A 56,721-nucleotide genomic window follows, 5' to 3' on the forward strand; every position below is an offset into this window, starting at 1 on the left:
GGACTCTACGGTTAACATAAGCAGTTTTTCTAGGAAGCTTCCATAACAAATAAATAGTATTAAGCAGTTTAAAGTATCATCAGAGGCCTTTTGGGCATCGGCCTCGAATTTAGTGATTTCTTGAAAAAAACTGTGAGTCTAATTTCTCTCCAACTGCAGCCCCTGACTGCTAAACATATCCCCCAAGTGCTGGCCCTAGACCAGCTCTGTTTTGGTGGTCTCTGGTCAAAAGATGGCTACCTGCGGGAAATGGAAAGCCCCAATAGTACCCTGCTGATTTTGCCAGCCCCCCATGATCAAAATAAGCTCATTGGCTTGGGTTGCCTATGGTCCATCGTGGAGGAAGCTCACATCACAATTATGGCCGTCCATCCAGATCTACAGCGGCGGGGTTTGGGACAATTGATTCTTTTGGGGTTATTACGGGATGCTTGGCGGCGGGGCCTGGAGCGTGCCACGTTGGAGGTTCGCGCTTCTAACCATGGGGCGATCGCCCTCTACGAAAAGTTCGGCTTCCAGGTGGCGGGCCGCCGTAAGGGTTACTACCAAGCGACGGGAGAAGATGCCTTGATTATGTGGCGTAAGGGATTGGATCACCCAGAATTTGCGTCCCAGTTACAAACTTGGGAAACGGCGGTGGGCGATCGCCTCCAGTCCCATTTCCTCAGATAGCCTTGGGCCAAATCTCCCCAGGTCTAAGCACAATATTTTGAAGAGGAGAGCGGCGTAATTGGCTGAGCCCCTCGATTTAGGAATGTAGAAATTTGTTCGGCTACAGCTTGGGGATAGAAGTAATGGAAAAAATATCGCCCCTGGGGACATTGCCACAGAAGATCGCCTGTTTTTAACCAAGGCTGCCAGTCTGCTTGTAATTTGCGGTCTATCACCACATCATCGTCACTGCCGCAAACCAGGAGGGGCACTGAAACAGAGCGGGGGGATACCGACAAATTTTGGCAAATTGTATGGATGGGCAAGGCCGTTTTGAGGTCTGCTTCGAGGCGATCGCGCAGCTCGTAGATTGCCGCGGGGGACTGAATGCCAAAGAGATTGTAGACCGTCTGTTTTAGCAAAATTGACCGTGGACAGGGTAATAGGCGCAACTGGGCATAGTAATGGGCCTGCCAATCCACTGCTGGATAGGCCCCCACAGACAGCAAGGTGAGAGATTTGACCCGTTCTGGGTAATTGTAGGCATAGAGTAAAGCGACCAGTCCCCCCGTACCGTGGCCCAGCAAATGTACCGGGCGATCGCCCTGCTTTAGATAATCATGGAGCAATACCAAAACATCTTCAAGGGACTGGGCTTCATCCGTAGACTGGGAATATTCCCAACAGTTGACAGTGAATGTTTTTGAAAGTTGCTTTAAGAGTGGAACATCAAAAATCTTTAAAGCTGGATTGACATTAATCCACAGCAAATTATTTTCTTGATTTTTCATTTTATATGCAAATTAGAAATATTAAAGAATCTGACTTTTAAGCAATTTAATGATAAAAAAACAGAAGCCAATGAGAAAAAAGATATTCTCTCCTCACTGGCTCTGGATTAATTTATAGACCAAAGGCCACCTTGAGCTGGGCAACCCATTCTTGAATCCGTGTTTCAGTTAGTTCCGGTTGATTATCTTCATCAATGGCTAAACCCACAAACTGACCATCTCGCTCCGCCTTGGATTCGCTGTGCTCGTAACCAGTGGTAGGCCACTGCCCGACCGTTTTACCACCGAGGCTAGAAATTTTTGCTTCTAAAATGCCCATGGCATCCTGAAAATTATCTGCATAGCCTACTTGATCGCCGGCGCCAAAATAAGCAACTGTTTTACCCGAAAAATCTACTTGATCAAGGTCATCATAAAGCGCTTCCCAGTCTGACTGCATTTCGCCTACATTCCAAGTGGGACAGCCAATGATCAACTGATCAAAATCTTTTAACGCCTCTGTATCAACTTCAGCAACATCAAAAAGTGTAACGATATCTGAGCCGCCAAATTCTGCTTGGATCGCCTCGGCAATAGCTTCTGTATTGCCTGTTTGAGTTCCAAAAAACAAACCAATTTTAGCCATGATTCAAGTCCAACAAAACAAAGGTTATGTAGAGAAAAAATGATTCAATAAATGACCTAAAGAAGAAAAAAGGTCCCAAAATCACTAAATGGAACCCGATTGTCGATGAGAGGAAAATCTGTGTTGACAAAGCTGTCGTTAGTTGGCCCTGAGCGCCTTAGAGATCTGCGGGGTTAAGGGCTTTTTCAAGCCGGCGGAAATCAAATCCCATGGCTCTAAGGGCGTGCCAGAGATGGCCCTGCAAGAAAAAGAAGGCGAAGAAGAAGTGGGCATTTGCTAACCAAGCGCGAGAGGTGTGCTGGTTGAAAGGTAACTCGATGGTGTCTGCAAAGTAAGGCACAATGCTGAGTTTGACATCGAGCCCAGGTCCATAAAATTCCACAGGGTAAGCAGTGGTATTGACAGCGCAGAAGTAGGCCGCCACAAATCCAGCTAGGGCGATTCCCCCAAGGGAATAGGACAAAATTGCTTCTCCAGAGAACAAAAGGACTTTTTTCGTCCACTGGAGCGGCGGCACAAGAATATGCCAGATCCCACCAGCTACCAGTAATACACCGACATAGATATGACCACCGACAATATCTTCGAGATTGTCAACGCTGGCGAAATGGGTTTGATAGCCATAAATGACGCTCGGATCCAATGTGGGAGCTGTCACTAAACGGACAGTTTGGGTCGCTGTATCGTACAAACCACCGAAGTACATGGCCTTAGCGACCAGGAGAAATGCCCCCAGGCCAAGTAGTAGTAGGTGATGACCTAAAATGAGGCCCAATTGTTTGGGATCTTCCCAGTCGAAATGGAAGCGACGGGCCCGACCCGTGGTGGCTTTCAGATCCTGGGGACCACGCAAGACATGGAATAACCCCCCAGCAGCCAGAACCGCCGAGGAAATTAGATGGATCGCCCCAATCACAAAATAGGGCTCTGTGTTGATAGTGCCGTTGCCTGTGATTCCAAGACCAAGGGTTGCGAGGTGGGGCAAGAGGATGAGATTTTGCTCTCCCATCGGTACGCTTGGATCAAAGTAAGAAATTTCAAACAGGGTAAAGGCTCCTGCCCAAAAAACGATCAGTGCGGCATGGGCCACATGGGCGCCGATGAACTGCCCGGAAAGGTCGGCAAAACGGGCATTACCCGCCCACCATTCGTATCTAACGTCTGGATTATCGTAGGTTTGCATCGTGATTTTTAAAGAGTGTTCGTTCTAATCAAGCCAATCCTTTATTGCTTATTTATCTCAATAAAAGACTGATTTTATATTAGAATTATTTTCAACAAAGTCAAGTTAACTTTTGTAAAATACCACATCCTTATCCTGGGCGAACTTTCAAGAAATCCCTTGTGGTAAGTCTTTTACGCCTGAGGTAAGGTTTACGGGGCGGTGATTGGGGAATTCCTTTTGCAAACTTATAGCGATATCAAAAGATTTCTATGTTTTGCCTGAAACATTTACTGAAAAAGATTACTATGTGTAGTCTATGGTTAAGGGAATAGTGACGGTCAAAGGTCGGGCGATCGCCCTGGCTGGATTAGCATCTTCCATGGCAAACTGCGGTAAATTAGCTAAGTCCAATTTTCGAAGCCCATGCAAATTGCCACCTGGAACGTTAATTCGGTGCGTTCTCGCCAAACCCACATCAGTCAATGGCTAGAAACCACAGGGGTCGATCTTCTCTGCCTCCAGGAAACGAAGGTGGTGGATGAAGACTTTCCCCGGGAACCCTTTGAGGACCTGGGTTACCATGTCTACATTTCTGGGCAAAAATCCTATAACGGGATGGCACTCCTCAGTCGCGAACCGCTACAGGATGTTGTGACTGGTTTTGCGCCCATCGTCGGTGAGGCGATCGCCCAGGATTTCGACGACCAGAAGCGGGTAATTTCTGGGATGCTCAGGGATGTGCGGGTGGTGAATCTCTATGTGCCCAATGGTTCTGCCGTCGGTAGCGAAAAATATAAATACAAACTGGGCTGGTTTGGGGTACTCAAGCCTTATTTAGAAAAACTCGTGGCCGAAGGCCAAGGTATTTTAATGTGTGGCGACTTTAATATTGCCCTGGAAGACCGCGATATTTATATGCCAAAGAAAGCAGACCACATCATGGCATCCCCAGTGGAACGGGAAACCTTGACGGAAATTTTAGACCTCGGCTTTCAGGATGTCTTCCGCAAATTTAATCAAGATGCAGACCAATTTAGCTGGTGGGACTATCGCACAAAGGGATTTAGTCGCAATCGCGGTTGGCGCATTGATCACATTTATCTCACAGAAAAACTCTACGGCCAGGCGAAACGCTGTTGGATCGACCGGGAGCCGCGCGGTTGGGAAAAACCCAGTGACCATACCCCCGTGATTGTGGAGCTGTAGAGCCATGGAACTCCTGACCCTCCGGAATCAAACCTTCACCTGGGGCGATCGCACCTATGTGATGGGCATCCTCAATGTTACCCCCGACAGTTTTAGCGATGGGGGCCAGTTTAATTCTGTCGCCTCAGCCCTGGCCCAGGCGGAAAAAATGGTCGCCGCCGGCATCGATATCCTTGACATTGGCGGCCAGTCTACTCGCCCTGGATCGGCGCAAATTTCCCTAGAGGAAGAGCTAGAGCGTACCATTCCTGTGATTCAGGCGATCCGCGGACGGTTTCAAACGGTCATTTCCATCGACACTACCCGGGCCGCCGTGGCACAACAGGCGATCGCCGCCGGCGCAGACATAATTAACGATATTTCCGGGGCGACCTTTGACGACCAGATGTTAACAGTGGTCAAAGAGTTGGCCGTGCCGATTATTTTGATGCACATCCGGGGTACACCCGAAACCATGCAGAGCCTCACCGACTATCAAGATCTAATGGCCGATCTGAAAACTTTTTTCCAAGCACGCATCGATGCAGCCTTGGTCTTAGGAATCCCCCCAAAGCACCTGATTCTCGATCCAGGCATCGGTTTTGCTAAAACAGCCCTGCAAAATTATGACCTCATCCGCCATCTCCAAGATTTTCGTGACTTAGGTTATCCTCTCTTGGTGGGGCCGTCCCGTAAAAGCTTTATTGGCCATATCCTCAACGAAAGCGATCCCACAAAACGGGTCTGGGGGACAGCGGCGGCCTGTGCGGGGGCGATCGCCTTTGGAGCAGATATTCTCCGGGTCCATGACGGCCCAGAGATGATCGATGTGGCAAAAATTGCCGATGCTATCTGGCGACCTAAATGGAGCGGAGAAAGCTAAAAAACTTCGTCAAAAAGTTCTGGAGTTTCACATTGTCTGTGTATTTTTTCTTCGCTAACAACAGGGCTGTTTTACTGTTAATTTCGCTCAGGGTGGGATAAATATGAATCCCCGTCAAAGCCGATACGGGTAAGCGATAGCTCATCGCCAGCACAATCTCATGGATCAGCTCTCCGGCCTGTGAGCCAACTAAGTGGGCCCCAAGAATTTCACCATTTTTACGGGTGATCAGTTTACTGAGGCCCACGGTCTTATTTTCTGCTTGGGCCCGATCTACCGCCGCAAAGGGCAATTGAAAAACGAGCACATCGCCGTGGCGTTGGCGGGCTTGCGCCTCGGTGAACCCCACCCGAGCCACTTCCGGATCGGTGAAGGTTGCCCAGGGAATGACGCGGTAGTTGGTACTTTTAAGGAACAATTTCAGGGGACTAAGGGCATTTTGTAAGACGACCACTGCTTCATAGGCCGCCACATGGGTAAATTGGTAGCCACCAATCACATCGCCACAGGCAAAAATCCGACCATTGGTTGTTTGTAGTTTTTCATTGACGCAGATCCCTTGGTCGTTGTACTCCACCCCTGCTGCTTCTAGGTTGAGAGATTGGACGTTGGGCGATCGCCCAGTGGCCAAGAGAATTTCATCGGCGATCGTCGCCACCTGGGAATCATCTTCGGTGTAGAGGTGTTTTTTCCCCTTGACCACTTCCACTCGTTTCAAGCGGGCATTTTTGAGGATTTTGATCCCCTCCTGGATAAATTGCTGCTCCAGAACGGCGGCCACCTCCGGCTCTTCTTTTGGCAACAGGCGATCGCCCCCTGTAATCAATGTCACCTCAGTGCCCAAACGGTGAAACCCTTGGCCCAACTCGCAACCCATCGGCCCTGCCCCAATCACCGCCAGAGATTTTGGCTGTTCCGCAAGGGAAAATACCTGTTCATTGGTGATAAAGTCGACGGCTTCGAGTCCTTCTATGGCTGGGATGGTCGCTCGAGAGCCAGTGGCCACCACAAAAGCCCGGGCCGTCAGTTTGCGGCCATTGACCAGGAAAGTTGTTTCATTGAGAAATCGTCCTTCACCGAAAATGACCTCCACCCCTAATTCCCGAAAGCGCTCTGGGGAGTCGTGGGGTTCGATGGTGGCGATCGCCTTCTGCACATGGCCGATCACCTCTGGGAAGTTAATCTCCGGTGCCTCGGCACAAATTCCGACCTGCCTTGCCTGTCGTACCTGATGGGCGACCTTCGCCGCATGGAGAAAAGATTTACTGGGTACACAGCCAGACCAGAGACAATCTCCTCCCAGGCGGTTTTTTTCGACGAGGGCAACTTTGGCGTTCAACTGCGCCGCTGCACTCGCCACCACTAAGCCCCCAGACCCCCCGCCGATAACAACGATATCGAAATCCACAGCCACAGTTTTCGTTCTCCTTCAGCAAGGTTAATTGCTTTTATTTTGCGGTATTTTGCAGAAAATTTAACGGCATGTGTCACTGGAGCTAAAATTCGCCAGAAAAAGCGCAATTTTCGTGAAGCCATTGGGCTTATCTAGGTGCTTCTGCCCTTTTCATTATTTAAGGACAAAGGAGTCTCAGACTGCCTGGGGGCGAAGTGCGATGGCAACGGTAGCTCTCAAAGGTATAAATTTGCGAGTTGGCGGGCTCATAAAACACCCCATGAACAAGCTGTTGCACACTGTCATCGGCAACCCGTTCTAACCAGATGCCCTGATAGCCACCGCCATTGCCCGGATAGTTATCAATAAAAACTTCCACCCAGGGTCTTGCCTCGGAAGTGCCTTCGGGAACTTCCGTCGGTGGCAACCAACCTAAGCTTGGGTCATACCAACCTGCCTGTTGCGCCAGGGCCCGCACTAAAACATAAATTGCTTGGGAGTCACTTTCCCAGGGGGCTTGTTCTGGGGAGAGGGTCGTTGCTTCCCGCCATTCACTGCCGTCAAAATTTAAAAAACTCAAATCAGTGCAGTTGCCAACAAAATCACAGGATTCATTTATTTTGCTCTCGAAGGGAAAGGTTTGACCCTCGGTATATTCTGGCAGCAATTCAGCGGTCCTCCCCATAATGGGCATAAAGGTAAAAGACCAAGCCCGATGGGGCGATCGATTATTGAGGCTTGGGTCGGCATTTGCCGCGCCATAGTTGTCCACTAAATCCTGATAGAGCGTTGGTGAAAGATTATAGTGATCGACAGTCACCGTATTTAGCTGCTCTCGGCCATCGTCAATGAGAGTCGGTGGTGATAGGCGAAGTCTGACCCGCCAGGCTGGTAGATCAGGGACACCACTCAGACGAGCTGCATACTCGAGGGGGCCCATGTTCTGGAAGTAGCGTAATCCCTCTGGCGAAAGACTATCTGGTGTCGGCACCTGGGCAATCAGGGTTGGTGACGCCGGGGCCGGTGGCTCTGCTGTCTGACTCCTCGATTGAGAAAGGGCTCCCCCAGTATTTTGTGTTTCTGCTGTTGCGGGTACTTCTGGGTTCACCTTGGCAGAATCAACAGACTGGCTGCAGGCTGTGATGAAGGCGATCGCTGCCCCGATTGATAACCAAACTAAATTTTTAATGGACATGGGTTTAACCTCGATAAACATGATTGAGTTGTGAGCTTTGACTTAAGGAAGATTGCCAACGCTCGATCTACTGTCTCGTGCCCGTCCAATCACCACCATCACTGACCGGATCATCGCAATAACTCCAACTGCCCTCGAAGCGACTGCCACCATCTACTAGCCGAAAACTGAGACCTCCCCAATAGGAAGAGCCATTTTTTTGGGTGTCACAAGACCTCGCCGCCGCAGTTTCAACCCAATAGCCCGTGAAAGTATCACCAGTGACGATGCCAGAAATCGTGGACTCTCCATTGCCATAGGAGCCTGCCGTCGTATTACCTTGAGTGCTTAATGTCATCTGACCCCAAGTAGTGTCCCAGGTTCCATCAAAGTTACTTCCTGTCATCTCCCCAGACGGAGTATTTCTCGGGACGATGGCACCCTGCAGCGGTTCACTGAAACGGAAGTCGTCAACATTGATATGGCCCCAGGCCTCAGAAGATTGGTCAACAATGCGAAGCACGCCTATTCTGCCCTGGAATGGTGTTAAGTCCCAAATTTCCTGGGTCATTGTTTCCGTATCTTGCCCAAAAGCTTGCAAGACGGGTTGACCATTGACCAAAAGTTCAACACGAGTATCTGGACCGCTGCCCCCTCCGACTAAAAAAGAAAGTGTGCCTCCAGGAATGGTAAATTCCGGGGAAGTCAATGTACCTTGGGGAGCATCATCTTGGATTTCCCCTGGGGTTTGACCGGCCTGTCCTTGATATTTTTCATAGGTGCCGATCCAGTAGCGCCCTTGATGCTGAGCAGGCATACCGCGATCGCGCGCCGTAGGATTATCGTCTAGGGTCGGCTGAAATTGAAAGGCATCTCCTGTCTGGGTCCAACCATGTAAATCTCCTGTTTCAAAATCAAGGGTAAAAGATTGTTCTCCCTGGTCTGTGATGGGTGCTATGGGCTCAGATGGTGTTTCTTCGGGGTTTGAGGCTGTCGCTACTGGGCTTTCTTCTGGGGATGTCTGGTCTAGAAAAGGGGTAATACTTTGGAGATCACATCCCCCAAGGGTAATTGAGAACAAGAGCAATAGGGGCGAAATTTGATTAGATAAAGCGCTTTTCATATGAGAGCCCGTAAGCGGCAGAATTTTTTCGTGTGGATGTTTATTACTGGGGGACTAGTGGCGAGGGACTAAAACTTATGCAGACTTAGACAGCGATCGGACTAACAGCATTTTCTCGGGTCGCTACAATGTGATGGCTGGATCAGCTGGCGATCGCCATAACTGATCGTGAACTGGCCCGATATTAGTGATTGTATAAATGCTGAGGAGAGACCCTTAAAGATGTTACGAAAAATCTTTTTATTGGCTGGGCTTGTGGGCTTAATGGGCATCCAAAAACCCGTCCAAGCGGATGTGGTAGCTTACCCTTTAACCTACAACATTGGCAGCCAAGAATTTGAAGGATATGTCGCTCGCAATGAAGGCTTTGGGGACAATCAACCCATTGTGCTCTTGGTCCATGATTGGGATGGTCTCAATCGTTATGAACAAATGCGTGCGAATATGCTCTCCACCCAGGGCTATACGGTATTCGCCGTGGATCTCTATGGCCAAGGAGTCCGTCCGCAAAATGTGGCGGAGTCCCAGGCAGAAAGCGGTAAGCTCTATGGCGATCGCCAATTAATGCGCGATCGCCTCATGGCGGCCCTCTCCGTTGCCCAAAGACTTGAGGGAGTTGATCCTAGTAGAGTGGCAGTTATTGGCTACTGCTTCGGTGGTGCTGCGGTCCTAGAAATGGCCCGAGCCGGGGCCGACTTAGATGGCTTTGTTTCGTTCCACGGCGGTCTAACCCTACCCGAAGGACAAGACTACAGCCAAACCCAAGGGCCCATGCTGGTGCTCCATGGCTCTGCTGATCCCGTGGCGCCCATGGCAGAAGTAGCTGCATTAGCGACGGATCTCAATGAAGCTGGGGTGACCTATGATATGCAAATTTATGGAGGAGCGCTCCACTCTTTCACCAAGTGGGATTCGAGCGACTACGACCCCCAGGCTGATTTGAAATCGTGGAATGGCATGCTGGATTTTTTGAAAACAATATTCTAGGGTGATTGTCTCGAGTCAACCCCAAATATTGGCGTATTAGAAAAGCATAAAAGCTTGGCAAGATTCCCACTTATTTGGGTAGAAGCCAAGCTTTTTATTTTTGACTTAAATGTCAAAAATTACCGGACAGCCAGGGTGAAACAAGATCTGCAAAGAGAGCGCTGTGCGCCCAAGCTCAAGGCAGTTATATTTCTTTTTTTCACCAAGCCCTCGAAGAATAGAGCTTGTTTTACAGATATGGCTTGATTTATGACCCTAAAAACCATAATCGGAACTAACTTCTACGGCACAACCAGCAGTGTGCGCGCAATCGTACATTTTGACGCGGACGCTAAAGTTGCCTTCATAGGGCGCTTGGACGATGGGAAAGGAATCATCTAGGGTGTCTGAGTCCACAATCCGGCCAGCGGAGTCATAGAGGAATAGATCTAAGTCATAGCAATCTTCATCGCAACTGGCATAGATATCTTCCCCTGCATAAAAGTAACCGGAGACTGTTTCTTCTTCACCGTCATAGAGCCATAATGCGCGGTCCTGGGCAACTGTTGGTTTTGGGAAAAGAGCACCGTAGCACAGGGCTAAGCCAAAAGCAGCCGACAAGAATAGGCGTGACATGATTGTAAACCTCACCAATGGGAAGGGGAATCGCAATTATGGTTGAATTGCTATTTTGAAGCGAGAATAAAGCTAGGATTTTGCACTAACTTTTCCTATTCCAATTCTACTGGAGAAATCCGTTGGGGATTGGCTTGAGTAATATCTTTTCAAGCATTTTTAGCTGGATTCTTTGGGTCTATAAAAAAGACCAAGACTCTGGAGATAAATAGTCCCTACGGAGGTTAAAAAGAGGACATAGGCGATCGCCTGGGCAAGATAAATTTTTTGGCGATAACCCAGAAGAGATTTTAAGAGGATCCCTGGAAATTGCTTATCTGGTAAAGTTTCCGACCAATCCCATAGCTGCACACCGAGGACGCAAGCAGGGCCGGGGGAAATGCAGAGGGCTTGATATTGGGGCTGTACCTGCACAAAAAGGGCGATCGCCTGGTCAATATGCTTGAGAACACCGACCACCAAGCCGGCAATAATCAACAGCAAGAAAATCCCCATCACCTGGAAAAAGAGCTTGACATTGATCCGCGCCCCCAAGGCAAATAGAAAAATCCCTAATATGGTCGCAACCAACAGCCCGGCGATCGCCCCGGCCCCTGGTAATACCCAGCCCGACTGAAACTGGGCCACCATAAAGATCACCGTTTCAAATCCTTCCCGCAGAACCGCGATAAAAATCAGAGAAAATACTGCCCATTCAACCCCTTCGGTCTTCTGCAATGCCCCCTGTAAAGCACCTTCGATCTCGGCTTTGAGTGATTTGGCTTGGCGTGTCATCCAGATCAGCATCCAACTCAACATGGCGATCGCCACTACCCCAAAACTCCCTTCCAGAACTTGTTTCACGATGGGCGTATAGATTCCATCTCCTGTGGTGAGCCCCAGGAGCAAGCCCCAGATCCCCCAACCCACCAAAACACTCGCCCCCAAGCCCGCAACAATTCCCCCATAGACCCATTTCTGCAGAGACATTTGCTCTGTTTTGGCGAGGCAAGCCAGAACAATGCCCACCACAAGAGCCGCCTCAAAACCTTCCCGTAACGTGATGACAAAGGCTGGTAACGCCGCGCTGATGTCCATGAATTCCCCAATTATTTACTTAAATGTGTTGAGTGGCCGGAATAGACTCTCTGTTTTTTTGTTGATGGTAAAGGATTTTTTGCCGCTGGGGGCGATCGCCAAAATTTTGGCCGACCCGACTGGGATCACTGCAAAAATGATCGCCATTTCTGCCATAAATTACCGACGGACTTGAATTAACGTCTTTTTGCTTGACTGTTTGGTCAAAAATATTTTGTTACTTATGCCAAAAATACATTGTTTAGAGAGTCTTTTGGATTTTTAGGCTGTGATAAAAGTCACATTGTTCATAAATTCATATTATTCACAACTTTCTAGTGATCGCACCAGGAAAGAAAGGAATACAGATAAACTGTTGGGTAGTCGCCTTAGTGTGTGGCAGAGCATTGTCTTTTTCCCGGGTCTTTTCTACCGATCGCACAGTACCATATGACTAACCTCACACTCCTAAAGCTCTCCATTTGGCTGAGTTACAAGCATGGAACTCCCCTGGATGGACTGCGCCAAGAGCTGCTGTTGCGAGCGTTAGAAGGGCATAAGCTCAAAGATATTCAAGTAGATGGTTATTCCCCCAGTTACATCAAACGGGTTATCGCCCCAGATCTTTGGAAGCGCATCGGGCGCTACTGCAATCAACGGGTGGGCATTCGTTCCCTATCCCTGGCCTTAACCACGAAGTATGAGCAGCTCTCAGAAGCAGAAAAAGCAGCAGTAGAAAAGATTTTGCCCAACGGCATGGTAGCAGCAGATAAGTGTCAAGCCCTTACCCCAGGTGCATTGCGTTACCGAGGTATCCCCAAAAATAAGCATGCTTTTTATAATCAAGAATCTTTAGCCTTGACCTTGACCCAGTGGTTGCAGCAGGGGGAGAAGTCCTTAATTTTTGTTTTGGGTGGTGGCGGGATCGGGAAAACAACCCTCGTGAGTGAGGTCCTGCGAAGTCACCCGATTCTTTCCCCCAAGACCCTCTGGTGTAACATCAGTGAGCGATTGACCTTCGCAGATAATTTCGCCTTGATCCAACAGCAATGGCAATTGGGTGATGGTAATGCCGGGGCGATCGCCCAACTTCAGACCTATCTAAAGAAACAATCACAGATCTTAGTTTTTGATCATTGGGAATTGTTGTTTGCCAGGGCTTGTTTGTCGGGCAACTACCAGCCACAACATGAAATTTATTTAGAATTTCTTGAGGCGATCGCCAAAGAACCCATGGCCGGTACGGTGGTCGTTATTTCTCGAGAACATTCCCCTTCCCTAGAGGCGCTCGCAGCAGAAAACCCCAGGGTCGCATCCCTAATTGTGAGCGGCCTAAGCAACCTTTTCGCCCAACAAATTCTCCAGGAATATCAACTGCAAGATGCAGAGCTTTGGGCTGATTTTGTTGAAACTTACCGGGGCAATCCCCTCAAGTTACGCCTCATCGCGTCCGGTATTCAGGAGTGGTATGGCGGCTCCATCGCGCAATTCCAAAATCAAGAGACAGTGATCGGTGGTAATACCCTCCGGGATATTCTCTACAATTTGACTTGCCATATCTCGAACTCAGAACAGGAAGTGTTGTATTGGCTGATGCTTTGGGGCAAATCGATCACCCTTGAGCAGCTCCAGTCGAATTATCATCTAGAAATGCCCTTCGCCAGTGAAGTGTGGGATGCGGTGCGTTCCCTTGATCGACGCTTTCTCCTCGAAAAAAAAGACAATCAACGCCCTCACTTTGGCCTCCAACCTTCGATCCAGCGTTTCCTTGTTCAGGAATTCACCCGGGAATGTTGCCGGGAAATTACCCAGGCGATCGCCAATTTTCCCACCCTTAAATTTGAATATCTCAAACATTATCCCCTCATTCCCCAAGGAGCAGACCCGAATATTATTACCTCCCCTGTGATTTGCCCAATCCTCAAAGGAATCGAGACCTATTACCGCGATCCCAATCAAGTTGAAGCCCATCTCAAGCACCTTGCCCAAGCCGTCGTCCCTACGATATCGCTGCGCCATGACTACAGCCAAAGTAACCTAACGCTGCTCTACGATACCTTTGTGACTTATTTTCTTTAGGGGTTTGGGGACTAGGTTGTGGGGGAAAAACTTTTCGAGGAATCCTCTGAGGCGATCGCCTTTCTCTGATAGACTTTGGGGTGTTTACATAAAAAACTTAATGACTGAATTTAGATAACCAGTCATCGTCTGGAGGATAACAAGCGTGGAAAGTACCCTCGGTTTAGAAATCATTGAAGTCGTCGAACAAGCGGCGATCGCCTCCGCTAAGTGGATGGGGATGGGCGAAAAAGACACCGCTGACCAAGTGGCCGTCGAAGCAATGCGCGAACGCATGAACCAAATCCATATGCGCGGTCGCATTGTCATTGGTGAAGGGGAACGGGATGATGCCCCCATGCTCTACATCGGTGAAGAAGTGGGGATCTGTACCCGCGAAGATGCAAAAACCTACTGTAACCCCGATGAATTAATCGAAATCGACATCGCCGTTGACCCCTGTGAAGGCACAAACCTCGTAGCAAATGGTCAACCCGGCTCCATGGCAGTGCTGGCAATCTCCGAAAAAGGCGGTCTCTTCCATGCCCCCGACTACTACATGAAGAAGCTTGCTGCCCCCCCAGCCGCCAAAGGAAAAGTAGATATTCGTAAATCTGCCACCGAAAACATCAAAATTCTCTCTGAATGCCTCAGTCGCGATCCTGAAGAACTCGTGATCGTCGTGATGGATCGTCCCCGTCACAAAGATTTGATCAAAGAAATCCGGGCCACTGGTGCACGGGTACGTCTAATCAGCGACGGTGACGTTTCTGCGGCAATTTGCGCCGCGTTTGCAGGGACAAACATCCATGCCCTTATGGGGATCGGTGCTGCACCTGAAGGGGTAATTAGTGCTGCGGCAATGCGTTGTCTTGGTGGTCACTTCCAGGGTCAATTGATCTATGATCCTGCGGATGTAAACACCCCCGAAAGCGCTGGCTGGAGCCGTGAAGACAACATCGAACGCCTCAAGTCTATGGGCGTTACGGATCCTGACAAGGTCTACGAAGCGGAAGAATTGGCTTCTGGTGAGACTGTCCTCTTTGCGGCCTGTGGGATTACCCCAGGCACTCTGATGGAAGGTGTGCGCCTCTTCCATGGTGGCGCTCGCACCCAGTCTTTGGTTATTTCCAGCCAATCCATGACGGCTCGTTTTGTCGACACGATTCACATGTGGGACAACCCCCAAACAATCCAACTCTAGGGTTAGTTTGATTTAAGCAAAAAAGGGCGATCGCCGCAGGGAGATCGCCCTTTTTGCTGCCATGGGGCCAGGGGCGTTACGTTAAGTAAAAATAAACTTTCTTTACAAAACCTTTTGTCCCGAAATGTTCGGAGACTACATTGCATAGGAAGTTAAAAAACACCTTTAATAGAACTCTGCGCTTCCCTTGGATGTTGAAGCCCTAGAGAGCAAAACCTTTAGAGAAAACCCATGAACATCGTTGTTGTTGGCCTGAGTCACAAGACAGCCCCCGTCGAAATCCGTGAAAAACTCAGTATTCAAGAAGCGAAAATGGATGAGGCGATCGCCCACCTCAAATCCTATCCCCACGTGGAAGAGGTGACTGTAATTAGTACCTGTAATCGCCTCGAAATCTATGCCGTCGTTCAGGAAACCGAACAGGGCGTGCGGGAAATTTGCCAATTCCTCGCCGAAACCGGACAACTCCAACTCCACCGCCTCCGCCGTTACCTCTTTACCCTGCTTCACCAAGATGCCATCCGCCACTTATTGCGGGTTGCCGCGGGCCTAGAAAGTCTTGTTCTCGGAGAAGGCCAAATCCTCGCCCAGGTGAAGACCGCTCACAAACTCGGCCAACAGCACAAAGGGCTTGGACGCTTACTTGATCGCATGTTTAAACAGGCGATCACCGCTGGCAAACGGGTGCGCAGCGAAACCAATATTGGCACAGGGGCCGTATCGATCAGTTCTGCCGCCGTCGAATTGGCCCAGATGAAAGTTCAAGATCTATCCGATCAAAAAATTGCGATCATCGGCGCCGGAAAAATGTCCCGCCTCTTAGTGCAGCATCTTATTTCCAAGGGAGCCGAAGACATTACCATCGTCAACCGCTCCGAAAAAAGTGCCCAGGAGCTCGCGGCCAAGTTTCCCGAAATCGATCTGCAACTGACCCTCTCACCGAACATGTTTAAGGTGATTGAGAAGTCTGACATTGTCTTTACCAGTACCTCCGCCACAGAGCCGATTATTCGTAAAGCCGACCTAGAAAACTTAGATTTTCGGCGGGTGATGTTGATCGATATCTCCGTACCCCTCAACATTGCCGCCGACGTGGAAGATCTTGGCGGCGTAAAACTCTATAACGTCGATGCCCTCAAGGAAGTGGTGGCCCAGAACCAAGCCTCCCGTCGTAAAATGGCCGAGGAAGCCGAAGCTCTCTTAGAAGAAGAAGTAGACAATTTCATTCAGTGGTGGCAATCCTTGGAAACAGTGCCGACGATTAGTTCTCTGCGTAGCAAGATCGAAAGCATCCGTGAGCAGGAATTGGAAAAAGCCCTATCGCGCTTGGGGGCGGAGTTTGAAGAAAAGCACCAGGAAGTGATTGAAACCTTGACCCGGGGGATCGTCAATAAAATTCTCCATGATCCGATGGTGCAACTACGGGCTCAACAGGATATTGAGGCGCGGCGGGTGTGCCTGCAATCCTTGCAAATGCTCTTTAATCTTGAAACGGAAGAAGCTGTTTAGGGCTTATTTCCGTTGCATTAATTTTTATGGGAGCCAGGGTTTTCGCTAGGATATTCTCGCGGAAGCTCTGGTTTTTTCGCGTTATTTTTGCAGTTCCTGAGGTGAACAATGGTACATAGACAATGGAAAAAGGCGATCGCCTCGGCGTTGATCGTCATTATCTGTTTATTCACAACCGCCTGTGGTGGCATCGGCAGCCTCCAAGGCTATAACAACGGCACCTATGGCTACCAATTTCTCTATCCCAACGGTTGGATTCCCGTCAATGTCGGGAATAGTGACAGTGGGGTCGATGTGGTTTTTCGGGATTTGGTGGAATATTCAGAAAATCTGAGCGTGATCATTAGTGATGTGCCCGCCGACAAAAAGCTGGCAGATCTCGGCACGCCCACCGATGTCGGCTATCGATTTATGCAAGAAGCAAGCCAAAATAGCGATCGCCAACCGGAATTGATTCGAGCCGAAAGCCGTACCGAGCTCGACCAAACCTATTACACCCTGGAATACCGGGTGGCTCTTCCCGACGGGCAAATGCGCCATGACCTGGCCACCGTCGCTGTCAAACTCGGTAAACTCTATACCTTCAATCTATCTACCCGGGAAAACCGTTGGCCCCAAGTGGAAAAACTCTTTAATGGCATGGCCAAGTCTTTCAAAGTTTAGGGCAATGGCAAATTTTGTCAAAACCTTGATCCCCCGCCCGATTCCCTTGGGTACGCTGTAAAAGCAACCTTATTTTGCTCCTTCTCTCCCTTAGGTTTCTATGGAATTTGTCCTTGCCTCCGCTTCCCCGGCCCGCCGCCGCCTCCTCCAAAGCATTGGCATCAACCCTATTGTGCATGTCAGTAATTTTGATGAGTCACAAATTGACCATGCAGATCCGGCCCACTTGGTAGAAGCCCTAGCTGAGGCCAAAGCACAAACCGTGGCAAAGCATCGGCGTGATGCGGTGATTTTGGGTTGTGACTCAGTGCTCCATGTCCAGGGAGAAATCCTTGGTAAGCCTGATTCCCCGGCAGAGGCGATCGCCCGGTGGCAGGCCATGCGAGGTCATTATGGCCTGCTCTATACTGGCCATGCCCTGGTAGACCAAACCCAAGGCCAGAGCATTATCCGCCATGGGGTAACGAAGGTTCACTTTGCGGCGATCGACGATGCCACGATCACAGCCTACGTTAACAGCGGTGAACCCCTCCAATGTGCAGGTTGTTTTGCCCTCGAAGGGAAAGGAGGTTTGTTCATCGAAAAAATCGAAGGCTGCCACAGTAATGTGATCGGTTTAAGCTTGCCCCTCCTGCGGCAAATGCTGGCCCATCTCGGCTATGGTGTGGCGCAACTCTGGCCCTAAAAAGCGGCAAACATTAGCCCCATGTTACATTTGCTGGCAAATGATCAGCGCGATTCAACCGATGGGATATTCTGAGAAGAAACAAGGCGAGATACCAGATTCTTTCTGCTGGCGATCGCCCGTTGATGGGTTTGTACTGGGATCCCCAATTCAGCTGTAGATAAGCGACTAAGGAGCACTTCCACCATGTCTTTAAGTGATGAATTCAAGCAAGCCCTCCGCAGTGGCGATCTCTCCAAAGCTTTTACGATGGTGGCGAGTAAGGCAACGGTTCTCAAAATCACCACGCGGGTTGTCCGTCACTTAGACCAGGGTGACACTGATGACCCCAGTAAGAGCCTCCATACCGAGCTTGATTTGATCAACGGCACCGTCGAGAACGAAATCGGTGCAGACCTTTTAGGGACGGAACAATACCAACATCTCCAGCACTTTCACCAGCAACAGGTGAGCCAGGGCAATCGCAAAATCCAAGAAAATGTCCAAGGGCTACAGCAGCTTTTTCAGCTCTTGGTCACCCTCCAGCAATACGACCGTCTCACGAATGCAGAGGCACCTTTAGATCTCAAATTTTTAGAAATCCCGAATCAGACCCTCGCCACCCAAACGGTCAAGGTGATTGAGCCCTTCCCTGAACCTCCTCAGACACCCCAAGGGGCAACGGAGCGATTGTCCCAAGCACCCTTACCGGCCGTTGCCCCCCCTGCTAATGGGCTGGAGTTGGAAGCTTGGGCACAGTCAGGTGATCGGCGAGAAACAGCAGATGCTGTGGTGGATGACCAAAATGTCTATGTGCCGACTTTGGCAGATTTTGAACCGGATCCCTTTGCCGATGATGTGACAGAAACGAGTGGGGCGATCGCCAATTTAAATGAATTGTTAGAGACGCCAGATCCTGAGGTCACGCCTGGGGCCACAGACCTAGATGCCGTTGATGATGACGCTTTATTTAAGCTACTCAAGCAAGACTGGCAGAATAATCCCGCTGTTACAAAGGTCACCTCCCTTGATGAGCCGGAGTCTGAGGCGAACTTATTGCCCTTGCCACCACTCCCAGAAGATTGGCTTGATCAAGATGATCAAGAGCTTGCCACAGAAGCAGATTCAGGGGCCGATGTCGCTCTCGGGCTCGATGATGCCCTTGGCACTGACGCTGAGGCAGTGGCTGCTGCTTTAGAAGATCTAGCCTTAGGCGATGGGGACGTAGGTGAAACGGACGATCGCCAAGGAGAATTTTTTGCTGATGATGGGGCAGTTGAGGATACTGAGTTTGCTTGGCAAGAAGCTCCAGGGGATACCTTCGGTGCACTCTCTGACGATGAATTGCTCAATCTCAGTGCAGAAGATTTCGATGACTTTCTGGATGAAGATGTGGCCAATGGGACTGGGGTGATCGCCCCAGATCATGAGGCTGAATCTGACAACAAATTTTCCGGAACGCTAGACGATGATTTCACCGATTCAGACCTAGCTGATCTTTCCGATGAGCTCGAAGCTGGTTCCTTGGGCATGCTAAATACCGCTGCCGATGAAGATACGGATCTAGATCTAGACCTCAGTCTTGACGAAGAATTAACCCTGGGTGCCGAAGCGACAGATCCCTTGGGGGACGAAGCAGAAGATTTTTCCTTAGGCTTCACCGGAGATGATGCCGTTGCAGAACTAGATGAAGCGGTCGGACTGGATTTTGAGGACAACGATGCCCTAAGTGATTTTGATATCGATCTTCTCAGTGCGATTGATGAAGACCCAGAACTCGCTTTTGACACAAGTGATGCCATGGGTGATCTGGAGGCTAATTTTCCAGAGGCAGATCTCCTCGGTGACCTTGGGGAAGATGAAGAGTTTACCCTAGGGGGCTTGGCCGAAGAGGATGATGAATCCCTGATGCCCTTAGCTACAGGTCTCGATGACGATAATGCAGTAGCCGATGTGTTTGATTTTGACCTTGATGCCATTGATCTAACCCCAGAACCCGATGGGGCGATCGCCGAAGCTGATTTTGTAGATTTGGGAGGTTTTTCGCTGGAGGCCCTGAATGGAGCAGAAGAAGACTTTACCGGATCCTTAGGGAATTTTGCGGAACTCGGTGATCCTGAAACATCGTTAGAGTTTGATACAGGGGAATTCAATGATTTCGGCCAAGAGATGGTGACCCCCCTAACCGAAACTGGCGATCGCTTTAACTTAGAAGATTTAGATGAGATTGCCCTTTCAGACCTCAACGCCCTGCCCGATGATCTCGCCTTTAATTTAGACCCTGACCCGGAAACCGTCATCCAAAGTGATATGGATTTATTTCCCCCAGGGACTGGGGCTGAAGCTGACCTTGACTTGAAGATTGCTGACCTTGAGCTAAACCTCGATCCCAGCGTCCTGCCACCAGAAACCATTGATCTTTGGTCAGAGGACAATGATTCTATGGAAGACTTGCCCGCCCTTGATCATGTCTCTGGGCATCTCAATGGCAGCGGGGCGATCGCCGACCTCAGTGGTCTCGAAGACGACAGTTGGCTAGATAGCCTCGATCTGTCCGGGGAACTCGATGAAAACTCCGGTTCAATCCCGGGGGCAGATGACCAAGAAGGTTGGGCGGCCCTGGGGGAAGCTGGAACTAACGCTGATCGCGAAGGCTGGGATGAATTAACCCCAGATTTGTCGGTTTCTGAAGGCGAAATGCCCATTCCCCTTGATGATTTCGACTTAGATGACTTAACTGCCCTCGATAGTGCTGACTTAGATGACTTAGATTTTGGAGATGATTCACTGTTGCTGTTAGAAGATGAGCCCTAACGTTTAGCTGTGTTTTCCTGAAGATTTCATTTCATTTGGTCTGCTATGACTCCCCCTGCTCCGCCCCCCCATACCAAAATGACAATCCGCCAACCTAAACCGGCGGAGACCATGCACCAGTTTATCCAGTCCCTTAATCAAATTTTTTGGGATGCAACGACCCTAGAAGTGAACACGATGGTGGTCGAGACCATCGATGGCCAGCGCTTTATCCCGAGGATGGTATATCAAGAGCTCTATCGCCTCAACCGCGTTGATTTAACGCAACAGCATTGCCCCCTAGAACTACAGGCTGTTTATCTAAATTTGCGATCGCAACTAGAGCGCCAGTACCAAGCACTCCTCCGGGAACCCAGCAGTCTGCTTTATGACCAAAGCTTAATAGAGCCAGAAACACTGTCTCCAGAGATATCTCCTCTTCCCAATCCCTTGGGGAATGCCGAGGAAATAGAGCAACTGCAAAAATTGTTGGGCGATCGCCAGTTTTTGTGCTGCCTCCGGAAGGTGGGCGAACTCAAAACAGCCCTAGATCAGCAGTGGCGCAAACAGCAACAGCAAGGCGGAACCCCTGCCACAACGACGAGCTCGCCGGAGTTGATCCAAGCCAAAACAGTCCTCCAACTCGATGGCACGATCAACAATACCTACGCGGCAGCCCTCCTGACCCATCCCCACAGCACTATGATTCTTCAGATACACCAACAGAATATTCAGACCAGTACCCAGCAATGGCAAGGTTTACTCAGTTTTCTGATGGGCCTCGTCCAGGGTAGTTTCCAGGGGCGATCGCCCCAACGACGCCCGAGGACCAAACGAATTTTTACACGTTCCGCCCCAACTCATCTGCCCTAACTTTTTTCTCTGTGACCATTCCTGCTGATTCTTACGTCCGCCTTGATCTCGAACCCCTCACCCCCCAATTGACCCTATGCCATGGGGTGATTTTTTCGTTGGACCACGGGGGATTGCTCACTTTACTACAGGCGAAATCTCAAGGACAAAACCTCAGTTTTACCGATACTTTTTGCCAGACTTGGCGGGCGCATGTGTTACTACGAGAACATAACTTGCCGCAGTGTTCCCTTTCTTTTGTCCTGCGCTATGAAGGCGTTGATGTTACAAAAATTCTTTTGGGCCTTGATGGTGATATCTTGCACCAGGTCGCCCAGGATCTTTTACTTTCTCCTTCTCTCTATTACCAACTTGCAGAGGTACAGGCATGGCTGATGGCTCAGCTATGGGCTCAGTTGCCTTGGCAGGGTCAAGGACGGTGGCTCGGGAAACTGGCATGGCTGCTGGCGATCGCCCTTGTGTTGATCAGTGTAGCGATCAGTTGGGCTACAATCTCGGCCCAACCGTTATTGATTTTGCCGATCCTCGTGGTGTTCGGGCTACTTGGCTGGGGGTTACAACGGCTCTTGCTAAAACAGTTACGTCTTCCCCTCCGACGCTGGCTCCTGACCCAGGTGCTTTGGGGTCACCTCGCCCGGAGCGATCGCCTCAGGCATTGGGGACTCCACTTACTCCACTACCTGTAAGCGATGGGTTCGTGGGACAAATCAGGAGATCAAGAACGCAAATTCAGAGAATGGTCTTGGCTTACCCGGGAAGGAAGTTCAAGGCAGTAACCCGCCCCATAGACTGTTTTAATGTACTGGGGACGACGGGGTTCTGGTTCTAGTTTTGTGCGGAGATGACGGATATGAACGCGGATCGTTTCGATATCATCGGAGGGATCATAGCCCCAAACTTCCTTGAGAATTTCACTGGGGGAAATAGTCTGACCATGGCGCTGGAGTAGGCAATGCAGAAGCTCAAATTCTAGATGGGTCAGTTTGATGCTGTTATCAAACCAAATTGCCTCAAATCGCTCTGGAATGAGGGTTAAGGGGCCATAGTTCAAAATTTCTGTGTGCTTTGCTGCTTGGGGAATGCGATCGCTCCGTCGTAGCAAAGCCCTTACCCGCACCAACATTTCTTCCACCTCAAAGGGCTTGGTGAGATAGTCATCAGCCCCAGCATTGAAGCCGTCTACTTTATCTTGGGTCTGACCGAGGGCCGTCAGCATTAAAATCGGCACATCTGCAATGCGTGCTTCCCGGCGAATTCGCTGGCAGACCGTAAATCCGTCTACTTTTGGCAACATTAAGTCGAGCATGACCAAGTCGGGTTGCAGTTGCACCGCTAAGGCTTGCCCCTTAATGCCATCTTCGGCGCGGGTAACATCATATCCTGCCATTTCGAGGTTGATCGCTACTAATTCAGCGATCGCCGGATCATCATCAATAACTAAAATTCGAGGCATCACAACCAAGCTAAGGTGACTCTTCTCTATCTTAAAAGGAAAATCCAAAGAGATTACGGATTTTTCACAAAATTCTTTGACTTTCTTCAGCGAAATTACTGAATAATTTGCTTAATTTCTTGGTTTTGAGAGATGATCAGCGCTTTTTCTCTTGTTTTCGAAACATTACAAATTACCAAGCAATGTTAATTGTTATGTAAATTCATCTGGCGATCACCAGACGAATCTAAAGGAAATCTTAAGGAGACAAGCGGGCTTTTTGGGCACGATTTTTTGCATACCAAGCGGCAATTTCTGGACACCAAGATTCAAAGTGAACAAATAACAACTCACAAAGTTGTTGGGCCTCCAGTTGCGCATCTTTTTTCCAACGCAGATCCAACAGGTGCATCAGTGATCGCACATTGCAGCTCATCACGAAATGTTGCCGTGCATCAAAGGGAATCAGGCTACGGGCATGTTCCTCCGCGAGCCCCTCGTTAATCCGTTGCCGATAGCGATCGCAGGCTGCCAGGCACCATTCTTTATCTGCCTGACGCTGTTCCTCAGAGTAGAAATACTTTTTCCCTTGGCGGTTGTCATATTTCCCCACGGGGCGCAGATAGAATACCTCTTCCACATCTCGCTTCCCTTCTGCCACATCGATAATCCGTTGCCCTGTGTACCGGAAAGAGTTGTGCACCACAACGCCATTGGCCACGAAATTATGCCAAGGTCCTTGTACTTCCAGGTCATAGGTGGGCTGAATGCCAAGATACTCCACAGCAACAATCTTCACAGGATGAGCCTTTAAACGACGCCCACTAGCTGTGGGTTTAGGGGCCCAAGCTTCAGATGGTCGAATTGGTTGAAATTGCTGTGCAAACTCTGCTTCCAAATGATTTTGGTGGAGATGTTGATGGCACTCCTGACATAGGGGAACCAAATTTTCAAACTCATAGGCGAGGGATGGATCCGCAAAGACGGGCACAAGGTGATGGGCTTGTAATTGACCCCCTCGTTGGCCACAAGACTGGCAAGTATAGTCAAATTTTTCATGGACCTTAGGCGCTATTTGGCGCGTCCAGGTACCAATGTATTGTCGCTCTGTGGCAGTGCCTCCTCGCCAAAAATGAGAATCTGCACCACGTTTGACAGAATGTCGCGCATTTTGGCGCCGCTTTTCCATCGCCGTTTCAGACAAGGCTAGACGATAGCCAGTTAAACCCTTATTCCAAGGTTGCTTTGTCCCAGATGGCCGTTTATTTAATGGCAAGCCATGGTGATAACTCCATTTCTTCACCGCCTCAATTGAACAATTGGCCAAAGCAGCAATTTCATCAGCATGGAGCCCTTGATTTAGGTGCTGTTGTAACCACGCGCGATCGCGATAGCGACCATTACCAACGACTGTTTTAAGACCTCGTTGATGACCAGTGGGGAGTTTAAGCTGGAACTGTTTAGCCCAGTAGCGAATCACATCCGCTGAACAGCCGCAGATGTCAGCAATTTGTCGAGCGTTCAATCCCTGTTTTACTTGCTCTGCTAACCAAGTTTGCTGACTGTAGAGAGCGTCGGGCCGCACCACACCATTGGTCATCACTTCGCAGGTTTTTGTCATCGCTAAAACCTGATGCTCAGCCCCCGTTACTAAACCAAGGGCATCTCCCATATGTTGCCAACCCTGGGTTGTGTAGAGACGGTGATTGGTCGTGCAATCGAGGGTTTTTCCATCCGCTAAAGTCAAGCGATAAACGGGCTGCTCGCCGCTACTCATAACGTCTTGGAGGTGGCCGATTTCGAAATTACCAGTATCTTCATTAAGAACCCGCAGGGACATTTTGCGTAAACGAGTTTTGCAGTCACGCCGATAAAAACCTGGTTGTTCACCTTTTCGGCCACGAACTTTGCGTTCTCGTACTGCTTTTTCGCCGTTGTGCCAAAGATCATGAAGATCTTTGATTTTAATTTTTCGCAAGGAACCAGAAGCTCGGACAAATGTGATTTCCGTATCCCCGGCCAAACATTGGACATCAAAGGAAACCCCAACGCGATGGGTGCGGATTTGCTGCATCATCGAGTGGGGAAAATAGCCCACATTGAAAACAATTTGTGGATGCTCTAGGGGGCCATAGTGACCACGGCCACCCGCCAAGAGATGTTTAACAATGAGCTCCCCTGCTTTTTGCTCATCAGGGAAATTGTTCTGCTGCTCCCAGACAAATTCTTCGCAATAGTCTTGGTGCATAGCGCTCCAGATGGTTTGCTGAGGATTAGGGGTAGACCGGAGCACTTCAACACGAAATTTATCCATGACAATTCAAATTCAGGGGCAAAGGGGGACTTAAAGACAAGAGAGAAGAGGTAGTTTCATTTCACCATAGACAAAAACGTAGGATGTCATGGGGGTTGTTATAAAAATTGAGGCGATCGCCAAAAATCATCAAACAGATCTAGACCCTCGGCAGGGTTACTTTCCCTTCCTGATTTTGGTACTTGCCGCCTCGATCAGAATAGGTAGTGTTGCAGGGATCCCCTTCAAAAAAGAGTAGCTGCACCACCCCTTCATTGGCATAGATGCGACAGTCGGTGCTAGAAGCATTGCTAAATTCGAGGGTGATCGCGCCGCACCAAGAAGCCTCTAGGGGGGTGGTGTTTGCAATCAAACCCACGCGGGCATAGGTAGATTTGCCCAGGCAGATGGCGGTGACGTTGGGGGGCATCTGAATTTTTTCTAGAGAAACGCCTAAACCGTAAGAATTGGCCGGAATAATAAAATAGTCACCATATTCATCACGCTTGAGGTCGACCCGCTCCAAGTTTTCTGGGCTAAAGGCCTTGGGATTCACAACGGTACCGGGGATGTGGCGGAAAATCAAAAACTCTGCCGGGCTCAGGCGGATATCATAGCCATAGCTAGAAAGACCATAGCTCAGGGCTGGCACCATTTGCTGGGGAGACAGTTGGATCTGGCGGATCAATGAGGCTTCAAAGGGAGAAATCATCCCTTGTTGGGCTTGTTCGAGGATCCAAATATCATTTTTCAGCATAGTCCTTGCAGCAAAAGCGTTCCATCATAACAAAAAACAAAAACTATATAATCTCACAAATTTCGGAGTTTATTTTCAATCTAGACAAATTACCAGGTAAGGCGATCGCGGAAAAATTTACCGGACCAATACAGGAGAAAAATGCCGCCATCCAAAAAATCCGCTCCTGTTCTAAAATACCCCTTGTGGCAAAATCACTTTAAAAATCAACCATCACAACCCCTAAAGGAGAATTCCCATGAGTGCAGAAAGCATGATGTTTAACGGCTTTATCATTGCCATCACTGCGGTTCTTTTTGGTTTAGCCTGGGGATTTTTGATCCTCAAGATTCAAAACAAAGCGGGCAAAGCTGAATAGATTCCAGGGCACGATTGTTAGGATAGGGGTATAGACCCTATATCCCTCTCTGGCGATCGCCATCCCTGCGCCATGTTCAACTTCTTTAAACCCAAAGCCAGCAAAGCAGCCCCACCACCGCTCCCCGAAGATACCGCCCCACGCATTGAGTTTTTTCGAGGAATCACCGAAGAATTAGATAGCATTAGTTTGCAAAAAAATCCCCGCACCGGGATCAAGTCCATTGAAATGACATTTGCCCGGTTCAACGCCCTCGAACGGTTTCAGAGTTTTACGAGTGGCTTTAATGGCGTTGTCACCCTCATTGATGAAGAAGGCGATATTGCCATGACCCCTTCCAGTTGTCGCATTGTTTTTGGGGGTGAAGAAGGCGAAGATCTGCGGGGCGTTGTCTGCCGCGTCGAAATTGATAACTCAGATCATTGGGAACGGGTGATGCGCTTTTTGCACCGCTATGCCGATGAGCATGGTTTTTCCTACGGTGAAACTACCCCGGAAAATCAGCCCCCTGATGCCGCAGCCCCAGACCAAAATTAAGATGTAAATTCAAGATTCTCTTCATCCTAAAAGCGCATCACTCCCCCAAAAAGGTATCAAGAGCTACGAATTCCCCTAAAAAAGAATGTGATTCTTTATCGCAACTTCTTGCAGTGGTAAAGCATTTTTGAGCTATTTGAACTGTCGTTAATTCAATCAATAATTATTTAAGTGTTAATACTTTTTACACTTATTTTCGGGAAAGTCGCATTGCCTGCTTTATGCCCTGATAGATTGTGAACTGTCGATAGTTCTACTTCCATACACAAAGCCAAAAATGTCTTGCTTAGATCTGCAGCTTCAAAATGCTTTTTTAGGACAGGAAGGAAACAATGCTCGGAGAAATATGGTCCTTTCGGGGTAGGTATAAAATCCTGCACATGACTTGGTTTGCTTTTTTCTTATCGTTTGTGATGTGGTTTAATTTTCCACCTTTTGCAACCACAATCGCTGAAGATTTTGGCTTAAACGGTGCTCAGTTAGGAACGATTGGGCTATGTAACGTGGCTTTGACTGTTCCTGCACGGATCATTGTTGGGATGCTGCTGGATAAATATGGCCCCCGCTTAACCTATTCTCTTTTGTTAATCTATGCGGCAATCCCTTGCCTGATTTTTGCGACGGCCCAGAGCTTCAATCAGTTGGTTTTAGGGCGTCTTTTGATGGGCATTGTTGGGGCAGGATTTGTAATTGGTATTCGAATGGTGGCGGAATGGTTTCCCCCGAAAGATTTAGGGACAGCAGAAGGCATCTATGGCGGGTGGGGCAATTTTGGTTCGGCATTTTCAGCTTTTACCATGGTCATTTTTGGGACGATCCTTGCGTTTCTGCCTGGGGCATTTAGTTTTGGTCAACCAGAAAGTTTTCAGATTCTCTTTTTCCCGGAATTTAGTGCGGCTATTTTGAATTGGCGAGCGGCGATCGCCGGTACAGGAATTATTGCTGCATTGTATGGTGTCTTGTACTACTTCAACGTGAGTGATACGCCTTCTGGCAAAGCTTACCAACGCCCGAAGAGTGCAAGGGGTATGGAGGTAACGACTAAGAAAGATTTTTGGTTCTTGATCGTTATGAATCTGCCTTTAACGCTTATTTTGATGCTATTGGCCTGGCGTTTACAGAAGGTGAATTTTTTGGATAATACTGGCCTTGCCATTGCGCTGTTGGTTTTGGCCGGCTTGTATCTGTTCCAAACCTATAATTGTTGGACTGTAAATAAAGATTTGATGACGGGAAAGAAGCGCTATGCTCCGGAAGATCGTTATGATTTTAGCCAAGTCGCAATTTTAGAATTGACCTATGTTGTGAACTTTGGCTCTGAGCTGGCGGTGGTCACGATGTTGCCTGCTTTCTTTGAAGGAACCTTTGGTTTAGATAAGGCGATGGCAGGGATTATTGCTTCGAGTTATGCCTTTATGAACCTCGTTTCTCGGCCAGGGGGAGGCTTAATCTCTGATAAGATGGGCAGCCGGAAATGGACAATGGTTGTGCTGACTTTGGGGATGGGGATCGGTTATCTCTTGATGAGCTCGGTGGCTGGTGATTGGCCCCTGGCGATCGCCGTGTTGTTAACAATGGCTTGTTCTTTTTTTGTACAGGCAGCGGAAGGATCAACTTTTGCGATCGTCCCCCTCGTGAAACGACGAATTACTGGGCAAATCGCCGGAAATGTTGGGGCCTATGGCAATGTAGGAGCCGTGGCTTATTTGACAGTTTTACTGCTACTGACTGAGGCCTCCGCAGGCAATAATGGCGGTGAACCAGTGATGGCAGTGGTCAATGCAGGTTTTTTCCAGGTACTGGGCATCGCTGGCTTGGTTGTGGGTTTTCTTTGTGCTTTTTTCCTCAAAGAACCAAAGGGCTCTTTTGCTGAGTTTCATGGGGGAGAGACGCCAGTGACAGTGCCTCACTCCGTTAAGGAAGAAGTGACCTATTAAGTGTTGAGATGCGATTTGTTTAGGTCAAACCTGTAAAACAAGTGTCATGACAAGCGATGGCACTTTACAGGTTTTTTCGATTCTGTTTCCTAGGATCATGGTCGGTCTTCTATCACCACCGCCATAGTAAAAATCTCTCTTGTTGAAAGTCGTTTTATTGTTGGACATCTGTCGTCCTATTTTCATTGAAGTTTTAATCTGGCGGTTTAGTAATGGATCTGCGCAAAACAAAAACCCTCTGTCCCTATTGTGGTGTTGGTTGTGGCTTGGAAGTCTCTGAAGTGACCAAAAATGGCCAACCGACCCTCAAGGTGATGGGCGATCGCCAACATCCTTCGAGCCTCGGTAAGGTTTGTGTGAAAGGGGCCACCATTGCTGAAGCCCTCGACCGGGACCGGTTGCTTTATCCGATGTTTAGGCGATCGCTCTCCGAAAAATTCCAGCGGATCAGTTGGGATGAAGCCTTTGATCTCATCGTCAATCGCATCCAAGCAGTAAAGGCCAGCCATGGCGTAGATGGCATCGCCATGTATGGCTCCGGGCAACTGCAAACCGAAGACTACTACACCGCCCAAAAACTCCTCAAGGGCTGTTTAGGAACCAATAATTTTGATGCCAATTCTCGCCTTTGTATGGCCTCGGCAGCCGTAGGCTATACCCAAAGCCTTGGTGCCGATGGGCCGCCTGCCTGTTATGAAGATCTAGAGCTCACCGATTGCGCCTTTATTATTGGCAGTAATACCGCTGAATGCCACCCGATTGTGTTTAATCGCCTGCGAGAACACCTCAAACGCTCTAAGGCAAAACTAATCGTTGTCGATCCACGCTGTACTAAAACTGCCGAAGTCGCCGATCTACATCTAGCGATTAAACCCGGCACGGATATTGATTTGCTCAATGGCATTGCTCACCTATTGCTGAAGTGGGGCAAAATTGACACGCTTTTCATTGATGAATGCACCAACGGCTTTTCGAAATATGCGATGTTAATCCAGAGCTATACCCCAGAAATGGTGGCGCGGCGCTGTGGCATTCGCATCGATCACCTGGAACAGGCGGCAGAATATTGGGCCAAAGCGGAGAGTGTGTTGTCCCTCTGGTCGATGGGCATGAATCAATCCTCGGAAGGAACAGCAAAGGTGCGTACCTTAATCAATCTCCATCTAATGACCGGAGATATTGGTCGACCGGGGTCGGGGCCATTTTCTTTGACGGGGCAACCCAATGCCATGGGGGGCCGGGAAGCCGGGGGGTTATCCCACCTGCTACCGGGATATCGCACTGTCAAAAATCCAGCCCATCGCGCCTTTATCGAACAGGCTTGGCAGTTACCGCCAAATTCCATTGCTCCCCTGCCGGGTCGAGATGCCTGGGCGATGATTGAGGGGTTAGAAGCAGGAGAGGTGGGCCTCTTTTGGGTGGTGGCCACCAATCCAGCGGTGAGTATGCCGGATTTGGAACGAACAAAGGCGGCCCTGCTCAAATCGCCTTTTACAATCTGCCAGGATGCCTACTATCCAACGGAAACAACGAATTATGCCCATTTGCTATTGCCAGCGCTGCAGTGGGGCGAAAAAACAGGCACGATGACAAATTCTGAGCGGATAGTGACCTATTGCCCCCAGTTTCGCGATCGCCCGGGGGAAGCTTGGGCCGACTGGGAAATTTTTGCAGAGGTGGGCCGTCGCTTGGGCTTTCAGCAACAGTTTCGGGCGGTGTCTTCGGCGGAAATTTACGCTGAATTTACACAACTCACAGGCGATCGCCCCTGTAACATGACCGGTCTAAGTCACCAGCGTTTGGCAGCCGAAGGCCCAATCCAGTGGCCCTGTCCCGCCGAGGAAAATCCCATCGAAGTGACACCTGATAATCGCGGCCTCTTGCAAAAACTGTTGCATCAGGAGGAGCCCCTCAAAGGCAAACGTCTTTACACTGACCGCCGCTTTCATACCGCCGATGGTCGAGCTAAATTTGCCGCCTACCATTCCCGGGGGCTAGCTGAGCCCCCCAACACAGAATATCCCTTTGTGTTGACCATCGGACGGCTCTATGGCCATTGGCACACGATGACCCGCACGGGACGCATTGAAAAAATTCGTAAACTCCACCCCAATCCTTTTCTCGAAATTCATCCCCGCGATGCCGCCCGTCTAGGCATTACCGCAGGGGAGCTCGTCGAAGTGCGATCGCCCAGAGGCATGGCCCGTTTCCCGGCCCTAATCACGAAAAATATTACACCGGGGACAGTATTTGCACCGATGCACTGGGGGGCGCTCTGGGGCGAAAATACCGAGGCCAATGCCCTCAGCCATGCAGCCACTTGCCCAGACTCTCTGCAGCCAGAACTCAAAGCCTGTGCCGTGCAATTGTGTAAGGTCGAACTAGCCCCGGGGCGATCGCCTTCCCTGGCTACCGAAGCCATCATCAGCGTCTAAATTAAAGTTCGCTGAGTAACAATTGGCTGGCGATCGTGAGATAAACCCAAACACCAATCACATCCACCACCGTGGTGATAAAGGGCGCAGACATTAAGGCAGGGTCTAAATTGAGCTTTTTAAAGAGAAATGGTAACCCCGCCCCAGCAATCGAAGCCAGCACTGAAATAATGGTCAGGGTTAAACCCACTGTCACCGCAACCAGCCAATTCCCTTGTAAAAAATAAGCCCAAACCACCACCGTTAGCCCAAGCACGACACCCAATAATAGTCCGGCGATCGCCTCCCGCCATAGCACTTTCAGCAGCTTTTGGCGGGAGAGCTCAGCGGTATTCAAGCCCCGAATGACCACCGTAGATGACTGAGCACCAATATTGCCCCCTGTATCAATGAGCAGTGGAATAAAAGCGGTTAAGGCGACGACTTGGGCTAATACTGCTTCTTGAGAGCGAATCACACTGCCGGTCAAGGTGTTTGTCAATAACAACACAAACAGCCACACCACCCGTTTGCGAACAATGCTCCACAGCTTGGCCTGGAAATAATTATCCCCCGTCGATTGGATCCCTCCAGAAGTGTAAATGTCTTCTGTGGTTTCGGCTTCAATGATATCAATCACATCATCAACGGTGATAATCCCCACCAACCGTTGCTCCGAGTCCACCATTGGTAATGCTAAAAAATCATAACGTTGGATGATTTTGGCGACTTCTTCTTGGTCAGTATCGGTGTGCACTGAGATCACCTCTCGGGTCATACAAGGCCTGACAGGTTTCTCTGGAGGCCATGGGGTATGATCTTGATTTTGCGAAGATTTTTTGACATGGCAGTGGACTACGATTTAGTGGTGCTTGGGGCGACAGGGGCCGGGATTGCAACGGCACGGCGGGCGATCGCCCAAGGGCTCAAAGTGGCTTTAGTACAGCAAACAATATCCCCCCTCCGCGATCAACAGCGGTGCGCCCTCGAAAAGGTGTTGTTATATTTAGCGGCCCAGCCCCAACCTGTCGATATTGCGGCTTGGATCAAGGGGGCGATCGCCCCAGATGATTTCTATGAGCCCTTGGCCCGTCTCGCCGAAACTGGGGTAGATGTGATTCCCGAGCTGGGTCAATTCCGCTGGCGACCCCAGGTTAGTTTTGTGACAGAAACGCGCTGCCTCCGAGGGAAACATTATGCGATCGCCCCGGGCACCGCTTGGACAACCCCACCCCAAGAAAATTTCCTCAGCCCCGATGCTTTACTCGATGCCGATATTTGGCCCACTTTACCGGAGAAAATCACCATTGTGGGCCAAGATTCCCATTGTTTAACCATCGCCTACTGCCTGGCGAAATTCGGTAAAACGGTGACTTTAATTGCCGAAAAATTCTTGTTTCCCACGGAAGATCCCGATTATGTCGGCAATCTCCAAACTTTTTTAGAAGTGGCTGGGGTGACGCTCCAATTTGCAAACACCGACCCATGCCAGGAATTACTCGCCCAAGCGAATCAAGCGGTGATTTGGGCCGAAAGCCGGCGGGGTTTAACGACACAGCTCAATTTACCACCTGATTTTTGTCGCCCGCCCCAGATGTTCCTGCGGGTGAATGGGCAACTGCAAACCCCCCAAAAAAATATCTATGGCTGCGGCCCAGTGTTGGGAGGCTATGATCTGCCGGAATTGGCGATCGCCGAAGCCACAACCCTAGTGGTCAATCTTTCCCAGCGCCGCCAACTCTCTTGCCCTTACACCACAACCCCCTACCGCCTGTTTGCACCGCTCCCCTTCGACCATGTGGGGATCCAGAATTCCCATCTGCCCCCAGATGGTCGGTTTTTATCGAAAATGTTTCCCCTAGACCGCGTTGATCAGCTGCAATTTCCCCAGGAATTGACCATCAAACTCTGGCTCAATGCCCAAGATCAACTCTTGGGGGCAACGGTTTTAGGCGATCGCTCCGGTAAACTGATTTACCATTGCCGCGATTTGATCCAAACCCATAAACCCTTCCAGACATGGGACAATTTCCTAGAAAATGCGGGCCTTTTGGCAGAAATGGTGTGGTGATGCAGCAGAAAATCCAGGGAAAATTCATTGTTTTTGAAGGGATTGATGGCTCTGGTAGTTCTACCCAAGCCAGTCTCCTTTACCAATATTTTCAGCAACAACAGATTCCCGCTGTCCTCAGCCCAGAACCCTCCAATGGCATTATTGGTAACCTCGTGCGGGAAGCGCTGCGACAACGGCTCCAGTTCACCAAAGACCCCGAAAAATTTAACCGTCAACTGGCTTACTTGTTTGCAGGCGATCGCCATGACCACCTCTACAACGAAATTGATGGCGTCTTTAAGCTCCTCGGTGAAGGAATTCAGGTGATCACCACCCGCTACTATTTCTCTTCCCTCGCTTACAACGCCAACAATCCCAGTGAATATGACTTCATCTATCGCTTAAATCAAGACTTTCCAGACCCCGATTTGGTGTTTTATTTTGACCTCCCCGTCGAAATTTCTTTGGAGCGCATCAACAGGCGATCGCATCAAGAAATTTACGAAACCAAAGCCAAACTCACCCAAGTGCGCCAAAACTACCAACAGATTTTTCAGACCTACCCTGGCCATTGGTATCAACTCGATGCCACCAACCCCCCAGAGGTGATCCATCAAAAAATTCTGCAAATTATCACTGACCTTGATTTTGCTGTTGAATCTGGTCTGGACTAGGGGGCGTCCCCAAATTTGTTGGCGGAGGCAATAGATCCAGCTCAAAACCATTTGCATCTGGTGGTGGCAACGGTGTCCCACTGTCGAGGGGCTCAAACTGAAAATCATTATTTGGATTGACTCCCGGCACCTGGGGCAGTCCCGGCATCCCTGGATTGAGGGTCGGATTTTGACCATCAAAGAAAAAATCTAGGTTTTGGCCCTCTGGCAAACCGCCGGTCGTCCCGAGGGCGACCCGCTCGCCGCCGATAGATTTTAACCAATCCAAAACTTGAATTACTTCTTGGTAAGAACGACTCTCCGAGGCATTGAGGACGACGACACCATTGGGGTTACGGCCTAAATAATCGGTCACAATTTGAGAAAATTGCGCCTGACTCTCAATCAATTGCTTTTCTACATAAATCTGCCCAAAATCTGTCAAGCTCACAATCACCATATCAGGCATTTGGGCTGTGGCACTTTCTGCTGTCGGGAGTGTTAGATTGATCGCCTGCTGTCGAGAGAGATTAACCGCTGCCAGAATGAAAAAAGTCAACACACAGAAGATCACATCGATCAAGGGAATGATTTCGATGCGTAAGTCCGTAGAAGAATCCTCTTGCCACAGCTTAAAGGGCTTTAAGCCTAAAGTTTCTGGTTTAACAGGGGACTCACGCTTCATTATTGATCTCCTTCAATGAGCATCGCATCTAAGTTTTGACCTGGAATAGGCAAGCCTTCGAGATAATTTTGACGATAGAGCATTTCCAATTCACTGCCGGCCTGACGGAAAAGACGGACTTGGTTACTTGAAAGAGCCTGGAACAGTCGATAAAAAGCCAACGCGACGATCGCCACAATGAGTCCCATCGCCGTTGAAAAGAGAGATTCACTAATCCCCAGGGTAACGCCGCTGGTGGAATCAGTGCCTAGATCGCTGATCTGGATAGAACCCAGGGAATTAATCAGTCCCAACACCGTCCCTAATAGTCCTAATAGCGGGGAAAGGGCGATCACTGCTTCTAAAACCTTTTCACCCCGGCGCATATTAGCTAATTCTTCATCGGCCGCAGCTTCAAGGGCGAGGTGAAAAATCTCTGGATCGATAGACTGCTGCTTCAAGGGGGCGTAGAGGAAGCGACCAAGGGGATGCTTTTGGCAGGTGCGGGCAATTTCACTGACGGCTTGCCATTGGTAATGGGCCGCATCGAGAATTTTGTCTTGAACCCGCTGACTCTGTTGAATCACTTTCCACCAAAACCAGAGTCGCTCAATAATGGTACTGAGGGCCATGATTGACAGCAACACCAGGGGCCACATTGCTGGACCCCCACGGTTGAGAATATCTAAAACATTCACCGAACTACCTCGCTTCCGTCACGCCAAAAATAAAGACTAGTTCCAATTCTACGGTTTTTTATGGTATTCGGTGCTTCTCTATGTTGGGCAGAAATTATCAAGCTGGTCGTGAAATATTAGCGGATCGGATTATGGATGGTGACCAGCTTTGTCCCATCGGGGAAAGTAGCCTCCACTTGCACTTCATCAACCATTTCGGCGATCCCTACCATTACATCTTCGCGGGTCAGCCAGGTTTGGCCTTCGCTCATCAATTCGGTAACCAGTTTTCCGTCTCGAGCCCCTTCGAGGATCATCCCAGAAATATAGGCTACTGCTTCTGGGTAGTTGAGCTTTAGGCCTCTGTTTTTCCGGCGTTCAGCGACCAAAAAAGCAGTAAAAATCAGGAGTTTATCTTTTTCTTGGGGCGACAGTTGCATGGGTTTGGGGATTCAGGGATCTGCTGTGATTTTAATGGAAAGTTGCTGGGGCGATCGCCTGGTTGATCAAAATTTTTCTTGAATGTTGCTCAGCAGAATCGCTGGTCTTGATGCCCATCATATCCAATGGCTCACTGTTGGCTCATGGCACGGGGAAGAGAGGTGCCAGAAGACCGATCGCCATGCCCCCAAGCACCAGCCAGAGGGAATTGACTTGGTATCTAATCAACAACAGTAGTGAAGCGATCGCCACCCCGATTGTTAGAGGATCGACAAGGGAAGATTGCCCCAGGAAAACCGTGACCACCGTCATTAAACTCAAAGCGCCCACATTGACCCCATCGAGAAAGGTACGAAAAGATTTTGACTGGAGCAGCTTCGGTAAAACTGGATTGAGGGCGATCACAAACAAAAATGACGGCAAAAACATCCCCAGAGTGGCCATCCCAGCCCCAGGAACTCCCGCTAGCAGATAGCCAATAAAAGTCGCTGTGGAAGATAAAGGCCCTGGGGTAATTTGGCCAATGGCGATCGCATCGAGGAGCTGTTGATCTGTGAGCCAACCGAGGCGATCGACTAGATCGGCTCGCAGGAATGCCACGAGTACATAACCACTGCCATAGAGAAAAAAACCTACCTTCAGGAACATCAGGAAGAGCCATCCCAGACTAAAGTTGGCCGGGGTTGCATTTAGAAATAGGAGTAGTGGTGCCGGAGTGATTCCTAGAGTTTGATTGGTTTTAAGCAATTGACGGCCCAACTTTTTGCCCAGGCTTACTAAGCCGCTGATGAGCAGCAACAGCAGTTCATGGAACCCCAGGAGGGATAAAACCACGTTAAAAACCGCTAAGCCAATGCCAAATTTACCCTTGATTGCCTGTTTACCGAGCTTCCAGAGCGCTTGGGCAATAATGGCGATCGCCACCGGTTTGACCCCATAGAGCAGCCATTCCCCCTGGGGAGTCGACCCAAAGCGTTGGTAAGCCCAAGCACAGCCCAGCATTAAACCTATGGCGGGAGCACTAAACCCAATTCCTCCAGCAAACAACCCCCACCAGCCTGCCCGTTTAAACCCTAGGTGAACTGCCATTTCTGTGGAATTGGGGCCGGGAATTAAATTAGTCGCCCCTAAAATATCCAGAAAATCTTGTTCTGTAACCCAGTGGCGTTTTTTCACCACTTCGTCATGCATCATGGCAATGTGGGCAACGGGGCCACCAAAAGCAGTAAAACCTAACCGTGTGAATAATTGAGCTACTTCCTGGACCCGTAACCACTGCACCATAATTAAAGTGATTGAAATGTTAAATCAATAGCAAGCCACCGCCAAAAATAAATCATGCCACAATAGGCAAAGATGACTATTGCATCACAGTGTAGGAGAATTTCCCATGGTTGCGACGCCTTTGAAAGCCGAAAAACGCTTAACAATTCAAACAGAGCAGATCAACGCTGATACCACCACCATTCGTTCTCTAGATTGGGACCGCGATCGCTTTGATATTGAGTTCGGTTTGCAAAATGGCACCACCTACAATTCCTACATTATCCGGGGCGAGAAAATTGCCCTAGTAGATACTTCCCACGCTAAGTTTCGGGAGATGTACCTGGCGGCCCTCACGGAACAGCTTGACCCGACAACCATTGATTACATCATCATTAGCCACACGGAGCCTGACCACAGCGGCCTGGTGAAAGATGTGCTAAAAATTGCCCCCCAAGCGGTGGTGGTTGGGGCGAAAATTGCGATTAAGTTTTTGCAAGATCTGGTGCATGATCCCTTTGAATTTATTGAGGTCAAAAGTGGCGATCGCCTGGATCTCGGCAAGGGCCACAACCTAGAATTTGTGAGCGCCCCAAACCTCCACTGGCCCGATACGATTTTTACTTATGACCCAGCCAGTGAAATTCTCTTCACTTGTGATGCCTTCGGGATGCACTACTGCTCTGATGCCACCTACGACGAAGATCTAAAAGCTCTCGAACCTGATTACCGCTTTTACTATGAATGTTTGATGGCTCCCAATGCCCGCTCTGTGCTCAGTGCCCTGAAACGGGTCGATAAGCTCGATGGGGAAGTTTCTCTCGTTGCCAATGGCCATGGCCCGCTGCTGAAGCACAACACCAAAGAAATGATGGACTGGTATCGCCAGTGGAGTGAAGCCCAGACCAAAGGGGACAAAATGGCAGCGGTTTTTTATGTCTCTGACTATGGCTATAGCGATCGCATCTCCCAGGCGATCGCCAAGGGGATCACAAAAGCTGGGGTGGCCGTAGAAATGGTGGATCTCAAGGTAGCCGATCCCCAGGATGTCCATGAAATCGTCGGCCGGGCTGCTGGTCTAGTGATTGGGATGCCCCCCATCGACAGCGCCTATAACGATGCTCTCAGTAAGGCGATCGGTACGATGCTCGCCGCTTCTAAAGACAAACAAGTTTTTGGGATGTTCGAGTCCTACGGGGGCAATGATGAACCCATCGATCCTCTTTTAACTCGTTTTCGTGATGCGGGTCTAACCAAAGCCTTTGACTCCATTCGCGTCCGGGAAGAACCCACAGAAACCCTCTACCAGCTCTGCGAAGAATCGGGCACTGACCTCGGCCAGTTGCTCACCCAAAAGGAAAAACTCAAGCAACGCAAGGGCATCGACAGCGAACTAGACAAAGCCATGGGCCGTATCAGTGGCGGGCTGTACATTATCACCGCCCAGAAAGGCAATGCTAAAGGGGCGATGGTTGCTTCTTGGGTCACCCAAGCCAGTTTTGATCCCCCCGGTTTTACCGTTGCTGTAGCCAAAGACCGGGCGATCGAATCCTTGATGCAAGTGGGCGATCGCTTTGTGCTGAATATCCTCGAAGAAGGCAAATACCAGCCCCTCATGAAACACTTCCTGAAGCGTTTCCCCCCCGGGGCAGATCGCTTTGAAGGGGTGAATGTTCAAACGGCCAAAAATGGCTCTCCTATTCTTAACGATGCCTTGGCTTATCTGGAGTGCGAGGTGGTCAGTCGGATGGAATGCAGCGACCACTGGATCGTCTACAGCAAAATTGATGCGGGCCGTGTATCCAATCCTGATGGCCTCACCGCTGTTCACCATCGCAAAGTGGGGAACTACTACTAGGCACTTTTTTAAAACCGATAAATAATCATTGTATTGGGGGTCATCATTAGACCTCTTTTTTATTTTCTTAAAAGCATAAAGATTACAATTAGCGATGATCTTTATCTTTTTTAGTTGATTGCCACATTAATTAGATCTAGACAACGCTCGTTATTGTATTTTTTGCAATTGATTTCTGGTTTACTTTTGCTCCTCAAAACTCAAAAGCTTACTATTCAACAGATACTATTTCACTTTGGGTAAAAATACCTGACTCTTTTGGAAGATATCTCTTTTTTCAATACTTAAGACTTTATGGCGATTCTCAAAAAAGCCACTAATTTTCAACAGCGCGGGTTATGGTAAGGATATCGAAGGGCTAATTTGTCAATCTAAATCGAACAACAATTTTAGCTTTATCCACAAAAAAGAGAGAGTATTATGAGTTTAAAAGATAGAGCAAAAGCCGCCGCTAAAAACATCGAAGGCAAAGTCCAAGAAGGTGTTGCAGATATCACTGGTGACTCTAAAAGCAAAGCGGAAGGACAGGCTAAACAAATGGAAGCTAAAGTCAATCATGCTGTTGAAGATGTGAAAGATATGGCAAAAAAAATCATCGATTAATTGATCTTTTATTTTGGCGATCGCCTGTTGTTCCTCCTCGGCGATCGCCTAACTGTTTCTAAAAGAATCTTTTTTGGGTAAAAAGCCTTCTCTCGTGAAGACAGTAATGGCACACAACCTTTTTAAACCCAATGGAGAGGAGTAATATGCTCAATCTTATGTGGCCTGTTGTCGGGATTCTAATTATCCTTTGGTTGCTCGGATTTTCAATCAATGTAGGTGGGAGCCTGATTCACTTGCTCCTAGTTTTAGCATTGATCGGGATTGTTTATAACGTGTTTATCGGCAGACGCTAAAAATTCAGCATGGCAATTATTTGTTTCTCTGTAAAAAAGTAAATTGTTTGATATATTCTGTCCGTTGATTCCTGAAGAAGTCACTAAAACAAACTTTTGGGGAAACAATCATCTTGATGTTTTTTTCAGGGAGCCTTTCAAGAATTTATGGAATACAATCCATAACTCCCTTTGTTTCTTATTTAAACTATTTATTCTTTAGTTTTGAGGTTTTGTTATGAGCTTTTTTAAACAATTTTTTCGTTTCTTGTTCATAGCGGTCAGCACTTTGGTTGCTACTGTCTTGTTTCTTAACTTTAGCTATGCCGATAATTCAGCCTCAGCTAGCACTTTGACCGCAGTCAATCCTGCCTTGATGCAATCGATTTCGATGAATCGGATAGATGCCATGGGTAAACAAATTGAAGGGAAAACCCAAGAAGTGATGGGCAACATCACAGGCGATCCAAAAGATCAACTGATGGGGAAAGCCAAACAAGTCGAGAGTCAGGTTCGTAATACCGTAGAAGATGTCAAAGATGGCATGATGTCTGGGAACCGAGCCAAGGCTATTCAAAAGAATATTGAAGGCAAAACTCAAGAAAGCATTGGCAACGTCACAGGAAATCGTCAAGACCAATTCTCTGGGCAAGCAAAACAACTAGAAAGCAATGTGCGCAATGTTGTAGAAGATGCGAAAGATGCAGTGAACGGCATCTTTAAATAAAGAATATTCTCATCTTTTTTTAAACCGCCTCTAAATGTGCTCAAGTCTCCCTTCATTTAGAAAGATTTGAGTGAAAAAAATTCACTTTGCTTTGCTATTAAGCATTGGGCGATCGCCGCAAAAAATCTAGGCGATCGCCCGACTCAATCACGAAATTTCTCAATCAGAAAGAATTAAGCCCCATGAACAATAAAGATATTACAGGCGCTGAACGCATCGTCCATGGTGAATACCAAGATTCCCTAGGCCATACCCACACCGAATACAAAGATGCCCAGGGCAATATTTACACCGAATATATAGATGAATATGGCAAGATTCATACCTATAAAAATAGCTATGCTAACGGTCATTTCGCCGCAGAAATACGACAAACTGAACGGGAATCCCGTGCCGAATCTAATGGTCTCCGCATCGGTATTCTCGCCTCTTGTACTGGCCTCGTTATCATTGGGACGATCTATGCCGTGACTAGACCAGAAGAAATAGAGCCACTGCCCCCAGTTGTGAACGTCGAAATGCCTACCCCTGAAGAAGACTTAACGGAAGACACCGCAGAACCTCCCTCTGTTACCACCATTGTGCCGATCAATAACCAACCAGCGACTCAACCTGCCCCTCAACAGCAACCAGCGGCCCAAGAGCCTGCTGAGCCCTCAAATGTCAATGTAACAGTGACAAACCCACAATCACCTCCTCCAGCAGCAACGCCAACAACAACCCCCCAGACAACGCCTGGGGTGACGGATAGTACCCTCAGAGCAGATATTACAGAAAAATTGCGCGATAGTTTGCCCGATAATCAACTGAGAATGACGGTCAATAACGGGGAAGTAACTGTCACGGGAACTGTTTCGAGTCAAGATCAACTGCAACAGATTCCATCTTTGCTCAACACCATCAACGGGGTTAAAAAAGTGACAAACAATGCAACGATTGCACCGTAAAATTACACTTCATCATTGCTTTATTGATATGGATTTGATGTGAATTTAGAGTAAGCACTTTGATGGCCTGGGCTTAATGTTGCTGTTTTCCCTCGGTGTTCATGAAGAATTTCCAAATGTAAAAATAACTGTAGGGAGGCTGAATTCAGGTCTCCTTTTTTCTGTGGGGATAGAGACATTGTGAGCAAGGCGATCGCTTCTCCTTAGTTCATTCCCAGGAGGTGTTTAAGATACATCAATCTTTATGAATTAGCCTTAAGTATTGTAAACTACCCATGGATTCACCAAAATTTACAGATATCGAGGAGAACAGGAGCTTATGACGGCGGCGGCAACGTCATCATTGGTAATGTCAAGGGAGTATCTGCGGCCCCCAGGAGGAATGAACCCGAATGTGTGGATGATCATCATCGCCGTAATACTCATCGCTACTTCCGTGGGTGGCTACTGGCTTTGGGGTTGGTACGATTGGGTTTGTTTCTGTGAGAATGTTTTGGCCCTCCACCTGGCGGGGACAGTCATCCATGATGCCTCCCACCGGGCAGCCCACAGCAATCGCGCCGTGAACACGATTCTCGGCCATGCCAGTGCGTTAATGTTGGGATTTGCTTTCCCTGTTTTTACCCGGGTTCATCTCCAGCACCATGCCCATGTGAACGACCCAGACAATGATCCTGACCATTTCGTCTCCACGGGTGGACCCTTATGGATGATTGCCGCGCGTTTTTTCTACCATGAAATCTTTTTCTTTAAGCGGCGTCTCTGGAAAAACTACGAACTGCTTGAATGGTTCCTCAGTCGTGCTTTTCTGGGGATCATCGTCTATCTCGGCATTCAATATGGCTTTATCGGTTATGTGATGAATTTCTGGTTTGTGCCGGCCTTAGTCGTGGGGATCGCCCTTGGTTTATTTTTCGATTACCTGCCCCATCGCCCTTTTGAGGAGCGCGATCGCTGGAAAAATGCCCGGGTTTACCCCAGTAAGCTGCTCAACATCTTAATCCTCGGGCAAAATTATCACCTTATTCATCACCTATGGCCGTCTATCCCTTGGTATAAGTACCAACCGGCCTATCATTACATCAAGCCTCTCCTGGATCAAAAGGGTTCGCCCCAATCTCTTGGGCTACTCCAAGGCAAAGATTTTCTCAGTTTCCTCTACGATATTTTTGTGGGCATCCGCCTGCACCACAAACCCAAGTCTTAAATTCTCCCGAAATTATGGTTGATACCCAAGCGATCCTTGCTGCCCTTCGCCCAGTCCAAGACCCGGAACTTCAAAAAAGTCTGGTGGATCTCAATATGATCCGCGATGTTTCTGTGGTGAATGGTGTGGTGAAATTTACCCTCGTACTGACAACGCCAGCCTGTCCCCTCAAAGAGTTCATTGTGGAAGATTGCAGAAAGGCCGTGCTGCCTTTGCCTGGGGTCAATGCTGTCGAAGTGGAGGTGACGGCCGAAACGCCTCAACAAAAGTCTCTCCCTAGTCAGCAGGGTATTGAAAACGTCAAAAATATTGTCGCGATCTCCAGTGGGAAAGGGGGCGTCGGCAAGAGCAGCGTAGCAGTGAATGTGGCGATCGCCTTAGCCCAGACCGGGGCAAAAGTCGGGTTGCTCGACGCTGATATCTATGGGCCGAATGTGCCCAATATGATGGGCATCGGCGAAGTAGAGATTAAGGTCGACAAAACCAGTGGTGCGGATATCCTCCAGCCGGAGTTTAACTATGGCGTCAAACTGGTATCGATGGCCTTTTTGATCGATCCAGACCAGCCGGTGATTTGGCGCGGCCCGATGCTCAATGGGATTATCCGGCAATTCCTTTACCAGGTGAATTGGGGCGAATTGGATTATCTGATCGTCGATATGCCCCCCGGTACTGGCGACGCCCAGCTCACCATGGCCCAGGCGGTCCCTATGGCTGGGGCGGTGATTGTTACGACTCCCCAAACGGTTTCCCTCCTCGATTCTCGCCGGGGTCTAAAGATGTTCCAGCAGATGGGGGTCAATGTGCTGGGGATCGTCGAAAATATGAGCTATTTCATCCCGCCGGATCTGCCCGATCGCCAATATGATCTCTTTGGTTCCGGTGGTGGCGAGAAAACAGCGAATGAATTGGGTATTCCCCTCTTGGGTTGTGTTCCCTTAGAAATTGCTCTCCGAGAAGGGGGCGATACAGGGACGCCCATCGTCGTCGCCCAGCCGGAATCTGCCTCAGCTCAGGCCCTGGTGAAGATTGCGAAGGCGATCGCGGCAAAGGTTTCTGTGGCAGCCCTGGCCTAAAGAGTCAAGACCTATCCCTTAACGTCAAAGAGGAGAGGACTAAGGCCCTCTCCTCTTTGACATTCCCTGAGAAAATCTCAGGTGCTTGCAACAATTCTTAATCTTTAGCGATTAATTTTCTTCGCCATATTCCGGAACATATCCATGTTGCTGTCTACTTTCAGGTTGGGCTTAGACGAAGATAGGGTAGGTTGGGGGGCAGAAAAAGACTCACTGCTGTTGCTTTCGGTATTCCGAGAAGCAGCTTGGTTCGGGTCTACTTTCCGCATATTCTCAGAAGAAACTTGGGTAACCAGGGTTGCACCCTTCTCACCACGGACTGTCGGGAAGGTGCGCTTGATGGTCACTGGTTTTTTCATATACTCAGTGTTGCCAAAGGTTTGGGCTTCTTCAAAATCGAGGAAAAAGTCACCCTTGGGGGTGTCGTTGTTCTTTTTCTTGCCGCCAAATAGACCAAAGAGTGCCATAAACTTAAATGATTTTCTTAACAAACAACATTACTTGTCATAGATGATATCAAAATTTTCTCATTTAGGAGGGAGAACTTGCTTGTAATCCCACTTCAAAACCCTTGGCTTTTTTTTGCATCATCTTAAAAATATTATAAAAACCATTGGCTCGCGATGGCGTAAGACTAACATTAAGGCCAGTGGCTTCGATAAAGTTTGGGGAAACCGTCAAAATTTCAGCGGGGGAGAGACCATTTAAGCCTGCGATCAAAAGTCCCACTAAACCCTTGACCAGTTGGGCATCAGAATCGCCATGGTAAATGACTTTACCGTCTTTGTAGTCGGCGGTAATAAACACTTGGGATACACAGCCATGGACTTTATTGTTGGCTGTTTTTTCAGCATCGTCCATGGGTTCAAGCTTGGTGGCATACCAAAGAAGCTGCTGATACTTTTGTTTGGGATCGGTTTTACGTTGAAAACGACTCACGATTTTTTCGAGATTAGCAGGTAATTCAGTAGGCATAGTTACTTAGAAAATTAATAACAATTGGGTGAGACAAACTTGAAAATTCTATTGTTAAATATTGTGACAAATTTTGACACAAAAATATTGGCGATCGCCTTTAGGGGGTCAATCGCCAGTAGAGCCCGGAGGCTCTGGTTCCATTGAATTTTAATGGCGCAAAAAAGCAGGTAAATCGACGACCGCCGCAGAAGTTGTGCGCCTTTGGGGCTGAGCACTGTTTAAGGTTGGGGCCGGCCAATTGGGGGCGGCAGTTGAGGCCGAAGCACCCATGGGAGCACTCACCCGCCGCTTCGTGACAGGGGCAGTAATGCAAAGCGCTGTTTTGAGGCTCATGGGTTTGCGCATCGGGGCCTCTTCCAAGGATTCCGGCATTTCTTGAAGTTCTGCTTCGAGGTCGGCCAATTGACGATCGAGGTCGGCTTCGGTGCGGGGATCTGCTTTGGCGATCGCCGGCATCACAGGTTCTGTCGTTGGGGAAATTTCCATATCAGACCAAGGTTGAATATTGGGAGTCTTGGGGATTGAAGTCACACCGTTGGTGTTGCGGTTATTTTCGGGGGGAATATCTGCACATTCATCAAGGGCCGATTTGTACTGCAAAGTGTAGCGCTGCTGCCGCTGGAGGCGGACCTGCAAATCTTTAATTTCTTGTTCGGCGGCGAAAAGTTTTTGTTGTTGCTCATTGTGAGACTCCTGAAGGAGCGCACATTCCCGCTCGATTTTAGCCAACTGGGTCTGACTGGCCTGAAATTTGTATTCCAGTTCGGCGAGCATCTCCTGATATTCTCGGACGTTTTTCTTCGCTTTGGTGAGCTCTTGTTCTAGCTGTTTGATCTGCTGTTGATTTAGATCGAGGTCATCACTTTGTTGGGCAATGAGACCATCGGCGCTACGGGAACGGATGATGTGGGCCTGGAGTTTTTCTTGGGATTCGGCCAGGGCTTCTTCTAGCTGCACCACGGTTTTCACAAGTTCGCGGTTATGCTGCCGTAGTTTGTGGGCAATCATATAGCCATCGGTGTTGGGGTTGTGCTTAGGGATGACTGTGCTGGCAGCGGTTGTTTCGGCTAGGGGGACAGTTTCCGGTTGCGCCCGGTCTGCGGCACTATTGACTTCTGCCTCGGGGTTCACAGGGGAAGACAGACTAGAGGTGGCTTCGTTTCCAGGGGGAGTCGACTCTGGCGAGGGGAAGTTTAAGTTGCTCATAGTTGTGCTGATATAGACAGGGCGCGTTGACAGGGGGAATGGATGGGGATTCTGTTTTGCAGTTTAGCAAGGGATCCGCTGATCTTTGACAAGATTCGCGAATTTTATCGTTTTCTTAGGGGCAGTCGCCTCCTATTTTGGACGTAGAAAATCAATATTTTGCTTCAAGTGTATCGAAATTAGGCCTAGGCGATCGCCAAATTGCCTACCACTAGGATTTCTAAGTACTGGGGGCCAGGGCCACTTGCATCATTTCTTCGGGACTGAGGTGGGCATGGGTAATTTCACCGTCCCGGAGCCAGATAATGCGCTTGGTTTGGTGGGCAACCTCGGTTTCGTGGGTGACCATGACAACGCTCATGCCTTCGGTATGGAGACTTTGAAACAATTCCAAAATTTCGTGGGTGGTGCGGGAGTCCAGAGCCCCGGTGGGTTCATCGGCCAGGAGGAGGAGGGGATTGTTCACGATCGCCCGGGCGATCGCCACCCGCTGTTGTTGACCCCCAGACAGTTGATTCGGGCGATTATGGAGACGACTACCGAGGCCCACTTTCGTGAGGGCAGCCACGGCGCGATCGCGCCTCTCTTGGGGGGAAACGTTCCCATAGACCATCGGTAAAATCACATTTTCTAAGGCGCTCATCTGGGGTAACAGGTGGAATTGCTGGAAGACAAAACCGATGTTGTGGTTGCGGATCACGGCCAGTTGGCGATCGCTGAGGGTCGCGACATTTTCCCCATCGAGGAAATAATTACCGCTGGTGGGTTGGTCGAGGCAACCGATGATATTCATGAGGGTCGATTTGCCGGAGCCGGATGCCCCCATAATCGAGCAGTATTCTCCCGCTTCGATCCTGAGTTCTACCTGTTTCAGGGCGTAAATTTGCGTATCTCCTTGGGTATATACCTTGGAAAGATTTTGGATTTCGATCATGGATTTTTGTGGGGCGATCGCACAGATATGATCAATATTAGGTCACAATCTCTAGGGTCCGCTGCTATCTCTGTCTCTAGGCTATGGCCCAAGAAATTGAACGAAAATTCCTTGTCATCGGTAATCACTGGCGGGATCTGGCCCCAGGGGTCCATTACCGCCAAGGCTATCTCCAGCGCACCCCCGAAAAAACAGTGCGGGTACGCATCGCTGGGGAACAAGCATTTTTAACCATTAAGGGTAAAACCACAGGCATTAGTCGGCTGGAGTTTGAATATGCCATTCCCCTTGCAGATGCCTTGGCTTTGCTGGAGCATTTAGGCGATCGCCCCCAGATCGAAAAAATTCGCTACCGCATTCCCATGGGGGATTTTTGCTGGGAAGTCGATGAATTTCTCGGGGAAAATCAAGGCCTGATCCTAGCGGAAATCGAATTGATCAATGCCGATCAACCATTCCCCAAACCCCACTGGCTCGGCCCTGAAGTAAGCCACGACCCCCGTTATTACAACGCCAATCTTGTCAGCTATCCCTACAGTCAATGGTCCCCCACAGAACAACAGCCCTAGGGCTTCCCAAAGCTGCTACATTATTGAATCGATAAGAAAACCCTTTAATTTTTTTCGTACCCAAAACGCCATGACCTCCTCTCTCAACGATAAAACCATCGTCAAAGACTACTTCAATGCCAAGGGCTTCGATCGCTGGCGACGGATCTATGGCGATGGCGATGTCAACAAAGTGCAGGCCGATATTCGTGTCGGTCACCAACAAACCATTGATAAGGTTGTGGCTTGGCTCAAGGCAGATCAAAATCTCAACCTCAGAAGTATTTGTGATGCGGGTTGTGGTGTAGGGAGCCTGAGCATTCCCCTCAAGGAAGCCGGCGCACGTTCAATCTATGCCAGTGATATTTCCGAAAAAATGGTCGGTGAAGCCCAGGCACGGGCTAACAAGCTCTTTGGCAATACACCGGACCTCAAATTTGAAACCAGGGATTTAGAAAGTATCAGCGGCAAGTACAACACAGTGATTTGTTTGGATGTGTTGATCCATTACCCCACCGAAGATGCGGCAAAAATGATTGCGCACCTGGCTTCCCTCAGTGAAGATCGCCTGATCCTCAGCTTTGCACCGAAAACTTTTTGGTTGACAATCCTCAAGAAGATTGGTGAGTTCTTTCCTGGCCCCAGCAAAACCACCCGTGCCTACCAACATAAGGAATTGGACATCCGGCAGATCTTAATTGACAACGGTTTTGCGATCGCCCGCACCGAGATGACCAGCACCCGCTTTTATTACTCCCGGCTGTTGGAAGCGGTTCGTCTGCGGTAACCTCTTCCTACATCCCCCTCCATCTCAGGGAACGAGATAAGAACACCAGTCGCTCCAGCCCCCAGGATAAAGCTTTAAATTGCGATGGCCGGTGAGATCTAGGGAAAGCCAGTCGACACAGGCGGTTACCCCAGAGCCGCAATACAGAACAATTTCTTGCTCTGGAGAAAATTCAGCCCAGAGCTGCTGCTGAATCTCTAGGGGTTGGGCAAAGCCTTGGGAATCGGACACTCTCTTCCAAGGAATATTGATAGCGCCAGGGATATGCCCAGCAAGCGGATCGATGGGCTCGGTTTTGCCCAGATAGCGATCGCCATCCCGGGCATCGATCACCAGTCGCTGATGATCCGTCGCCACGAGCAAATCATTCCGCCCTAGGAGCCAATGGGTTTGGAGCTTGGGCACAAAATCACCATCCCGAAACTGGGGGATGTCGGTGGTGATCGGATTTTTAGCCCCTTGCCAGGCCGTAAAACCACCATCCAATAAACGGGCTTTGGTGTGGCCATAGTAGTTTAAAAGCCACCAAAATCTCGCTCCGAAAGCAAAATGCAGATCATCATAAATCACCACTTCTGTCTGCTCGCGTTCAATGCCTAAGCGGGAAAGCAGGGCGATAAAAGTTTCTGATTTCGGTAGGGGATGTCGCCCCCCATGTTGCCGTAAGGGGGCGGACAAATCCCGGTCGAGGTGGAGATAATAAGCCCCGGGGATATGGCCTTGGTGATATTGGGTTTCACCCCAGGTGGGATCGTTCAGGCGGAACCGACAGTCGACGATCACAAGATTCGGATCAGACAGGCGATCGCCTAATGCCGCAGCAGAAATAAAGTGAGAAGACAATCGTGGTTGTAGATACTTCAGCATTTCCAAACAATTCTGTTGCCGTTGAGGGTCTCGATAATACCGGAGGCGATCAGTAGCTTTTTTGAGGATCATCATCCCTCGGCCGCCCGTATCTTCGATGCTGCTCTGTTGGTGCTGCCTTGTGGCGTAATACTGTTCTAGATCAAAAAATTCCAGGCTGTGATCCCAGATACAAATCTTCAATTGGTCTTGGTAAAGGCATAATTCAACAGTGATCTCACAATCTTTTAACGCTTCTCCGTGGGCATGGCGTACCGCATTCGTAAACCCTTCAGCAATGACCATTTTGCACTGGAACCAATCTTGCTTAGCCAGGCTGTGACGCTGCTGAAATGCCTCGCAATACTTAAGTAATTGATCAAGCCGGGTCGTATCACTGGGGATCTGAAATCGAAATTGGTCTAAGATAGCCAAAGTACAGCCATGAGCAGGGGTGTTTCCCTTGGTAGTTTAGCTCAAGTCATGCCCCAGATTCTTGTCATTGATGATGATCTTGCCATGCGGGTTCTCCTAGAACGAACCCTCAAGCGCAAGGGCTATGACGTGAGTACCGCCAATGATGGCAAAACAGGTCTCGAACTGGCGATCGCCACCACACCAGACCTGATTATCTGTGACTGGATGATGCCAGAAATGAACGGCATTGAAGTGTGCCAAGCCGTTAAAAATCACCCTAAACTCACAACGACATTTTTTATTCTCCTCAGTGCCCTCGATGCCATCGAAGATAAGGTAATGGGGCTTGATGCCGGGGCCGACGACTTTCTCTGTAAACCCGTCAGTAGTCATGAAATCGAAGCCCGGGTGCGTTCCGGTTTGCGAATTTGCCAACTCACCCAGGATCTAACCGCCCAAAAACAAGCCCTGGAAACAGAACTCACCGAAGCAGCCCAGTATGTTAAATCCCTTTTACCTGAACCGCTCCACCAAGAAAACTTACAGATTCAAACTTGTTTTATTCCGTCTTCTCAGTTGGGGGGAGATGGCTTTGATTATTTTTGGCTCACTCCCCAGGAACTGGTGTTTTACCTGCTGGATGTGTCGGGCCATGGATTAAAGGCGGCCCTTCCTTCAATTAGTATTCTGAATCTACTGCGCTTTCGTAGCCAAACTAAGGGTTTAGATTATCGGAGCCCCAAGGCGGTGTTGACTCACCTGAACCAGACTTATCAGTTTTTAGAACAGCAAGAACAATATTTCACGATGTGGTATGGCATCTATGACATTGAAGACCGCATCATTACCTACGCTTCTGGGGGGCATCCTCCGGCTGTTTTGGTTAAGCCGGATTCTGCAGAAATGCCCCAACTTCTAAAAACGTCAGGCTTTCCTATCGGGATGTTGCCACCCTTTATCGCGACCTATGAAGAGGCCAGCCTTTATCTCCCCTTTGGTTCTCAACTGTATTTATTTAGTGATGGAGCCTATGAAAGTATGGGGGCCAAGAGCCACCGTCATCAGTGGGATGTATTTGTAGAATTTCTCCAGCAGTTCCAGGGGAATAGTCTCCAGCCTCTGATTGATACGATTGGCGATCGCCTCCATGGCAACCGCTTCGAGGATGATTTTTCACTGATGCGTTTAATCCTCTAGCGCAATTTTGCCGCCGTCCGCAGAATTTGCCCCGCGAGGATCGCTGCCCCAAAGCCATTGTCAATATTCATCACGCCAATGCCCGCCGCACAGGAATTGAGCATTGTCAGCAGGGGCGCAACACCACCAAAACTGACCCCATAACCGACACTGGTGGGTACCGCAATCACAGGACAATCGGCTAGGCCGGCCACCACACTCGGTAAAGCCCCTTCCATCCCCGCAACGATAATTAAGACGTCGGCTTCGGCGATCACATGACGGTGGCTCAAGAGGCGATGAATCCCGGCCACCCCCACATCCCAAAGGCGATTTACTGCAAAGCCTGATAATTCTGCCGTAATCGCTGCTTCCTCGGCGACGGGCAGATCGGCGGTGCCAGCGGTCAGGATCGAAATGGTGCCTGGATGGTGCACCTGGGGTGACTCTTGGATCAGGGCACAGATCCGCGCTTCGGGGTAGTAGGTGAGGTTATGGACCTTTGGTTGCAGTTGGTGGTAGGTGTCCACATCGATGCGGGTGGCCATCACGACTGGGTGGCGATCGCCCATCACCTGCATAATTTTGGCGATTTGGGCTGGGGTTTTGCCCGGTCCCCAAATTACTTCCGGAAAGCCGGTGCGCAACTGCCGATGATGGTCGATTTTGGCAAAATCATCAACGGATTCAAAGGCGAGATCCTTGAGCTCTCCCAAGGCGACTTCGGGGCTGACTCGGCCTTGGGCCACCAGTTCGAGGAGCTGTTTGAGGGCCGCCGGATCGCTCATAGGAGATACTTTTTAGATATTTGGTTAAATGGGCGATCGCCCTAGTTGAGCGTCAACCATTTTTGACTATTGAGCCGTTGGAGCACATAGGCCACCATCAAAGGCAGGCTCACCCGACGCTCATCGATCATGAACGATTCGAGGGTGCTGTGGGGACAACCATTGGTGGCAAAGGACCAAGCTTTTTGACCTTTGATATCCCCATCAATGAAATAGAAAATAAATTGCCGCTTGTTATTGAGCCAACTGCCTTGGATTTGCCAGCAGCTCTGGGACTCTAAACCTTTGATCGGAATATTGGTTTCAAGAAACTTGAGGCTCATGTCACCGATCCCATTGTCTTTGAGAGCTGTCTGGAGATCAGGAATGAAGTGATTTTCGATGAACTCCCCAAAGGGCTTATCTTCCACGGCGGGGGGCTTTTCCTTTTTTTTAGCGGCGGGGGCTGCGGTGGTCTTAGGATCGGTGGTTTCTGCCATAGTCTGCCGAAAAGCTAGGGGTTCACGGAGCGTAACGGATTTTGCTCTTTCTCATTTAAGCATATCGAAGTTTGGCGTGGGGGACGTGGCACAATGGGATCGCAATTTTTTTGAACAGCACATTTTTAGGAGGCAGTTCGTGGGGCGATCGCGCGTTCGACAGCATGTTAATCCCTTAACGGATAAGTATCAGCAGGTGTTTCAGATGCCCGATTGGGGGAGCATTTTCGCTGACCTAAAAGCGCTGCTGCACCTGGATATTGGCTGTGCCCGGGGGCGCTTTATCCTCGAGATGGCCCAACGGTTCCCGGAACGGAATTTTATCGGCATCGAGATCCGTGAACCCCTTGTTGCAGATGCGAATGCCATCCGGGATCAACTGGGGTTAAAAAATCTGCACTATGTTTTTGCCAATATCAATACCTCCCTCCAGGGACTGCTGGATTCTCTGCCCTCAGAAACATTGCAGTGGATCACCATCCAGTTTCCAGACCCCTGGTTTAAAAAAAAGCACCACAAACGGCGGGTCGTACAACCGGATTTAGTCGATATTCTGGCGAAACACACGCCTAGTAAGTTGGTCTTGTTTTGCCAATCCGATGTGGAAGAAGTGGCCCTAGAGATGCGGGAAACCTTCCTGGAACATGAAAATTTTGTCCTTGCCCATGATTCCTTTTGGTTAGCGGAGAATATCTTTCCGGTACCGACGGAACGGGAAGTGGCCACCCAGAACAAAGGGGAACCCGTTTACCGCTTTTTACTCCACAAAGGCGCGCCGCATAGCGGATCTCTTCGAGATCGCCCCTAACTTTTTCCGCTTCCCTAGCGATAAATGCTCACGTCTCAGCCGAATGAAAGGGTACGGATAACCGCGTTGTGACGAAAATGTAACAATCTTTACAATGGGGGGATACAGCTTTCTGCGGACGGTACTGCCATGAGCATCAAAGATAAACCCCCTTCCCGAACGAGGCAAATCGGCTCCCTGCTCCTGTGGTTGACGGGACTTTTTTTCCTGGTGAATGCGTTTTTCCCGAATTTATTTGGTAACCCCGTTCCCCAGGTGCCCTACAGCCTCTTTATCAACCAGGTGGAAGATGGCCAAGTGGCCCGGGCTTCGGTGGGCGATCGCGAAATTCGCTACCAACTCAAGACCGAAGATCCGGAGCAACAGGGGACAGTGCTGCGGACGACGCCGATTTTTGACCTCGATTTACCCAAACGCCTCGAAAGTAGTGGGGTCGAGTTTGCTGCGCCCCCGCCAAAAAATAACTTTTTTGGCAATATTCTCGGTTGGGTGATTCCACCGATTATTTTTGTGGTGATCTGGCAGTTTTTTATCGGGCGTGGTGCCGGTGGTGCCAATGGTGCTGGGGGCGCTCTCTCCTTTACCCGCAGTAAGGCCAAGGTGTATGTGGAAGAAGAAGCGACCAAAATTACCTTTGATGATGTGGCCGGGGTTGAAGAGGCCAAAACTGAATTAACGGAAATTGTCGAATTTCTCAAAACACCCCAGCGCTACACGGCGATCGGCGCCAAAATTCCCAAGGGAGTCTTACTCGTGGGGCCGCCGGGAACCGGAAAAACCCTGATGGCCAAGGCCGTGGCCGGGGAAGCAGGAGTACCGTTTTTTAGCATCTCTGGCTCTGAGTTTGTGGAACTGTTTGTGGGGGCTGGGGCCGCCCGCGTCCGAGATTTATTTGAACAGGCGAAGAAAAAAGCCCCCTGCATTATCTTTATCGATGAGCTAGATGCGATCGGCAAATCCCGGGCCAGTGGCGGCATGATGGGGGGCAACGATGAGCGGGAACAGACCCTCAACCAGCTTTTAACAGAAATGGATGGATTTTCGGCTGGGGATGCGACGGTAATTGTCCTCGCCGCAACGAACCGCCCCGAAACCCTTGATCCGGCGCTGCTCCGTCCGGGCCGCTTTGACCGGCAAGTGCTGGTCGATCGCCCCGATTTGGGTGGCCGTTTAAAAATCCTCGAAATCTACGCCAACAAGGTCAAATTAGACGATGCGGTAAACCTGAAGGAAATCGCTACCCGCACCCCTGGTTTTGCGGGGGCCGACCTGGCGAACTTGGTCAATGAAGCGGCCCTCCTGGCAGCCAGAAACCACCGGGAGACGGTGGCCCAAGGGGATTTTGCTGAGGCGATCGAGCGGGTGGTGGCTGGTCTCGAGAAGAAAAGCCGCGTCCTATCTGATAAGGAAAAAACCATCGTCGCCTACCACGAAGTGGGCCATGCTCTAGTGGGGGCGTTGTTACCAGGGGGCGGCAAGGTGGCCAAAATCTCGATTGTGCCCCGGGGGATGGCGGCCTTAGGCTATACCCTGCAGATGCCCACCGAGGACCGCTTCCTAATGGATGAGCGGGAAATGCGCGACCAGATCGCCACCTTGCTTGGCGGCCGTTCGGCAGAAGAAGTGGTGTTTGGTTCGATTACCACCGGGGCAGCCAATGACCTCCAACGGGCGACGGATTTGGCAGAACGGATGGTTACCACCTATGGCATGAGTAAGGTACTTGGTCCCCTCGCCTATGAACGAGGTTCCCAAAATAATTTCCTTGGGGAAAGCATGATGAATCCCCGGCGCATGGTCAGTGATGAAACGGCGAAGGCGATCGACGCAGAGGTCAAGGAAATTGTTGAGACGGCCCATGACCAGGCGATCGCCATTCTGCGGACAAACCGTGGTCTTTTAGAAACCATTTCCCAAAGAATCCTGGATACTGAGGTCATCGAAGGGGAAGAACTCCAGGAACTGCTGGATCAAGCGGTCAAGCCCGAGGCGATCGCCTAGAATCACCTTAATTTTGGTCAATTGCCTGAATAATTCCCATTACCAATTTCTGGTGATGGGAATTGTTTTAGGGCATCGGTGTTACCGGAGGTAGGGGCAATGGGGTTGTTTCTAGCGTCGGCGCGGCGGGGGGCGTTTCAGGCTGTGCAGGAGCAGTCGGGGTTGGGGCAGGGGTAGTCGGAGCCGCTTCTGGTTCGCTGGCTACTGGGGGAGGATTCAGGTTGAGCAAGCTTGCCGCCTCAGGATAATACTTCGCCCATTGCCGAATATTCGGATTCCTTTGCCAATCCTGTTCAGAAATTCGCAAATTAAACAAAGGCGCCACAGCCAATTCATTTTGCCCTAGGACCATTAGATCTAAGACACCCCGGGGCCGGCTTTCAGCGAAGAGCGTGGAGATGATCTGCTGGGTATGATCTTCTGCCCGGCGCATCATCAAAGAATAACGACTCGGGGGGACAGGGACATCCATCCCCGCCGTCTCGATCGCATCAAAACGGAGGGTACAAGACATCTGGGGCGTAAGATTCGGGTCTTTGGGGGGGGCAAAATAATCACAGCTCAACTGGGGTTGCCCTTGGGCGATCGCCACCGGAGCAGCGAGTAATACACTCGTCATAACGAGGGAACCGAAACACCAGAAATGACGGATAGCAGGGAAAAAGAAACGATTTTGGGGCGGGTACAACATCGGCGAAACCTACAACAGCAGCGCGAAGGGAAGGCAAAAGCCTTGTATGATATCATCCTACCGAAAAACACTAGTCTCCTAAGAAAGTTCCCTAACTTTCCCTCGGTTTATTTCTTTAAAAAAGCTTAGGTCTATCGCTGCAATCAAGATTTAACGCCATGCTAGGAAGGACGCGGCCTGACTGATTCCCTGATGTAATTAATGATACTTAACGCCATTACCCCTGATATTTCTTGGATTGCTTCTTGGAACATCCTGCAACAGCTCTGTCACCTCTGGCGGCGGTTTGGTATTACCACAACGCCCCGCGATCGCCTTTACCTCAGCAGTGCCCAGCTCCAGGACCTCGGCTTGGCGTTAGATTATGATGTCTTTCACCTACTGGTAGAAGCTGAGTTTGTCGCCCTGCTCTGGGCCAAGGATCGGGGCACAACAGCACCAGAAACTGACACCGGTAGCCAGTACGAAATTTCGATGGTGTTTGACCCCCAGGCGATCGCCCCCATTTTCGAGACCCTCCTCAAGGAAGAACGCGACTGTCCCCCCCTGGCTGCCCTGCGAAAAATCCCCCTGCCCCAACGCTCTGCCATTCCCCCCGAGCTGATGGTCGGACTTTTAGAAATTGCGCGATCGCCTTCGATCCAAGAGGTCGCTACCGAGGGCATTACCCTGCCGAATCAGCCCCTCAATGTTCTCCTCAGCCAGCGCCTCGAACAGGAAAAAATCCTCAACAATGTGACCCACCGCATTTGTCAAAACCAAGACCTCCTGGTGACGGTGCGCATGGCCCTCGAACAGGCCCAACGGTTACTGCGAGTTGATCGCCTATTGGTCTACCAATTGGATCTGCCCACAGCAGATCCTGAAAAACTGAGCAGCCGCGTGACCTTTGAAGTAACCGCCTCAAAAAAAATTACGTCCTTGCTCCATTTTGACCAGGACGAATGCCTCACCAATAACCAGCTCATCAAAAACGCCTATCTCCATGGTAAACACTTAGCAGTCAGCGACATTGACGCCGACCCCCACCTCAGCCCCTGCTTTCGGGCCCAACTCCAAGAAATGCAGGTGAGAGCAAAGTTAGTCGTGCCTCTGATCGTGGAACGGCGTCTCTGGGGCTTGCTCATTGCCCACCAATGCCAAGGGACCCGCCGCTGGCGTCAACATGAGATCACTTTCTTGACCCATGTGGCAGAATATTTGGCGATCGCCATCCTCCAAGCCCGTTCCTACCAGCAGCTCCAAGAACAAAAAACAAACCTCGAAACCCTCGCGCAACAACGGGCCCGGGAACTAGAAGATGCCTTGCTTTCGGCCCAGGTCGCCAGCCAATCCAAAAAAGAATTTATCCATATCATGAGCCATGAGCTGCTCACTCCCCTGACGTCGATCATTGGTTTATCCAATACCCTGAGTCACTGGGCCGCCCCCGAAAACGCGAAACAGCTCTCCCCCGAGAAGCAGCGCCACTATCTACA

Annotated in this window: 56 protein-coding genes and 2 pseudogenes (2 of these 58 running past the window's edge); 32 read left to right on the top strand and 26 right to left on the bottom strand. The window is 49.6% G+C overall.

Translation table 11 applies throughout. From position 1 onward, the window contains the following. Positions 1-18 carry the 5' portion of a diaminopimelate decarboxylase gene (gene lysA / locus ACZ45B_RS13220; protein WP_024545757.1) on the bottom strand. 1,371 nt of this gene lie to the left of the window's left edge, so only the first 18 of its 1,389 coding nucleotides appear in the window; the start codon lies at positions 16-18; its stop codon lies beyond the left edge, outside the window. A 114-nt stretch (positions 19-132) separates the two neighbouring features. Here lysA and rimI point away from each other — a divergent pair, with 114 nt between their 5' ends. Continuing rightward, positions 133-672, top strand: coding sequence for a ribosomal protein S18-alanine N-acetyltransferase (rimI, locus tag ACZ45B_RS13225; protein ID WP_024545756.1), 540 nt, complete (start codon positions 133-135; stop codon positions 670-672). A 23-nt stretch (positions 673-695) separates the two neighbouring features. Here the strand turns inward: rimI and ACZ45B_RS13230 are convergent, their stop codons facing one another. From ACZ45B_RS13230 to ACZ45B_RS13240, 3 genes are all read right to left on the bottom strand, one after another. After that, positions 696-1,442, bottom strand: coding sequence for an alpha/beta fold hydrolase (locus ACZ45B_RS13230; RefSeq protein ID WP_024545755.1), 747 nt, complete (start codon positions 1,440-1,442; stop codon positions 696-698). Positions 1,443-1,554: 112 nt separating this feature from the next. After that, positions 1,555-2,067, bottom strand: coding sequence for a flavodoxin FldA (fldA, locus tag ACZ45B_RS13235; protein WP_024545754.1), 513 nt, complete (start codon positions 2,065-2,067; stop codon positions 1,555-1,557). 157 nt (positions 2,068-2,224) lie between these two features. Continuing rightward, positions 2,225-3,250: a chlorophyll a/b binding light-harvesting protein gene (locus tag ACZ45B_RS13240; protein ID WP_024545753.1), complete on the bottom strand. Its 1,026-nt coding sequence runs from the start codon at positions 3,248-3,250 to the stop codon at positions 2,225-2,227. A 405-nt stretch (positions 3,251-3,655) separates the two neighbouring features. On the opposite strand from ACZ45B_RS13240, the gene xth reads away from it, so the two are divergent. Both xth and folP read left to right on the top strand, forming a co-directional pair. Further along, on the top strand, positions 3,656-4,438 hold the full coding sequence (xth, locus tag ACZ45B_RS13245; protein ID WP_024545752.1) for an exodeoxyribonuclease III: 783 nt from the start codon (positions 3,656-3,658) through the stop codon (positions 4,436-4,438). Between the two features lie 4 nt (positions 4,439-4,442). Further along, complete coding sequence (gene folP, locus ACZ45B_RS13250; RefSeq protein WP_024545751.1) at positions 4,443-5,300, top strand: dihydropteroate synthase; 858 nt, start codon at positions 4,443-4,445, stop codon at positions 5,298-5,300. Here the strand turns inward: folP and ACZ45B_RS13255 are convergent. The 3 genes from ACZ45B_RS13255 to ACZ45B_RS13265 form a co-directional block, all read right to left on the bottom strand. Next, on the bottom strand, positions 5,278-6,714 hold the full coding sequence (locus ACZ45B_RS13255; protein WP_024545750.1) for a dihydrolipoyl dehydrogenase family protein: 1,437 nt from the start codon (positions 6,712-6,714) through the stop codon (positions 5,278-5,280). The two genes, folP and ACZ45B_RS13255, sit on opposite strands and share 23 nt — an antisense overlap. Positions 6,715-6,871: 157 nt before the next feature. After that, the gene (locus ACZ45B_RS13260) at positions 6,872-7,888 is read right to left on the bottom strand and encodes a hypothetical protein (protein WP_148293425.1); all 1,017 of its coding nucleotides are present in this window, start codon (positions 7,886-7,888) and stop codon (positions 6,872-6,874) included. A 67-nt stretch (positions 7,889-7,955) separates the two neighbouring features. Beyond that, entirely contained in the window at positions 7,956-8,990 is a 1,035-nt protein-coding gene (locus ACZ45B_RS13265) for a hypothetical protein (protein WP_024545748.1), read from the bottom strand. A 222-nt stretch (positions 8,991-9,212) separates the two neighbouring features. On the opposite strand from ACZ45B_RS13265, the gene ACZ45B_RS13270 reads away from it, so the two are divergent. Then, the gene (locus ACZ45B_RS13270) at positions 9,213-9,977 is read left to right on the top strand and encodes a dienelactone hydrolase family protein (RefSeq protein ID WP_024545747.1); all 765 of its coding nucleotides are present in this window, start codon (positions 9,213-9,215) and stop codon (positions 9,975-9,977) included. A gap of 255 nt (positions 9,978-10,232) precedes the next feature. On the opposite strand, the gene ACZ45B_RS13275 is transcribed toward ACZ45B_RS13270, so the two are convergent. Beyond that, entirely contained in the window at positions 10,233-10,592 is a 360-nt protein-coding gene (locus ACZ45B_RS13275) for a hypothetical protein (protein ID WP_024545746.1), read from the bottom strand. Between the two features lie 159 nt (positions 10,593-10,751). Further along, the gene (locus tag ACZ45B_RS13280) at positions 10,752-11,669 is read right to left on the bottom strand and encodes an FTR1 family iron permease (protein WP_024545745.1); all 918 of its coding nucleotides are present in this window, start codon (positions 11,667-11,669) and stop codon (positions 10,752-10,754) included. Between ACZ45B_RS13280 and ACZ45B_RS13285 the strand changes: the two genes are divergently transcribed. The 9 genes from ACZ45B_RS13285 (at position 11,668) to ACZ45B_RS13325 (ending at position 22,098) form a co-directional block, all read left to right on the top strand. After that, the gene (locus ACZ45B_RS13285) at positions 11,668-11,844 is read left to right on the top strand and encodes a hypothetical protein (RefSeq protein ID WP_158505983.1); all 177 of its coding nucleotides are present in this window, start codon (positions 11,668-11,670) and stop codon (positions 11,842-11,844) included. The two genes, ACZ45B_RS13280 and ACZ45B_RS13285, sit on opposite strands and share 2 nt — an antisense overlap. Positions 11,845-12,098: 254 nt before the next feature. Then, the gene (locus tag ACZ45B_RS13290; protein WP_096415492.1) at positions 12,099-13,727 is read left to right on the top strand and encodes an NB-ARC domain-containing protein; all 1,629 of its coding nucleotides are present in this window, start codon (positions 12,099-12,101) and stop codon (positions 13,725-13,727) included. Between the two features lie 145 nt (positions 13,728-13,872). Then, positions 13,873-14,910, top strand: coding sequence for a class II fructose-bisphosphatase (glpX, locus tag ACZ45B_RS13295; protein WP_024545742.1), 1,038 nt, complete (start codon positions 13,873-13,875; stop codon positions 14,908-14,910). A 231-nt stretch (positions 14,911-15,141) separates the two neighbouring features. Beyond that, on the top strand, positions 15,142-16,419 hold the full coding sequence (locus ACZ45B_RS13300) for a glutamyl-tRNA reductase (protein ID WP_024545741.1): 1,278 nt from the start codon (positions 15,142-15,144) through the stop codon (positions 16,417-16,419). A gap of 108 nt (positions 16,420-16,527) precedes the next feature. Beyond that, positions 16,528-17,082, top strand: a complete 555-nt coding sequence (psbP, locus tag ACZ45B_RS13305) for a photosystem II reaction center PsbP (protein WP_024545740.1) — start codon at positions 16,528-16,530, stop codon at positions 17,080-17,082. Positions 17,083-17,182: 100 nt separating this feature from the next. Then, the gene (locus tag ACZ45B_RS13310; protein WP_024545739.1) at positions 17,183-17,767 is read left to right on the top strand and encodes a Maf family protein; all 585 of its coding nucleotides are present in this window, start codon (positions 17,183-17,185) and stop codon (positions 17,765-17,767) included. A 186-nt stretch (positions 17,768-17,953) separates the two neighbouring features. Continuing rightward, on the top strand, positions 17,954-20,560 hold the full coding sequence (locus ACZ45B_RS13315) for a hypothetical protein (protein ID WP_024545738.1): 2,607 nt from the start codon (positions 17,954-17,956) through the stop codon (positions 20,558-20,560). A gap of 45 nt (positions 20,561-20,605) precedes the next feature. After that, a complete protein-coding gene (locus tag ACZ45B_RS13320) occupies positions 20,606-21,412 on the top strand; it encodes a hypothetical protein (RefSeq protein WP_024545737.1) in 807 nt (268 codons plus the stop codon). Positions 21,413-21,423: 11 nt separating this feature from the next. Next, the gene (locus ACZ45B_RS13325) at positions 21,424-22,098 is read left to right on the top strand and encodes a hypothetical protein (protein ID WP_024545736.1); all 675 of its coding nucleotides are present in this window, start codon (positions 21,424-21,426) and stop codon (positions 22,096-22,098) included. Between the two features lie 29 nt (positions 22,099-22,127). On the opposite strand, the gene ACZ45B_RS13330 is transcribed toward ACZ45B_RS13325, so the two are convergent. From ACZ45B_RS13330 to dcd, 3 genes are all read right to left on the bottom strand, one after another. Then, positions 22,128-22,865, bottom strand: a complete 738-nt coding sequence (locus ACZ45B_RS13330) for a response regulator transcription factor (RefSeq protein WP_024545735.1) — start codon at positions 22,863-22,865, stop codon at positions 22,128-22,130. 238 nt (positions 22,866-23,103) lie between these two features. Continuing rightward, positions 23,104-25,158 carry an FAD-dependent thymidylate synthase gene (gene thyX, locus ACZ45B_RS13335; RefSeq protein WP_024545734.1) on the bottom strand — a complete coding sequence of 685 codons (2,055 nt, stop codon included), beginning with the start codon at positions 25,156-25,158 and terminating at the stop codon, positions 23,104-23,106. 139 nt (positions 25,159-25,297) lie between these two features. Continuing rightward, positions 25,298-25,894 carry a dCTP deaminase gene (gene dcd / locus ACZ45B_RS13340; protein WP_024545733.1) on the bottom strand — a complete coding sequence of 199 codons (597 nt, stop codon included), beginning with the start codon at positions 25,892-25,894 and terminating at the stop codon, positions 25,298-25,300. A 238-nt stretch (positions 25,895-26,132) separates the two neighbouring features. Between dcd and petM the strand changes: the two genes are divergently transcribed. The 4 genes from petM to ACZ45B_RS13360 all read left to right on the top strand — a co-directional run bounded on the left by petM (position 26,133) and on the right by ACZ45B_RS13360 (position 31,161). After that, positions 26,133-26,252 carry a cytochrome b6-f complex subunit PetM gene (petM, locus tag ACZ45B_RS13345; RefSeq protein WP_024545731.1) on the top strand — a complete coding sequence of 40 codons (120 nt, stop codon included), beginning with the start codon at positions 26,133-26,135 and terminating at the stop codon, positions 26,250-26,252. Positions 26,253-26,324: 72 nt separating this feature from the next. Further along, entirely contained in the window at positions 26,325-26,789 is a 465-nt protein-coding gene (gene psb28 / locus ACZ45B_RS13350; protein ID WP_024545730.1) for a photosystem II reaction center protein Psb28, read from the top strand. Positions 26,790-27,121: 332 nt separating this feature from the next. Continuing rightward, positions 27,122-28,726: an MFS transporter gene (locus tag ACZ45B_RS13355; protein ID WP_024545729.1), complete on the top strand. Its 1,605-nt coding sequence runs from the start codon at positions 27,122-27,124 to the stop codon at positions 28,724-28,726. A 212-nt stretch (positions 28,727-28,938) separates the two neighbouring features. Further along, positions 28,939-31,161 carry a molybdopterin oxidoreductase family protein gene (locus tag ACZ45B_RS13360; protein ID WP_024545728.1) on the top strand — a complete coding sequence of 741 codons (2,223 nt, stop codon included), beginning with the start codon at positions 28,939-28,941 and terminating at the stop codon, positions 31,159-31,161. Between the two features lies 1 nt (position 31,162). Here the strand turns inward: ACZ45B_RS13360 and mgtE are convergent. Beyond that, positions 31,163-31,942: pseudogene (gene mgtE / locus ACZ45B_RS13365) on the bottom strand (magnesium transporter); the annotation flags it as partial. 42 nt (positions 31,943-31,984) lie between these two features. Here mgtE and ACZ45B_RS13370 point away from each other — a divergent pair. Together ACZ45B_RS13370 and tmk are read left to right on the top strand one after the other, a co-directional pair. Then, complete coding sequence (locus ACZ45B_RS13370; protein WP_024545726.1) at positions 31,985-33,211, top strand: FAD-dependent oxidoreductase; 1,227 nt, start codon at positions 31,985-31,987, stop codon at positions 33,209-33,211. Between the two features lie 11 nt (positions 33,212-33,222). Then, entirely contained in the window at positions 33,223-33,867 is a 645-nt protein-coding gene (gene tmk / locus ACZ45B_RS13375; RefSeq protein ID WP_024545725.1) for a dTMP kinase, read from the top strand. Here tmk and ACZ45B_RS13380 read toward each other — a convergent pair. From ACZ45B_RS13380 to chrA, 4 genes are all read right to left on the bottom strand, one after another. Continuing rightward, positions 33,827-34,531, bottom strand: coding sequence for an ExbD/TolR family protein (locus ACZ45B_RS13380; protein WP_024545724.1), 705 nt, complete (start codon positions 34,529-34,531; stop codon positions 33,827-33,829). The genes tmk and ACZ45B_RS13380 overlap by 41 nt on opposite strands. Then, positions 34,531-35,169: a MotA/TolQ/ExbB proton channel family protein gene (locus ACZ45B_RS13385; RefSeq protein ID WP_081699643.1), complete on the bottom strand. Its 639-nt coding sequence runs from the start codon at positions 35,167-35,169 to the stop codon at positions 34,531-34,533. Before ACZ45B_RS13385 ends, ACZ45B_RS13380 begins: the two co-directional genes overlap by 1 nt. 155 nt (positions 35,170-35,324) lie before the next feature. Beyond that, positions 35,325-35,627 carry an urease subunit gamma gene (gene ureA, locus ACZ45B_RS13390; RefSeq protein WP_024545722.1) on the bottom strand — a complete coding sequence of 101 codons (303 nt, stop codon included), beginning with the start codon at positions 35,625-35,627 and terminating at the stop codon, positions 35,325-35,327. Positions 35,628-35,769: 142 nt separating this feature from the next. Beyond that, positions 35,770-36,912, bottom strand: a complete 1,143-nt coding sequence (gene chrA / locus ACZ45B_RS13395) for a chromate efflux transporter (protein WP_024545721.1) — start codon at positions 36,910-36,912, stop codon at positions 35,770-35,772. Between the two features lie 106 nt (positions 36,913-37,018). Here chrA and ACZ45B_RS13400 point away from each other — a divergent pair, with 106 nt between their 5' ends. From ACZ45B_RS13400 to ACZ45B_RS13430, 7 genes are all read left to right on the top strand, one after another. Further along, on the top strand, positions 37,019-38,749 hold the full coding sequence (locus tag ACZ45B_RS13400) for a diflavin flavoprotein (RefSeq protein ID WP_024545720.1): 1,731 nt from the start codon (positions 37,019-37,021) through the stop codon (positions 38,747-38,749). Between the two features lie 420 nt (positions 38,750-39,169). After that, positions 39,170-39,352, top strand: a complete 183-nt coding sequence (locus ACZ45B_RS13405) for a CsbD family protein (RefSeq protein WP_024545719.1) — start codon at positions 39,170-39,172, stop codon at positions 39,350-39,352. A 158-nt stretch (positions 39,353-39,510) separates the two neighbouring features. Further along, positions 39,511-39,648, top strand: coding sequence for a lmo0937 family membrane protein (locus ACZ45B_RS13410; RefSeq protein WP_236612446.1), 138 nt, complete (start codon positions 39,511-39,513; stop codon positions 39,646-39,648). A gap of 217 nt (positions 39,649-39,865) precedes the next feature. Beyond that, positions 39,866-40,354 (top strand): CsbD family protein, encoded by a 489-nt coding sequence (locus tag ACZ45B_RS13415; RefSeq protein ID WP_024545718.1) that lies wholly within the window; start codon positions 39,866-39,868, stop codon positions 40,352-40,354. A 182-nt stretch (positions 40,355-40,536) separates the two neighbouring features. Next, positions 40,537-41,301 carry a BON domain-containing protein gene (locus ACZ45B_RS13420; RefSeq protein WP_024545717.1) on the top strand — a complete coding sequence of 255 codons (765 nt, stop codon included), beginning with the start codon at positions 40,537-40,539 and terminating at the stop codon, positions 41,299-41,301. A gap of 319 nt (positions 41,302-41,620) precedes the next feature. Then, entirely contained in the window at positions 41,621-42,508 is an 888-nt protein-coding gene (gene crtR, locus ACZ45B_RS13425; RefSeq protein ID WP_024545716.1) for a beta-carotene hydroxylase, read from the top strand. 14 nt (positions 42,509-42,522) lie between these two features. After that, positions 42,523-43,584 carry an Mrp/NBP35 family ATP-binding protein gene (locus ACZ45B_RS13430; RefSeq protein ID WP_024545715.1) on the top strand — a complete coding sequence of 354 codons (1,062 nt, stop codon included), beginning with the start codon at positions 42,523-42,525 and terminating at the stop codon, positions 43,582-43,584. Positions 43,585-43,688: 104 nt separating this feature from the next. Here ACZ45B_RS13430 and ACZ45B_RS13435 read toward each other — a convergent pair whose 3' ends face one another. The 4 genes from ACZ45B_RS13435 to ACZ45B_RS13450 form a co-directional block, all read right to left on the bottom strand. Beyond that, positions 43,689-44,051, bottom strand: a complete 363-nt coding sequence (locus tag ACZ45B_RS13435; RefSeq protein WP_024545714.1) for a hypothetical protein — start codon at positions 44,049-44,051, stop codon at positions 43,689-43,691. A 64-nt stretch (positions 44,052-44,115) separates the two neighbouring features. Continuing rightward, the gene (locus tag ACZ45B_RS13440; protein ID WP_024545713.1) at positions 44,116-44,559 is read right to left on the bottom strand and encodes a SufE family protein; all 444 of its coding nucleotides are present in this window, start codon (positions 44,557-44,559) and stop codon (positions 44,116-44,118) included. A gap of 150 nt (positions 44,560-44,709) precedes the next feature. After that, entirely contained in the window at positions 44,710-45,768 is a 1,059-nt protein-coding gene (locus tag ACZ45B_RS13445; protein WP_024545712.1) for a mitotic spindle assembly checkpoint protein MAD1, read from the bottom strand. 220 nt (positions 45,769-45,988) lie between these two features. After that, positions 45,989-46,702 (bottom strand): ABC transporter ATP-binding protein, encoded by a 714-nt coding sequence (locus ACZ45B_RS13450; protein ID WP_024545711.1) that lies wholly within the window; start codon positions 46,700-46,702, stop codon positions 45,989-45,991. 83 nt (positions 46,703-46,785) lie between these two features. On the opposite strand from ACZ45B_RS13450, the gene ACZ45B_RS13455 reads away from it, so the two are divergent. Continuing rightward, positions 46,786-47,271, top strand: coding sequence for a CYTH domain-containing protein (locus ACZ45B_RS13455; RefSeq protein ID WP_024545710.1), 486 nt, complete (start codon positions 46,786-46,788; stop codon positions 47,269-47,271). A 70-nt stretch (positions 47,272-47,341) separates the two neighbouring features. Continuing rightward, positions 47,342-48,037 (top strand): magnesium protoporphyrin IX methyltransferase, encoded by a 696-nt coding sequence (bchM, locus tag ACZ45B_RS13460; protein ID WP_024545709.1) that lies wholly within the window; start codon positions 47,342-47,344, stop codon positions 48,035-48,037. 24 nt (positions 48,038-48,061) lie between these two features. On the opposite strand, the gene ACZ45B_RS13465 is transcribed toward bchM, so the two are convergent. Next, positions 48,062-48,904: a sulfurtransferase gene (locus ACZ45B_RS13465; RefSeq protein ID WP_029681772.1), complete on the bottom strand. Its 843-nt coding sequence runs from the start codon at positions 48,902-48,904 to the stop codon at positions 48,062-48,064. Between the two features lie 6 nt (positions 48,905-48,910). After that, a pseudogene (locus tag ACZ45B_RS13470) lies at positions 48,911-49,318 on the bottom strand (ATP-binding protein); the annotation flags it as partial. Positions 49,319-49,366: 48 nt separating this feature from the next. Between ACZ45B_RS13470 and ACZ45B_RS13475 the strand changes: the two are divergent. Continuing rightward, entirely contained in the window at positions 49,367-50,497 is a 1,131-nt protein-coding gene (locus tag ACZ45B_RS13475; RefSeq protein ID WP_024545707.1) for a PP2C family protein-serine/threonine phosphatase, read from the top strand. Here the strand turns inward: ACZ45B_RS13475 and larB are convergent. Beyond that, positions 50,494-51,264 (bottom strand): nickel pincer cofactor biosynthesis protein LarB, encoded by a 771-nt coding sequence (larB, locus tag ACZ45B_RS13480; protein WP_024545706.1) that lies wholly within the window; start codon positions 51,262-51,264, stop codon positions 50,494-50,496. The two genes, ACZ45B_RS13475 and larB, sit on opposite strands and share 4 nt — an antisense overlap. Positions 51,265-51,305: 41 nt before the next feature. Further along, complete coding sequence (locus ACZ45B_RS13485; RefSeq protein WP_096415538.1) at positions 51,306-51,743, bottom strand: DUF2996 domain-containing protein; 438 nt, start codon at positions 51,741-51,743, stop codon at positions 51,306-51,308. A 139-nt stretch (positions 51,744-51,882) separates the two neighbouring features. Between ACZ45B_RS13485 and trmB the strand changes: the two genes are divergently transcribed. Both trmB and ftsH4 read left to right on the top strand, forming a co-directional pair. Then, a complete protein-coding gene (gene trmB / locus ACZ45B_RS13490; RefSeq protein ID WP_024545704.1) occupies positions 51,883-52,551 on the top strand; it encodes a tRNA (guanosine(46)-N7)-methyltransferase TrmB in 669 nt (222 codons plus the stop codon). A gap of 129 nt (positions 52,552-52,680) precedes the next feature. Then, complete coding sequence (gene ftsH4, locus ACZ45B_RS13495) at positions 52,681-54,552, top strand: ATP-dependent zinc metalloprotease FtsH (protein ID WP_024545703.1); 1,872 nt, start codon at positions 52,681-52,683, stop codon at positions 54,550-54,552. A gap of 67 nt (positions 54,553-54,619) precedes the next feature. Here ftsH4 and ACZ45B_RS13500 read toward each other — a convergent pair whose 3' ends face one another. Further along, positions 54,620-55,171: a hypothetical protein gene (locus ACZ45B_RS13500; RefSeq protein ID WP_024545702.1), complete on the bottom strand. Its 552-nt coding sequence runs from the start codon at positions 55,169-55,171 to the stop codon at positions 54,620-54,622. A 273-nt stretch (positions 55,172-55,444) separates the two neighbouring features. Here ACZ45B_RS13500 and ACZ45B_RS13505 point away from each other — a divergent pair, with 273 nt between their 5' ends. Next, a protein-coding gene (locus ACZ45B_RS13505; protein ID WP_096415547.1) for a hybrid sensor histidine kinase/response regulator crosses the window boundary here: on the top strand, positions 55,445-56,721 show its 5' portion. The gene runs 1,003 nt beyond the window's last position; the window shows 1,277 of its 2,280 coding nt (coding positions 1-1,277); its start codon is at positions 55,445-55,447; its stop codon lies off the right edge, out of view.

The sequence above is a fragment of the Picosynechococcus sp. NKBG15041c genome, assembly GCF_055380235.1.

Coding starts and splice junctions, on each gene's coding strand:
- ACZ45B_RS13230 (WP_024545755.1), bottom strand. CDS start 1,442: ATGAAAAATCAAGAAAATAATTTGCTGTGGATTAATGTCAATCCAGCT.
- fldA (WP_024545754.1), bottom strand. CDS start 2,067: ATGGCTAAAATTGGTTTGTTTTTTGGAACTCAAACAGGCAATACAGAA.
- ACZ45B_RS13240 (WP_024545753.1), bottom strand. CDS start 3,250: ATGCAAACCTACGATAATCCAGACGTTAGATACGAATGGTGGGCGGGT.
- xth (WP_024545752.1), top strand. CDS start 3,656: ATGCAAATTGCCACCTGGAACGTTAATTCGGTGCGTTCTCGCCAAACC.
- folP (WP_024545751.1), top strand. CDS start 4,443: ATGGAACTCCTGACCCTCCGGAATCAAACCTTCACCTGGGGCGATCGC.
- ACZ45B_RS13260 (WP_148293425.1), bottom strand. CDS start 7,888: ATGTCCATTAAAAATTTAGTTTGGTTATCAATCGGGGCAGCGATCGCC.
- ACZ45B_RS13265 (WP_024545748.1), bottom strand. CDS start 8,990: ATGAAAAGCGCTTTATCTAATCAAATTTCGCCCCTATTGCTCTTGTTC.
- ACZ45B_RS13270 (WP_024545747.1), top strand. CDS start 9,213: ATGTTACGAAAAATCTTTTTATTGGCTGGGCTTGTGGGCTTAATGGGC.
- ACZ45B_RS13275 (WP_024545746.1), bottom strand. CDS start 10,592: ATGTCACGCCTATTCTTGTCGGCTGCTTTTGGCTTAGCCCTGTGCTAC.
- ACZ45B_RS13285 (WP_158505983.1), top strand. CDS start 11,668: ATGAATTCCCCAATTATTTACTTAAATGTGTTGAGTGGCCGGAATAGA.
- ACZ45B_RS13280 (WP_024545745.1), bottom strand. CDS start 11,669: ATGGACATCAGCGCGGCGTTACCAGCCTTTGTCATCACGTTACGGGAA.
- ACZ45B_RS13290 (WP_096415492.1), top strand. CDS start 12,099: ATGACTAACCTCACACTCCTAAAGCTCTCCATTTGGCTGAGTTACAAG.
- ACZ45B_RS13300 (WP_024545741.1), top strand. CDS start 15,142: ATGAACATCGTTGTTGTTGGCCTGAGTCACAAGACAGCCCCCGTCGAA.
- psbP (WP_024545740.1), top strand. CDS start 16,528: ATGGTACATAGACAATGGAAAAAGGCGATCGCCTCGGCGTTGATCGTC.
- ACZ45B_RS13310 (WP_024545739.1), top strand. CDS start 17,183: ATGGAATTTGTCCTTGCCTCCGCTTCCCCGGCCCGCCGCCGCCTCCTC.
- ACZ45B_RS13315 (WP_024545738.1), top strand. CDS start 17,954: ATGTCTTTAAGTGATGAATTCAAGCAAGCCCTCCGCAGTGGCGATCTC.
- ACZ45B_RS13320 (WP_024545737.1), top strand. CDS start 20,606: ATGACTCCCCCTGCTCCGCCCCCCCATACCAAAATGACAATCCGCCAA.
- ACZ45B_RS13330 (WP_024545735.1), bottom strand. CDS start 22,865: ATGCCTCGAATTTTAGTTATTGATGATGATCCGGCGATCGCTGAATTA.
- thyX (WP_024545734.1), bottom strand. CDS start 25,158: ATGGATAAATTTCGTGTTGAAGTGCTCCGGTCTACCCCTAATCCTCAG.
- dcd (WP_024545733.1), bottom strand. CDS start 25,894: ATGCTGAAAAATGATATTTGGATCCTCGAACAAGCCCAACAAGGGATG.
- petM (WP_024545731.1), top strand. CDS start 26,133: ATGAGTGCAGAAAGCATGATGTTTAACGGCTTTATCATTGCCATCACT.
- psb28 (WP_024545730.1), top strand. CDS start 26,325: ATGTTCAACTTCTTTAAACCCAAAGCCAGCAAAGCAGCCCCACCACCG.
- ACZ45B_RS13355 (WP_024545729.1), top strand. CDS start 27,122: ATGCTCGGAGAAATATGGTCCTTTCGGGGTAGGTATAAAATCCTGCAC.
- ACZ45B_RS13360 (WP_024545728.1), top strand. CDS start 28,939: ATGGATCTGCGCAAAACAAAAACCCTCTGTCCCTATTGTGGTGTTGGT.
- ACZ45B_RS13370 (WP_024545726.1), top strand. CDS start 31,985: ATGGCAGTGGACTACGATTTAGTGGTGCTTGGGGCGACAGGGGCCGGG.
- ACZ45B_RS13380 (WP_024545724.1), bottom strand. CDS start 34,531: ATGAAGCGTGAGTCCCCTGTTAAACCAGAAACTTTAGGCTTAAAGCCC.
- ACZ45B_RS13385 (WP_081699643.1), bottom strand. CDS start 35,169: ATGTGGCCCCTGGTGTTGCTGTCAATCATGGCCCTCAGTACCATTATT.
- ureA (WP_024545722.1), bottom strand. CDS start 35,627: ATGCAACTGTCGCCCCAAGAAAAAGATAAACTCCTGATTTTTACTGCT.
- chrA (WP_024545721.1), bottom strand. CDS start 36,912: ATGGTGCAGTGGTTACGGGTCCAGGAAGTAGCTCAATTATTCACACGG.
- ACZ45B_RS13400 (WP_024545720.1), top strand. CDS start 37,019: ATGGTTGCGACGCCTTTGAAAGCCGAAAAACGCTTAACAATTCAAACA.
- ACZ45B_RS13405 (WP_024545719.1), top strand. CDS start 39,170: ATGAGTTTAAAAGATAGAGCAAAAGCCGCCGCTAAAAACATCGAAGGC.
- ACZ45B_RS13410 (WP_236612446.1), top strand. CDS start 39,511: ATGTGGCCTGTTGTCGGGATTCTAATTATCCTTTGGTTGCTCGGATTT.
- ACZ45B_RS13415 (WP_024545718.1), top strand. CDS start 39,866: ATGAGCTTTTTTAAACAATTTTTTCGTTTCTTGTTCATAGCGGTCAGC.
- ACZ45B_RS13420 (WP_024545717.1), top strand. CDS start 40,537: ATGAACAATAAAGATATTACAGGCGCTGAACGCATCGTCCATGGTGAA.
- crtR (WP_024545716.1), top strand. CDS start 41,621: ATGACGGCGGCGGCAACGTCATCATTGGTAATGTCAAGGGAGTATCTG.
- ACZ45B_RS13430 (WP_024545715.1), top strand. CDS start 42,523: ATGGTTGATACCCAAGCGATCCTTGCTGCCCTTCGCCCAGTCCAAGAC.
- ACZ45B_RS13435 (WP_024545714.1), bottom strand. CDS start 44,051: ATGGCACTCTTTGGTCTATTTGGCGGCAAGAAAAAGAACAACGACACC.
- ACZ45B_RS13440 (WP_024545713.1), bottom strand. CDS start 44,559: ATGCCTACTGAATTACCTGCTAATCTCGAAAAAATCGTGAGTCGTTTT.
- ACZ45B_RS13445 (WP_024545712.1), bottom strand. CDS start 45,768: ATGAGCAACTTAAACTTCCCCTCGCCAGAGTCGACTCCCCCTGGAAAC.
- ACZ45B_RS13450 (WP_024545711.1), bottom strand. CDS start 46,702: ATGATCGAAATCCAAAATCTTTCCAAGGTATATACCCAAGGAGATACG.
- ACZ45B_RS13455 (WP_024545710.1), top strand. CDS start 46,786: ATGGCCCAAGAAATTGAACGAAAATTCCTTGTCATCGGTAATCACTGG.
- bchM (WP_024545709.1), top strand. CDS start 47,342: ATGACCTCCTCTCTCAACGATAAAACCATCGTCAAAGACTACTTCAAT.
- ACZ45B_RS13465 (WP_029681772.1), bottom strand. CDS start 48,904: ATGCTGAAGTATCTACAACCACGATTGTCTTCTCACTTTATTTCTGCT.
- ACZ45B_RS13475 (WP_024545707.1), top strand. CDS start 49,367: ATGCCCCAGATTCTTGTCATTGATGATGATCTTGCCATGCGGGTTCTC.
- larB (WP_024545706.1), bottom strand. CDS start 51,264: ATGAGCGATCCGGCGGCCCTCAAACAGCTCCTCGAACTGGTGGCCCAA.
- ACZ45B_RS13485 (WP_096415538.1), bottom strand. CDS start 51,743: ATGGCAGAAACCACCGATCCTAAGACCACCGCAGCCCCCGCCGCTAAA.
- ftsH4 (WP_024545703.1), top strand. CDS start 52,681: ATGAGCATCAAAGATAAACCCCCTTCCCGAACGAGGCAAATCGGCTCC.
- ACZ45B_RS13500 (WP_024545702.1), bottom strand. CDS start 55,171: ATGACGAGTGTATTACTCGCTGCTCCGGTGGCGATCGCCCAAGGGCAA.